We start from the raw sequence: 53,779 nt of genomic DNA on the forward strand, positions 1-53,779 counted from the left end.
CTTGCGGTTGCGGTGCAGGGCCGCGTGCGCCGCGTCGTGCATGAGGATGAAGAGGCCCAGTTGCCGGGCCCCGACGATGGGCACCACGAGCGGAATGGTCCACGGCCACACGATGCCCGCGAGCATCGCGGCGCCGATCACGCCCCAGCAATGCAGCACCAGCCAGAGGCCCTTCCACGACGAGCGCGCGGTGAGCGACTGCCACTCCTCGGTGGTGAAGAAGTCTTCGGGTTGGGCGCGGGGTGCGACGGCCATGCGGGCCAGTATGCGCCTGCAGGAACGCGGGAGCACGCGGAGTTCCCCGATGTGCGGGCTTGGCAGAATCGCCCGGCAACAACAGCCCGACACGCAGAGGAACCCGGCCATGCCCCTCGTCACCATCCGCCTCGCCCGCCGCGAACAGCCCGCCACGCGCGAACAGAAGGCCGCGCTCATCGCGGGCGCGACAAAGCTGCTGCAGGAGGTGATGGGCAAGCGCCCGGAAGACGTGACGGTGCTGATCGACGAGATCGACCCCGACAACTGGGGCCAGGGCGGCGAAAGCGCGACGATGCTGCGGCAGCGGCGGCAACGCGCCGCGGGCGGCTAGCTAGTTGTCGATGATCTTGCGCGCGAAGACTTCGAGATAGTCCATCAGCCGGTTGGCGCCCGCGATGGCGGCCGCCTCGTCGCCCGTCGCGATGCCCTGCGCCAGCTCGAGGTGCGCGTTCGCTCCTTCGACGATCTCGCCTTCGTGCTGGTACGCGTACCAGAAGCGCCGGCACTGCACGATGGGCGGTATCACCGCGCGCACCGCCGAATCGTTGTGGCTCGCATGATGGTTGACGAGGTCGAGCTCGCGGTCGGCCTGCATGTAGTCGTTGAGGTCGCCGCGGCCCGCGGCCTCGACCATCATCTCGGCGCAGCGCACGATCTCCTTGCGCTGCTGCGCGGTGGCGCGGCGCGCGGAGCAGGCGGCAATCAGCAGTTCGAGCACGCGCCGGGTCTGGATCACGTCGAGGTGGTCGGCCAGGTCGATGGTCGACACCAGCAGCCCGCGCCGCGGCTGCTGCACGATGAGGCCGATGGACACCATGCGCATCAGTGCCTCGCGCACCGGCGTGCGGCCCAGCCCGGTGCGCTCCGCGAGATCGGCCTCGACGATCTGGCTGCCGGGCTGAAGCTGCATCGTGGACAGCAGCGTCTCGATGGCGTCGTAGGCCTCGTCGGCGGCACGGCGCTTGGGCGGTGGACGGGATGCGGCGGGGTTCTTCGGGGAGGCCATGGTCTTCTTCTGCGGATGCGGCGGCGTCATTGTCGGGCGTCCGCGTCGGCCGCGGATTCGCCGAGGCCCGCGAGCGTCGCGATGCGCACCGGCGACAGCGGCGGGCGCGGCGCGGGCGGCGTCCATCCGAAGAGGAACTGCGCGGCGTCGCCGCAGACGCGGCCCTGGCAGGCGCCCATGCCGCAGCGGCGGTGCAGCTTGGCGTCGGTCCAGCCGGAGCAGCCTTGCAGCGAGGACAGCGGCACGTCCTCGCAGCGGCAGACGAGCGTGTCGGCCTTCGGCATCGTCCGGATGTCGGCGGCCAGCGCGAAGCTGCGGTGCAGCTGCGCGGCGAAAGCGTCCCAGCGGGCGCGTTCGCCTTCATGGGCTTTCGCGGCGCGCTCGTCGCCCACCGCTGCGTGGCCGGCGATGGTGCCCTGCGCAAGCGCGCGCTCGCTGCCGCCGAAACCGGTGCACTCGCCCGCCGCGAGGACGCCGGCGATGCTGGTAGCCTGGAACGCGTCCACCGACAGGCCGCCCGCAGGCGCGAGAGCGCAGCCGAGCATGCGGCCGAGCTGCGTATTGGGCACGAGGCCGAAGCCGCAGGCGATGCGGTCGCAGGCGATTTCGGCTTCCGTTGCCTTGCCCTGCTGCAGGCGCACCGACTCGACCTGCGTCACGCCTTGTGCAGAGACGATGCGCGACGAGGTGCGGTATTGCGGATCGGCCAGCGTCACCGCCTGCGCGGCCTTGCCAGGCCAGCGCGCAAGGCTGGCGCCGAAGCGCGCGACCGCGGCGAACGAAGCCTGCTCGGCGATGCGCAGCACCTTCGCACCAGCCGCGCGCGCGGTGGCGGCAGCAGCAAGCAGCAGGGGGCCGCTGCCCGCGATGACGATGCGCTCGCCTGCGACCGGCAGACCGGCCTTGATGAGTGCCTGCAGGCCGCCCGCGCCGGTCACACCGGCCAGCGTCCAGCCCGGAAAAGGCAACAACAGTTCGCGCGCGCCTGTGCAGAGGATGAGCTTGCCCCATCGCATGCACGTGGCGCCTTCCGCGTCTTCGAGCAGCAGCTCGCCAGGCGCCGGTGCGGCGACGACGCGCGTGCCGCTGCGCACGCGAATGTTGGCGTGGCGTCCGAGCGCATCGCGCCACTTGCGCGCGGCGGGCGGCAACTTGGCGCCGGGGCCATCGCGCCAGATCTGTCCGCCGGGCGCGGGGTTGTCGTCGATCACGACGATCGATGCACCGCTCGGCGCGGCGGCTACGGCAGCGGCCATGCCGGCCGGGCCGGCACCGATGACGAGCAAGTCGCAGCGCTCCGACACGACGCCGTTCATTCCGAAGTCTCCACGCGCATGCCCTCGGTGCACACCGTCTGGCATGCGAGCCTTCGCCTGCCGTCGATCAGCACGCGGCATTCCTGGCACACGCCCATGCCGCAGAAGGGCGCGCGCGGCTGGCCGCTGATGGAAATGCGCGCTACGCCCATGCCGCCTGCCACGCGCAGCGCGGCGGCAACCGAGCTGCCCGTCTGCACACGGACCAGGTGGCCGTCGATGTTCAGCAGCGTGTGGGCGCTCATGCAGCCTCCCGCAGTCCGCGAGGCGCGTAGGGCGCAGCGTCGAAATCGGGTGTCGCACCGGTCATCAGCGCGGCGAGCAGATGCGCGCTGCCCGGCGCCGTGGTCACGCCGAGGCCTTCGTGCCCGACGGCGAGCCAGAGCCTTTCGCGCCACGGGTGCTTGCCCAGCAGCGGCAGCCCGTCGGGCGAGGCCGCGCGCATGCCGGTCCACGAGCGCAGGGCATTGAGGTTCGCGAGCCCCGGCAGGTAGTCCAGCGTGCGTTGGAGCATGCGCGCCAGCATCGGCGATTCCACGGCCGGATCGGTGGTGTCGAACTGGCGCGAGGAGCCGATCAGCAACTGCCCTGTGGGACGCGGCTGCACGTTGAAGGCGACCGAGTCGCCGTCGCTGTGGTGCGCGCTGGTCACGTAGCCGAGCTCGACCAGCTGGTGGTGCACCGTGCCCGGATAGCGGTCGGTGATGAGCAGGTGGCCCTTCTTCGGGCGTATCGGCAGTTCGGGGCACAGCGTCGTCGCCTGGATGCCGTTGGCGAGCACGACCTGCGGCGCGGTGCGGCGGGTGCCGTCTGCGAGGCGCAGCGAGCCGTCGTCGTCGATGGCCTCGACCTTCGCGTGCTCGACGCGGATCGATGCCTCGTGCTGCGCGAGCAGCCAGCGCGCCGCGTTGGGTGCGTAGAGGATGCCGTCGCCCGGCACTTCGAGCGCGCCCGCGAGGCCCTTGCGCAGTGCAGGTTCGGCGGCCGCGAGCTGATGCGCGTCGAGCAGGCGGCTGTCGATGCCGTCGGCGCGCAGCCGCTGCAGCTTGCGCTCGGCCTCGGCCATCTCTTCGTCGTTCGCGGCGATCCACAAGGTGCCGCAGGCGCTGTACGCGCAGTCTTCGCCCATGCGCGGCGCGAGTTCGCGCCATTGCGCGATCGAACGGCGGCTCAGTTCAAGCTCGGCCGGGTTGTCGTCCATCACCACGAGGTGGCCCATGCCCGCGCCGGTGGCGCCGCCGATGCCCGCGTCGAGCACCAGCACCTTCGCGCCCATCTGTGCGAGCGCATGCGCGCACGCGGCGCCGACGATGCCGGCGCCGATGACGATGACGTCCGCGTCCATGCCGCCCGATGTCAGAGCCGTATGCCCCAGCCGAAAGGGTCGGCCTCGTCGATCAGCAGCGTGGCCTCGGCGCTGATGTGCGCGCGGCCGCGCAGCGTGGGGATGACGCGGCCTTCGCCGTCGAGCGCGTAGCTGGCCTCGAAGACGCTGCCGATCACGCTGGCCTGCTTCCACACCTCGCCCGGCGCGAGCTTGCCGTCGGCCGCGAGGCAGGCGATCTTGGCGCTGGTGCCGGTGCCGCAGGGCGAGCGGTCGTAGGCGTTGCCGGGGCACAGCACGAAGTTGCGGCTGTCGGCGCCTTCGCTGTCGTCGGCGAAGAGTTCGATGTGGTCGATCTCCGCGCCTTCGGCACCGGTGATGCCCTGCGCCGCGAGCGCACGGCGCAATGCGCCGGTGTAGTCGGTCAGCGCGGCGAGGTTGTCGCTCGCCACGCGCTGGCCGTGTTCGCTCACGAGGAAGAACCAGTTGCCGCCCCAGGCCACGTCGCCGCGCACGGTGCCGTGGCCCGGCAACTCGACCGCCGCCTGCCGCAGGTGCCGGTAGGCCGGCACGTTGCGCACGCTCACCGAGCCGTCTTCGTGCAGCGTGGTGGTCACGGTGCCCACGGGTGTCTCGATGCGGTGCTCGCCCACGCCGATGCGCCCCATGTGCGCGAGGCTCGCGACCAGCCCGATGGTGCCGTGGCCGCACATGCCGAGGTAGCCGGCGTTGTTGAAGAAGACGACGCCAGCCGCCGCATCGGCGGAGACCGGCTCGCACAGCAGCGCGCCTACCACCACGTCGCTGCCGCGCGGCTCCAGCACGGCGGCGGCGCGCCACTTGTCGTGCCGCTCGGCCAGCAGCGCGCGGCGCTCGGCCATGCTGCCCTTGCCCAGGTCGGGGAAGCCCCCGATCACCAGGCGCGTGGGCTCGCCGCCCGTATGCGAGTCGATGACCTGTATGCGCTGCATGCTCGTCTTCTTCTTTCTTCTTCGCTTGGGCTCAGTAGCTCGCGATGGGCACGGGGGCCGCGTTCTTGAAGGTGAACACCGTGATAGGCGCCTGCTTCATGTTGCCCTTGTCGTCGTAGGCGTAGGTGGCGGCCACGCCCTTGTAGGTGGTCTTGTAGAGCTCGGCGCCGACCTTGTCGGGATCGATGGAGTTGGCCTTCTTCATCGACTCGCCGATGAAGAGCACCTGGTCGTAGTACGAGGCGGCGTATGCGTCGGGATCGATGTTGAAGCGCTTCTTGAACTTCTCCTTGAAGGCCGGGCCGCTCTGCGCCTTCTCGAGGATGGAGCCGCCCTGCGCGCAGAACACGAGGTCGTTGACCGCATCGCCGCCGAGCTTGCCGGTGGCGGGGCTGCAGACGGTGTCGCCGCCCAGCAGCTTGCCGGGCACCGCGAGCTGCTTCATCTGGCGCGCCATGGGCGCGGCCTGCGGCGCGTAGCCGCCGAAGAAGATGGCCTCGGGCGCCTTGGCCTTCATGTTGGTCAGGATGGCGGTGAAGTCCACGGCCTTGTCGGTGGTGAACTCCTGGCCGACCACGGTCAGGCCCTGCTTCTTCGCTTCCTTGGTGAACTCCTCGGCCAGGCCCTGGCCGAAGGCGGTGCGGTCGTCGATGACGCCGACCTTCTTCACCTTCATCTCCTTGGCCGCATACACGGCCATGGCGCCGCCGATCTGGTTGTCGCTCGCGATGATGCGATAGAGGTTCTTGTAGCCGCCCTGCGTGACCTTCGGATTGGTGCCGACGGTGGAGACCATGGTGCCGCCGTCGCTGTAGACGCGCGAGGCCGGGATGGCGACGCCCGAGCAGTACGGGCCCATGACGAACTTGACGCCGTCGTCCACGAACTTCTGCGCCACGCTCACGCCGGTCTTGGCGTCGCACTGGTCGTCTTCCGAGACCAGTTCGAACTTCAGCGTCTTGCCGCCGACGACGAGCTTCTTTGCGTTGAGCTCCTCGATGGCGAGGCGCACGCCGTTTTCATTGTCCTTGCCCGCGAAGGCATTGGGGCCCGACAGCGGACCGCTGTGACCGATCTTGACCACCTGCTCCTGCGCATGCACCTGGCCGGCGAGGGCCAGGGCGATGACGGCGAGACCGGGAAACGAAACCATGCTTGCTTTTGTCTTCATGCTTCTTCCTGCTGGGTTGGGGACGATGAAAAACACGCTGCCGGCGGCCGGCGGATAAGCCGGCGCCAGCGCGCCGTCGGTTTATTACATGACCGACTGGTATTGAACAGGCCTCGTCGCGAGCGCCTTCTTCACGATGCCTTCGATGAACTCGCGCTCGGCGCCGATGAGCGGCAGGCGCGGGCGGCGCATGTGCTCGGTGCCCACGCCCACCAGCGCGTCGATGAGCTTGAGGTTCTGCACGAGCTTGGTGGACACGTCGAGGTGCAGCATCGGCGTCATCCACTGGTAGAGCTTGAGCGCCTCGGCGAACTTGCCGGCCTTCATCAGGTCGTAGAGCGCCACGGTCTCGCGCGGGAAGGCGCAGCCCACGCCGGCCAGCAGGCCGTCGCAGCCCAGCGCCAGGCCCTCGTAGGCAAGGTCGTCGACGCCGAGGAACAGCTGGTAGCGGTCGCCCACGGTGTTGCGCAGGTCGGTGATGCGGCGGATGTCGTCGGTGCTTTCCTTGATGGCCGCGATCCATTCGCAGTCGGCCAGCTCGACCATGTGCTGCGGCTTCAGGTCGACGCGGTAGGCCACCGGGTTGTTGTAGACCATGATGGGCTTCTGCGCCGCGTTGGCGATGGTGCGCACGTTGAGCATGGCCTCGCGCGCGTCGGCCACGTAGATCACCGAGGGCATCACCATGAAGCCGGCCACGCCGAGCTTGTTGGCGCCATCGACGTAGCGCAGCGCCTCGCGCGTGCTGGTCTCGGACACGTTGGCCAGCACCGGGATGCGGCCGTCGGCGGCCTCCAGCGCGATCTTCGCGACCTGCAGCTTCTCCTCCAGTGTCAGCGTGCTGGCTTCGCCGAGCGAGCCGCAGGTGACGAGGCCGTGGATGCCGTTGCGGATCTGGAAGTCGATGTGCCGGGCCGTGCCCTCGGCATCGATGCTCTCGTCGGCGTTGAACTTGGTGGTGACGGCGGGAAAGATGCCTTGCCAGCGGGGATTGCTCACTTGATCGCTCCTTTTGGTGTGCGGTGTGGAAGCGTCGCACTTTAAATATATTAAGGATATATGGTCAAGATATCCGTCGGGCAAGCGCTCTTCCGGGCGAGGTTCTTCTGTGATATCGCGCGGAAGAGCGAAGCCCCGGCCCGCCGACGGCAGGCTAGGTGAAGCCAGGGCAGGCGGCGACGCCTAGCCGTGCCGCTCGGCGGGGCGCAGCACGCCGCGCTTCAGCGTGACCGGCTGGCCGACCGGCGGCGCGGTCTTCGTCTCGACGGTGCGCAGCGCGCCGTTGTCCATGCGCACGCTCACCTGGTAGACCGTGACGGTGCGCACATGCTTCTCGATGGCGTTGCCCGCGAAGCCGCCGCCGACCGCGCCGAGCACGGTGGTCGCGGTGCGCCCGTTGCCATGGCCGAACTGGTTGCCCACGAGCCCGCCCACCAGGCCGCCGGCCACGATGCCCACGCCGGTGGTCTTCTGCGGACGCTGCACCTGTCGCACGGATTCGACATGCCCGCAGACCGCGCAGGGCGGCGCGGGCGGGGCGGCGGCCATCATCGGAGCGTTCGCACCCGGCGCGGGCCCGGGCTGCATGGCTTGCGCCGGTGGCGGTTCGGGTGCCCGCACGGGCGCGGACAAAGGCGCGGCAGCCATCGCTTGCGGCGCGGGGCCGGCGGCCATCGGCGGCGGCACGGCAGGCGCCGGTGGCATCGCCTCAGGCTTGAAATCGTCGGGCGCTTTGGGCGCGTTGTCGGCGGCTGCGGCGAGGGCGGCCGGCGGCGCGACCGCTGTCGTCGTTCCCTGCCTGTTTAGCAAGGTACCGCCCAGCGCCACGACAGCCACGGCCAGCACGCCGATCACCGCCCACAGCACCCTGGGCGACCTGCTCGCGGGCGAGCCCGGCGGTGGATTGAATGGCGACGTCGGATCCATGAGAAAGCCCCTTCTGCGGTCCGAGGCGGAATGCCCCGAAGCCCACCGGGAAGCATGAATGCGGACGGCGCGTTGTCAATTCAGCGGCGTCCTACATGGCGATGTGGGCCACCCCGTCGAGAAATCGCCTGGCCTCGCTTCGCATGCCCCGCGAGACGGACTCCCAGGTCCGGCCGGAAAAGCCCGCAGGCAGCATGGCCTCGACCTCGCCCAGCGCGTCATCCACCGAAGCCACCATCTCCAGCATGGCGCTCCAGACGTCGATGCCACCGTTCTTCATGGCCAATCCATGCCAATGGCGAGCCTGGATGGTGTGGAGCAGATAGTGCGTGTTCTTCGATCGGACGGCCATGGCCAGCCCCGCCTTGCGCGGCTGGAACTGATTCGGCCCATTGCCGAAGTACGGCCACATCGAGATGACGTCGTAAAGCGGCGTCATTTCGTAGGCATCGCCGCGCAGCAGGCGGATCGAGAAGTTCTTGGCGTGGCCGTCCGTGGCGGCGAGCAGGAAGAACGCCAGTTGCGCGAGCAGGAACCGAGTGCCGTCGCCGGCATTCCCGCTGCCTTGCAGAAGCTGCAGGCACTTGCCCATGCCGGGGCCGCCGTGCTGCTCGTATTTCTTGTCGGAAGGCAGGCCCATGGCCTGGCAGAAGTCTTCCTGCGGCAGGCGCGCGATCCAGGTGCCGCCGTCCATCCGCTCGCGGTCGAACCGCTCCACGACGAGAACCGTCTGTCCGCCGAAAGAGGCCATGGAGGTCGGCGCCACAGGCAGGCCGAGTGCTTCGACGATCTGCGCGCACAGCCATTCGTTCTGCACCGAATCGGAGGCGTCCACGCGCTTCGAGCCACCGATCAATCCGAGCGGCAGCTTGATGATGTGCGTGGTGGGCGTGGCGCCGTGCGGCCGGCACCACCTGCCGTTCCAGAAGGTCAGGGCGGTCTTCTCTTGTGCGCCGGCAAGGGAGATGCGAAACAGGTCCTCGTCCTGCATGCCTTCCGGGGTGTCCTCGGACGGAATGGCCTGAAGCAGCGCCGCGATCTGCTCTTCGTCCAGAGGCTCGCAGTTCACTGCATCCCAGCCCTGGGGCGCGGCGTCCTGGGGCAGCAGTTGCACGGCCCCGACACAGTCGCGGCCGATGGCTTCGAGCAGGTCGAAAGTCCTTGCGTCCTTGAGCCTGAAGCGGCTGCGCAGACGCGCGCGAATCCTGTCGCTGTCGGGCAGCAGGTTGTCGAAGTAGTTCTTCACCACCTCGCCCCGCACTTCGAGCGCCGGGTTGATCGGGATCGACAGCGACAACGAACGGTGCCGGGGCAGCGTCAGCCAGCGGGGGTCATACCGGAACGAATGGGAGTCGCGGTCGACGGACCATGTGCCGACGAATTCGCCGTTCATCCATGCATTCAGCGCCTGCGTCACCACGTTTCCCTCTTCGCCCGGATCAGGAAATTCCGCCGCGATGTCGGCTCCACGGTCTTGTCGGGATTGAGCGCACGAAGCTCGCGCAGCAATGCGCCCATGCCAAGCCTTCGCGCGGCGACGCTTTCAGCGAGATCGGCGGAGTCTTCCGGCAACACGCTGGCCAGTACCGATTGGTCGCTCATCCTGCGGACGGTCCACTTTCCCTGTGCCTGCGGGAGCTTCACGTCGTCGTCCGGCAGCGCATCAGGAGCACGCGCCTGCTCGTCTGCGGCATCGGGCACGAAGGCCGGAGGCTCGTCTTCACGCAGGACGAACGAGGCGCCAAGCGCCGACAGCAACTTCATCAGCTGCTCGAAGCTCACCGCGCCCGGACCGGCTTCGATCTCGGCGACCCGAGCCTGGCTGACGCCGATGAGCGCACCGGCCTGAGCCTGCGTCAGGCCGCGCCTTTTTCGCAGCGCCTTGAGGTGCGGCCGTAGTTGGTCGACGAAGCGCAGGGGATAGTCCATGTTGCAATCAACATATCGGCCCTGGCTTATTTTGTCAATATATCGTCTAAAGCCGATATTATTGATTTACTGGCTCAGGCTTATAAAGCGTGCCTCAATCGACCTTCGCCCCCGAAGCCTTCACCACCACCCCCATCGCATCCCAATCGGAGCGCAGCAGCTTCTGGAACTCCTCCGCGCTCTGGCTGCGCGGCTCCACGCCCAGGCGCTTGAAGCGTTCCTGGATCGCCGGGTCGGCCAGCACCTTGTTGGCCGCGGCGTTCAGGCGCTCGACCTCGGCCTTGGGCGTGCCGGCCGGCGCGAGCAGGCCGATCCAGGAATCGAAGGCGTAGCCGGGCAGGCCGCTCTCGGCCACGGTCGGCAGCTTGGGCAGGAAGGGGCTGCGCGACTGGCCGGTGGAGGCCAGCAGCTTCATGCGCGCGTCGTCCTGGAAGCCGATCACGCCGATGCTCGACGAGATCACCGCCTGCACGCGGCCCGCGAGCACCTCGTTGACGGCCTCGCCGGTCGACTTGGTCGGGATGTGCGTCATCTGCAGCCCCGCCTTCGCGAGGAAGGACGCCATGGCGAGGTGCGTGGCGCTGCCGTTGCCGGCCGAGGCGAAGTTGTACTTGCCGGGGTTGGCCTTGACCTCCTTGATGAAGTCGGCCGTGTTCGACACGCCCATGCCGCTGGCCACCGCGAGCACATAGCCCGCGTTGCCGACGTTGGCCACGCCGACGAAGTCCTTCAGCGGGTCGTAGCTGAGCTTGCTGTAGAGAAAGCCCGCGATGTTGTGGCTCGCCGCGGCGAGGATCAGCGTGTTGCCGTCGGCCGGCGCGCGCGCCACGATCGCTGCGCCCACGGTGCCGCCCGCGCCCGCGCGGTTCTCGACGATGGCGCTGGCGTCCAGCGCGGCGCCCAGTTCGTTGTTGAAGGCGCGCGCCACCGTGTCCTGCACCGCGCCGGTGCCGAAGGGCACGACGATGTGGATCACGCGCTGCTGCGCATGCGCCGGCACGATGCCGCAAAGCGCCGCCGCGGCGGCGAGCGCGGTCAATGAACGTCGGGTGAGCTGGGTGGAGGTCATCTGTGTGGCCACTTTCTTGGTCATCGTCAACGGGAAGGAAAGGAAAGGACTTCAGGCGCGCGCCGGCAGCCAGCGCTGCACCAGCTTCACGAAGTAGCTGGCACCGATCGGGATGATCTCGTCGTTGAAGTCGAACGAGGTGTTGTGGATGATGCAAGGGCCGGGCCCGTGGCCGTCGAGCCGGTGGTCGCCGTCGCCGTTGCCCAGGAAGGCGTAGCAGCCGGGCCGCGCGAGCAGCATGTGCGCGAAGTCTTCCGCGCCCATCACGGCGGGGAAGTCGTCGGTGACCATGTCGTCGCCCACCACCTCGCGCATCACGCCGGCGGCGAAGCGCGCCTCGGCCGGGTGGTTCACGGTCGGCGGCGAGGAGCGCCTGAAGAACACCTCGGCCGTGCAACCATGCGCGGCCGCCACGCCCGCGGCCACTTCGCGCAGGCGGGCTTCGAGCTTGTCGATGGCATCGATGGAGAAGGTGCGGATGGTGCCGCCCACGGTGGCCACGTCGGGAATCACGTTGGGCGCGTCGGAGCCCTGCAGTTGCGTGACCGCGAGCAGCGCGCGCTCGGTGCTCGGAATGGTGCGCGCCACGATGGTCTGCAGCTGCTGCGCGAGCGTGACCACCGCCGCCACCGGATCGATGCCCGTGTGCGGCATCGAGGCATGCGTGCCGCGACCGCGCACGGTGATCATGTAGGTGTTGCTCGAGGCCATCAGCGCGCCCTCGTTGAGCGCGAAGCGGCCGACGTCGCCCACCGGGAAGTTGTGCAGCCCGAAGACCGCGTCGCACGGGAAGCGCTCGAACAGGCCCTCGTCGATCATCTTCTTGGCGCCGGCCTTGCCCATCTCCTCGGCAGGCTGGAAGATGAAGTTCACCGTGCCGTCGAAGTCGTCGGGCCCTTGCTGCGACAGGTGCCAGGCGGCGGCCAGCAGCATGGTGGTGTGGCCGTCGTGGCCGCAGGCGTGCATGCGGCCGGGGTTCGTCGACTTGTGGGCGAACTCGTTGGCTTCGTGCAGCGGCAGCGCGTCCATGTCGGCGCGCAGGCCGATGGTGCGGCTGCCCGTGCCCTTGCGCAGCACGCCGACGAGCCCCGTGCCCGCGATGCCGCGATGCACCTCGATGCCCCATTCGGCGAGCAGCTTCGCCACCTTCTCGGAGGTGCGGTGCTCCTCGAAACCGAGCTCGGGGTGTGCGTGGATGTCGCGCCGGATCTCGACAAAGCGGGCGGCGTTGGTGACGAAGGAATCGGCGATGTTCATGGCGGGGGCTGGGGCTGGCTGCAAAGCCAGCCGGATCGTTCGATGGATGAAGCGAACGATTCTGGCGCAGCCGCCCGCCCGGCGCACGCCGGGTTACTTACTACCGGCTGCGCCGTCAGGCGAGGCGCCCTTCCTGCCGCAGCTTCGCGCCGATGCGCCGGATCTCGGCCTCGCCCTGGTCGAGCGCGGCCTTGCTGGTGTGCACCGAGTAATAGCCCATCACCAGCTCGTGCGGGTGCTTCACCGCCGAGCCCAGCACGAAGGAGGTGTCGCCATGGGCCACGAAGTCGATGGCCGCGCCCGATTCCTCGAACACCGCGAGCTCGCCTGCGGCGATGGGGCCGCCCGTGTCGTCGCCCGCTTCGAGCCGACCCGCGCTGACAGCGACCCAGCCCACGGTGTGGCCGGCGGGCGGCAGGTAGCTCCAGCGTTCGCCGTCCTTCAGCGTCACGGCCAGGTAGTTCATCGGCGACGGTGCCGAGACGGGGCTTTGCGCCGAGCCGTAGCGGCCAAGCAGCACGCGCGCCGGGCCCTCCTTCGGCACCTGCGAGGGCGCGAGGTACATGCTCTGCGCCGGTGCGTTCTCCTCCGAGGGCGGCAGCGCCACCCACAGCTGGAAGCCGCTCACGCGCTCCACGCCCGGCGCCGGCGAACCGGTGTGCCACACGCCGTTGCCGGCGCGCATCCACTCGACACCGCCGCCGTGCAGCGTTCCCTGTTCGCCGGTGGTGTCCTCGTAGCGCGTGTCGCCTTCCATCAGCCAGGTCAGCGTGGCGATGCCCGAGTGCGGGTGCAGGCCGAAGCCCTTGTGGCCGCCCGTGACGTCGAAGCCGAAGAGATCGAGGAACACGAAGGGCTTGAGGAATTCGCCCAGGTCGCCGGGGCTCATCAGCCGCGTGATGCCGCCGTGGCGCGAACCGCGCGTGCGGTAGACGATGGCGCGGGCCTGCGTTTCAACTGCGGCGGTCATGCGGCCTCCCTTGCTGTCTTCAGCGCCTTGGTCCACCACGCGATGTCGTCGAGCAGCGCAGTGGCCGCCTGCGCCAGGTGCGGGAAGTCGCCGAAGCTCTTGCCCTGCTGCCAGATGCCCAGGAACTCGACCATGCCGATGTGCACCGCATGGCGCACCGGCGCCATCTGCATCTCGACGGCCACCAGCCGCAGCTGCTCGATGGCGCGCGCGGCGCCCACGCCGCCGTAGCCCACGAAGCCGATCGGCTTGCGGATGAATTCCTTGTAGGCCCAGTCGATCGCGTTCTTCAGCACCGCGCTCGGGCCGTGGTTGTATTCGGGCGTGACGACGATCAGGCCGTCGAAGGTGGCCAGCTTCGCCTGCCAGCGCTGCGCAGCCTCGTTCTTCACCGGGCCCCAGGCCGGCGCGCCGGCTTCGTTGAAAAGGGGCAGCGGGTGGTCGCGCAGGTCGACCAGCTCGAAGGCGAGGTCGGTGCGCTGCATCGCGATCTCGTGGATCCACTGCGCGGGCTTCTCGCCGAAGCGGCCTTCGCGGGTCGAGCCGAGGATGATGCCGATGCGGGGTTGTTGCTGGGTCATGGGGTACTCCGGGGAAAGTTGGAAGGAAGAAAGGAAGTCAGGTCAGGCCGCCGTGACGGCAGGTTGGGACAGAGGCCACAGCCGCCAGGCGACGAAGCCCGACAGCAGCGCCAGCACCAGGGCCGGCGCCGGGTTGCCGCCGATCAGCGCCAAGTGCGTGGCCACGGCGCAGACCATGGTCGCGAACAGCAGCAGGCCGCCGAGGAAGCCGGTGGCGGGCACCAGCAGCAGCACGGCGCCGCCGACCTCGACGAGGCCCGTCACGTAGCGGAACCACTGGCCGAAGCCGATGGCGTCGAACACCTGGACCATCTGCGGCGCGCCGGCCAGCTTGGCGGCACCGGCGGCGCCGAAAGCCAGTGCCAGCAGGATGCGCACGCCCCAGACGATGCGGCGCTGCGTAGGGGAAGCGAGTGATGTGGAAGTCATGGGCAGAAGGTTAGGCACGCACCCATTGATCGACTAGGCGGTAGAGTCGGATTGCACTCGTCCACGAATAGAAGGAATCAGCCACCATGTTCGACCTCAACGACGTCGCCGTCTTCGTCCAGGTGGTGCGCTACGGCAGCTTTGCCGAGGCTGCGCGGCGGCTGGGCCTGCCGCCCAACACCGTCAGCCGGCGCATCCAGCAGCTCGAGTCGCAACTGGGCACCCGGCTGATGCAGCGCTCCACGCGCAAGCTCACGCTGACCAGCGCCGGGCAGGATTTCCACGACCGGTGCGCCGGCCTGATCGACGGGCTGGCCGCGGCCGGACAGGCGCTGGCGGCCGGCGGCCAGGAGCCCAGCGGCCTCGTGCGGGTGGCCGCGCCGGCGGATTTCTTCGATTTTTTCCCGATGGAGTGGGTAGCCGACTTCCTGGCCGAGCATCCGCTGGTCAAGCTCGATTTCGTGCTCAGCGACGCGGCGGCCGACCTGATCGCCGAGCGGATCGACGTGGCCTTTCGCGGCGGCGTGCTGCGCGACTCGGGCTACATCGGCCGGCGGCTCGTTACCCGCAGCGGCGGCCTGCTGGCGAGCCCCGCCTACATCGAGCGGCGCGGCGAGCCCCGGAGCCTGCAGGAGCTGGCCCAGCACGACTGCGTGACGCCCCCGCATCCGGGCGGCCACACCGCCTGGCGCCTCACCGGCCCCGACGGGGTGGAAGAGGAAGTGCAGGTCACCGGCCGCTTCACCGGCAACACCGCCCAGGCGCTGCGCAAGGCAGCGCTGGCCGGACTGGGCATCGCCCAGCTGCCGCCCGCGATGGCCACGCGCGACGAGCAGGCGGGGCTGCTGGTGCGGGTGCTGCCGCAGTACGAATACACCGGCCGGGGACTCAGCGTGGTGTACCCGAGCCGCAAGCACCTTCCGCTGGCGGTATCGGCCTTCATCGAGCTGGTGATGGGCAAGCTCGACCAGATGGACATGCTGAAGTAGCCGCACGGCCGCCTGCGCCTTCGGGTTTCGACTGAGAATGCGAGCCCATGAAAATCGCAAAAGACACCGTCGTCACCATCAAGTACAAAGTCTCCGACGCCCAGGGCAAGCTCATCGAGGCGAGCCCCGAGCCGATGGCCTACCTGCATGGCGGATACGAGAACACCCTGCCCAAGATCGAGGAAGCCCTCGACGGCAAGGAAAAGGGCTACCAGACCGTCCTGAACCTCGCCCCGGAAGACGCCTTCGGCCAGCGCGACGAATCGCTGGTGCGCAGCATCCCCAAGACCGACTTCCCGCCCGGCGTGAAGGTCGGCGGCCAGCTCCAGGGCCGACTCGACGACGGCCGCGAGCATGTCTTCACCGTGATGAAGATCAAGGGCCCGGTCGTGCTGCTCGACGGCAACCATCCATGGGCCGGCAAGGCGCTGAAGTTCAGCCTGCAGGTGACCGATGTGCGCGCGGCGCAGCCGGTGGAGATCGAGCACCGACATGTTCATGGGGCGCACGGGCACCATCACTGAACAAGCCGCTGCCGGCTGACGACTAGCTCTTCTTCCAGAACCTCGCCGCGTCCTCGATCTTCGCGAGAGCCTTGCGGCAAGCCTTCGCGCCGGCCTCGTGCCGCGCGGTGAACCATCCCACCGCGAACCATGCACGGGCATCGCGCGCGGTAGCTTCTCGGTACAGCGCGAGCGCGACGGCCTCGTCGTTGAATTCGCCAAGTGCGTCCTGCGCGGGACGCAGGGCCTTCAGGTAGCGGCTGGCGGCGCTGCCATCTTCTTTTCCGTCGAACAGCGGCGCCACGAACTCGGCGAGATAGCGCAGGCGCTTGAGGCGCTTGCGCACGCGGTGCTGGCTTTCGGTGTCCAGCGATTCGAAGCGCTCGCCGTCGCGCAGCACCTGCTTGTGCAAGTGCTGCAGCCGCTGGCGCAGCAGGCGGCGGGCGGCGTTGGCGCCGACGGGCGCGGGGGCCGGCGGGGCTGACTGGCCTTCTTCGGCGGCAGGTGCCAACGCGGGTTCCGCCGGCTTCGCGGCGGTGAAGCCGATCAGCGAGACGAGCACGTTCTGGAAGGCCGCGGCGCGCACGATGTCGCCGGGCGAGGGCGCATCGGCTGCGGCGGCATCGTCGGCGGCCAGCGGGTCGAAGTCGGGCGCGCCGGCCTCGCGCAGGCGCGGCTGGGCCAGCTTCACGACCTGCTCCCGGTCGCGCAGTGCGCCGAGCGCGCGGAAGGCTTCGACGAGCGGGGGCTCCCATTCGGCGGCTTCGACGAGGCCCGAGGCGGGGTCGAGCGGCGCAAGCTCGCGCAAGGCGGTGCGCAAGCGGCGGATGCCGATGCGCAGCTGGTGGATCTGCTCCTCGTCGGTGCTGCCCGCGGCGATCTCGCTGGCGTTCGGCAGCATCTGCGCGAGGCATGACGCCACCACGGCCTGCCGGATGGCCAGGCCGTCCGGCTGCCTGGCGGCGAAGCGCGGCGTCTCGGCCTTCACGGCTTCCACGGTCTCCTGCGCCGCCAGCAGGCGCGCGCCGCGTTCGGCCTTCGATACGGTGCTGAACCACAGCCCGTGCTGCTGCGACCAGCGCCGCGCGAGCGAGACCAGGCCCTGCACGTCGCCGCGCTTGAGTTCCAGTTCAAGCTCGCACACCGGCGATTCGCGCTGCTCGGGCGTGCCGGCATGCGCCACGACCTTGCCGACATCGAGCGCCATTTCCACCACCGCGCCGCCGACCCCGGTGACGCGCACGTCCCGCGTGAGCCGCACGATGTCGGTCGATTGCCGCTCGACCAGCGGCGTGCCCCCACCGTCGGCCAGCAGCTTCGCAAGCCGCTCGCCCACGGGCGTGCCCTGGTGGCGCTGCGGATCGATCTGCGGCGCCGGGCCCGTCGTGCCGAGGTCGACGTTGTGCTCCAGCCGGTGCAGGGCGTTGTCGCCAGTGGCTTTCACGGTCTGCACCCAGCGCCGCCCTTCCTTGCGCAGCCGCAGCACCATGCCGTCGGCAGCCAGGCGCTGGTCGGCGGTGTCGAAATAGCGAGCCTGCAGGCGGGTGCGCACGACGGTGCCGCGCTTCAGGGCGGCTTCGACGGCCTTCAGGCGGCCGGGGGGGATGCAGAACTTGAACTCGATTTCCATGGCGACCATGATGCCCCGTTCATTTCACCCCCAGCAATCCCGGTCGCATCGCCGGATCAACCGGTTTCGAAAAAAGATGTGGACGCCGTCCATTTGATTTGATATCGTTTGTGGACGGCGTACACAAAACGCCGGAAAACACCTCCACAACCCTTTTCATCGACAGGACGACACCATGGCCACCAAGCAGATCTTCGTGAATCTCCCCGTCAAGAACCTCGACAAGACCAAGGCGTTCTTCGCCGCGCTGGGCTACACCTTCAACGAGCAGTTCACCGACGCCAATGCCGCGTGCATGGTCGTCCAGAAGGACAGCATCCACGTCATGCTGCTGGTCGAGGAGTTCTTCAAGACCTTCACCACCAAGAGCATCACCGACACCGCCAAGAGCACCGAGGTGCTGCTGTGCCTCTCGTGCGAGAGCCGCGCCGAGGTCGACGAGCTCGTGGCCAAGGCCAAGGCTGCCGGCGGCACCACCCCGACCGAGCCGAAGGACTACGGCTTCATGTACGGCCACGGCTTCCAGGACCTCGACGGCCACCTGTGGGAGCTGGTCTACATGGACCCGAACGCCGAAATGCCGAAGCAGTAAGGCGCGGCAGGCAGGCCGCCGAAGGGGAGGACGATCGATGCCCATCGTTCCATACGCGCTCTTCACCGTTGCACGCAAGGCACCTACCGCAAGGCGGCGGCGCCCCGATATTCCAGGCACTGGCGCGGCATCATCGGCCGCGCCCCACCTGGAAAGGAACAGCAGCGAAATGACCGACAACAACGACAGCAGCGTCAGCAGGAGCCCCATCGTGCGGATCGCCCCCCTGGGCTTCCCGTGGCAGACGATCGACCCGTTTCTCTTCTGCGTCTACCACGACGACGCCTACCCGAAGGCCAACGGCCGCATGGGCCCCGAGGCCTCACTGGCCGGCCGCCAGATCGGCCAGGACTTCAGCCGCAAGGACGGCTGGAGCATGTACCACGGCGACACGGTGCCGGGCTTTCCCTCGCACCCGCACCGCGGCTTCGAGACCGTGACCATCGTGCGCAAGGGCCTGGTCGACCACTCCGACTCGCTGGGCGCCACCGCGCGCTTCGGCGGCGGCGACGTGCAGTGGCTCACGGCCGGCAAGGGCATCGTGCATTCCGAGATGTTCCCGCTGCTCGACGACGCCTCGGCGAACCCGCTGGAGTTGTTCCAGATCTGGCTCAACCTGCCGGCGAAGAACAAGATGGCCGAGCCGCACTTCACGATGTTCTGGTCGGAGGCCATCCCGCGCTTCGTCTCCGACGACGCGAAGGGCGGCCGCACCGAGGTCGCGGTGATCGCGGGCCGGCTCAGCGACGACCCCGCCAACGGCCGGGCCCCGATCCAGCCGCTGGCGCCGCCGCCCGACTCGTGGGCCGCGCAGGCCGACGCCGACGTGGCGATCTGGACGCTGAAGATGACGCCCGGTGCCCAATGGACGCTGCCCGCCGCCACCGGCGAGGGCACGCGGCGCATGCTGTACTTCTTCAAGGGCGCGACGGCGCTGGTCGGCGGCGAGCGGGTGCAGGGCCCAGCGGCCGTGGAGCTGCGCGCCGACGTGGCCGTGGAAATCGCCAACGGCAACGAGGAAACCGCGGAGTTCCTGGTGCTGCAAGGCCGCCCGATCGCCGAGCCGGTGGCCCAGTACGGCCCCTTCGTGATGAACACGCAGGCCGAGATCAGCCAGACCATGGCCGACTACCGCCGCACGCAGTTCGGCGGCTGGCCCTGGGACGACGCGGCGCCGGTGCACGGGCACGACGCCCCGCGCTTCGCCCGGCATCCCGGCGGGCGCGAGGAAGTGCCGGCGCGGCCCGTCAGTAGTTCTTGAGCATCTCGAGGTTCGGTGCCGTCATGCGCGGCACGAACTCGATCACGTCGGTGCGCGCCACCCCGCCCTGCACGAAGGGGTCGCGCGCCAGCACCGCCTCCAGGCCCTCGCGGTCGCCCGAGCGCGCGAGGATCACGCCGCCCTGGCGCGGCACCTGGCGGCCCGACGCCACGAAAAGGCCGCTTTCGTAGTGCTTCTTGAGCCAGACCATGTGCGCATCCATCAGCGCGTCGACTTCCTCGAGCGGACGGATGTAGGTGAGGGTGACGATGAACATGGGCGCGGCGGCGGTGAATTCGGAAGCCCCGATCCTATGACCTCGGCGGGGCACTCGCCGACCGCAGGTGTGCGCGGTCGTAACCGGTATCACGCCGGACGCGTATTTCCTTCTTATTCGACCTTCTCGACTTACTCGACCTACTCGATCGCGACGCCGCCTTCCTTGACCAGCTTCGCGAACTTCGCCGTCTCCTCACGGATCTGCCGCGCCATCTCTTCCTGCGTGCCGCCCAGCGGCTCGGCGCCGATGGCCTGCATGCGCTGCGCGAAGTCGGGCGAATGGATGATCTTCACCATCTCGGCGTTCAGGCGCGCGACGATCTCCTTCGGCGTGGCCGCCGGCACGAGCACGCCGAACCAGGTGCCGATGTCGAAGCCCTTGAGCCCGGCTTCGTCCAGCGTCGGCACGTCCGGCAGAACAGACGAGCGCCGCGCGGTGGTCACGGCCAGCGCGCGAAGCTTGCCGCCCTTGATGTGCTGCAGCACCGGCGTGATGGTGTCGAAGGACATCGCCACCTGCCCGCCGAGCAGGTCGGTGGTGAGCGGCCCGCTGCCCTTGTAGGGCACGTGCAGCAGCTTCGCGCCGGTGCTCGCCTGGAACTGCGTACCGATCAGGTGCTGCGCCGTGCCGTTGCCATTGGAGCCGTAAGCCAGCTTCTCGGGCGCGGCCTTGGCGAGCGCCACCAGTTCGGCCACGTTCTTCGCAGGCGTGTTCGCGGCGTTGATGACCAGCACGTTCGGCACCATCGCCACGACGGTGATGGGCGCCAGGTCCTTCTGGAAGTCGTAGGGCAGCTTCTTGTACACGCTGGTGGCGATGGTGTGATGCACCGCGCCCATCAGCAGCGTGTAGCCGTCGGGCTTGGCCTTGGCCACGTAGTCGGCGCCCAGCGTGGCGCCGGCGCCCGGCTTGCTTTCGACCACCACCGGCTGGCCGAGCGACTGCGAGAGCTTGTCGGCCAGTGCGCGGGCCAGCACGTCGGTGGTGCCGCCGGCGGGGAAGGGCACGACGAGGCTGATGGGCCGCGCGGGCCAGCCTGGAGTGGGCTGGGGCTGCTGCGCAAAGGCGATGGCCGTAGTGCCCAGCCCCACTGCGAGGACTGCGAGGGCTGCGGCGTGCAGCACGGTGCGCCGACGGCGCGCGTTCGATGAAGCGTTCATGGTTTGTCTCCGGCTCGTTGTTGTGATGCGCGCATCGAGGCACGCGGATACCGTGGAAATCGCCCGAAGGGCCGGGCCGTTCAGGCCGCCAACCGCAGCGGCTCGGCCGCTATGTGCGCGCACACCGCGCGCGTCACCTGCTCGGTGGTCGCTGTGCCGCCCAGGTCGCGCGTGTGCAGGGAGGGATTGGCCGTGACGTGCTCCACCGCGGCCATCACGCGGCGCGCGGCCTCGGCTTCGCCCAGGTGCTCGAGCAGCATCACCACCGACCAGAAGGTGCCCACCGGATTGGCGAGCCCCTTGCCCATGATGTCGAAGGCCGAGCCGTGGATCGGCTCAAACATCGACGGATAGCGCCGCTCGGGGTCGATGTTGCCGGTGGGCGCGATGCCCAGGCTGCCCGCGAGCGCCGCCGCGAGGTCGCTCAAGATGTCGGCATGCAGGTTGGTGGCGACGATGGTGTCGAGCGAGGCCGGGCGGTTGACCATGCGCGCGGTACATGCGTCGACGAGCTCCTTGTCCCAGCTCACGTCGGGGAACTCCTTGGAGACCTGCAGCGCGATCTCGTCCCACATCACCATCGCGTGGCGCTGCGCGTTGCTCTTGGTGACCACGGTGAGCAGCTTGCGCGGCCGCGAACCTGCCAGCTTGAAGGCGAAGCGCATGATGCGCTCGACCCCCGCGCGGGTCATCATGCTCACGTCGGTGGCCGCCTCGATCGGATGGCCCTGGTGCACGCGGCCGCCGACGCCGGCGTACTCGCCCTCGGAGTTCTCGCGCACGATCACCCAGTTCAGGTCTTCCGCCCTGCAGCGCTTCAGCGGCGCGTCGATGCCGGGCAGGATGCGAGTGGGCCGCACGTTGGCGTACTGGTCGAAGCCCTGGCAGATCTTCAGGCGCAGGCCCCACAGCGTGATGTGGTCCGGAATGTGCGGGTCGCCCGCCGAGCCGAAAAGAATGGCATCCTTCTTGCGCAGCGCGTCGAGGCCGTCGGCCGGCATCATCTCGCCGCGCTCGCGGTACCAGTCGCCGCCCCACCCGAAGTCCTCGAAGCTGAAGCTCAACGCGCCGCCGGAGGCCTCGGCCAGCGCTTCCATCACCTGGCGGCCTGCCGGGATCACTTCCTTGCCGATGCCGTCGCCGGGAATGGTGGCAATGCTGTAGCTGCTCATCGTCGATGTCCTCGTTCGTGTGTAGGTGCTCTGTCGGGCTCCCACTGTAGGATCGGCCGCATCGAACGATTCACGCCGGAAGTGAATCCATCGTTAACCTGAGTTCAACAATCGGATCACCCATGGCAGCCCCGGTCCAGCCCGCCGACCTCGGTTTCTTCTCCACGCTCGCGACCAGCGGCAGCCTGAGCGCGGGCGCGCGCGAACTCGGCATCAGCACGCCGGCCGTGAGCAAGCGCCTCGCGCAGATGGAAGCCCGCCTCGGCGTCACGCTGGTGAACCGCACCACGCGGCGCATGAGCCTCACGCCCGAGGGCGAGCTCTACGTGGCGCATGCGCGGCGCATCCTCGGCGAGATCGACGACATGGCGCAGCTGCTCGGCGGCGCGAAGGGTGAACCGCAGGGGCTGCTGCGCGTGAACGCCACGCTGGGCTTCGGTCGCAGCCACGTGGCGCCCCTGATCTCGAAGTTCGCGCGCAGGCATCCGCAGGTCGAAGTGCAGCTGCAGCTCTCGGTGAACCCGCCGCCGCTGACCGACGACGCCTTCGACGTCTGCATCCGCTTCGGCGCGCCGCCCGAGGCCCGCGTGATCGCGCGGCGCATCGCATCGAACCGGCGCCTGCTGTGCGCCTCGCCCGCCTACCTCGCGCGTGCCGGGCAGCCCAAGGTGCCCAACGACCTCACGCGCCATCGCTGCATAGGCATCCGCCAGGGCGACGAGGCCTACGGCATCTGGCGGCTGAGCAGCGGACGCGGCACGGCGCAACGCACCGAGGCGGTGAAGACGCGCGGCATGCTCAGCACCAACGACGGCGAGATCGCGGTCAACTGGGCACTCGACGGCCACGGCATCCTGATGCGCGCCGAGTGGGACATCGCGCGCTACCTGCGCAGCGGCCGGCTGGTGCAGGTGCTGGCCAACTACCGCACGCCCGACGCCGACATCTACGCGGTGTACCCGCAGCGCCACCAGCTGTCGGCGCGCGTGCGAACTTTTGTCGACTTCATGGCCGCCGCGCTGGGCAAAGACGACATGCCGCCCAGGGCTTGAGCCACGATCCGACAGGCGCGAGCCTGTGTTTCTGCTACGGTGCCTTCGAACCGATCGACACCGATCGACCTTCGACGAAAGGCCCGTCCATGCCGTCGCGCACACCGCAGATCCTGCCGCCCGCCTTCGTGCCGCCCTACCTGCTGAGCCGGCTCGCCGAAAGCGCCAGCCCGCCGCTCAGCGAACGCGCGGTGAACACGCTGACCATCGATCGCGAGCACCGCGCGCTGCGCGGCTTCGTGCCGCCGGCGGTGGTCTCGAACGTCACGGGCACGCCCGTGCGCCCCGCTCGGGCGAACTCACCCGAGCGCGCCATCCATGACGCGGGCCACACCACCGAACTGCCCGGCCGGCTGGTGCGCACCGAAGGCAAGCCGGCCACCGGCGACATTGCGGCCGACGAGGCCTACGAGCACCTGGGCGCCACATGGCGGCTCTACCACGACGTGTACGGGCGCGACTCCATCGACGGCGCGAGCATGCCGCTGACCGGCAGCGTGCACTACGGCAAAAACTACGACAACGCCTTCTGGAACGGCGCGCAGATGGTGTTCGGCGACGGTGACGGCGAGGTGATGAACCGCTTCACCATCGCGGTGGACATCATCGGCCACGAACTCACGCACGGCGTGATCGACCACGAGGCCGGGCTCGTCTACCAGGGGCAGCCCGGCGCGCTCAACGAGTCGATCTGCGACGTGTTCGGCGTGCTCGTGAAGCAGCACGTGCTGAAACAGACCGCGCAACAGGCCGACTGGCTCGTCGGCGCCGGGCTCTTCACGCCGAAGGTGAAGGCGAAGGCCCTGCGCTCGATGGCAGAGCCCGGCACCGCCTATGACGACCCGGTGATCGGCAAGGACCCGCAGCCCGCGCACATGAGGGACTTCGTCTCCACCACGCAGGACAACGGCGGCGTGCACATCAATTCGGGCATTCCGAACCGCGCCTTCTACCTTGCAGCCGTCGCCGTGGAAGGGCCGGCGTGGGAGGGCGCGGGCCGCGTCTGGTACGACACGCTGCGCGACAGGCGCCTGCGCGCGGACGCCGACTTCGCGGCTTTCGCCACGCTCAGCATCGAGATCGCCTCGCGGCGCTTCGGCGCGGGCAGCGCGGTCCACAAGGCCGTGGCCGACGCATGGCTGGCCACCGGAGTGACCGAGCCATGATCCGCCTGCCGCCACTCGATGAAGCGACCGTCGTGCGCGTGACGCGCGAGGGCGGGCTGGCCTATCTGCCGGGACTGGCGCGGCCGCGCAGCTTCCAGCTCGGCGATTGCAGCGACGAGCTGCGAAGGCAGATCGGCGACGCGCTGCAAAGTGCAGTGCCCCACGCCGGCCAGCCCGGCGCGACGGTGAGCGGCGGCGACCAACGCTTCTATCGCGTCGAGGTGCTCGTGCAGGGCGCCGGCGTGCAGGAAATCTCCGTGAGCTTCGAGGTGCCGGAAGCCGATGCGCCCGATGCGCTGGTGCACCTTTGGAAGGACGCGGGCACGCCCTAGCCGCCCTGGTCGCCCTAACCGCCTGAGACCACCGAAGCGATCAGCCACACGTTGGCGCAGCCGATCACAGCGAACAGCAGCCAGGCCAGCGACTTCACCACCGGACCGTTGGCGAAGCCGCCCATCAGCGCGCGGCTGCTCGTGAAGCGGATCAGCGGCCACATCGCGAACGGCAGCTGGAAGCTCAACACCACCTGGCTGAGCACCAGCATCTTGCCTACGCCGCCGTCGCCGAACCACCACACGCCCAGCCATGCCGGCCCGAGCGCCAGCGCGCGCGTGATGAGCCTGCGCTGCCAGCACGGGATCTTCAGGTCGAGAAAGCCTTCCATGATGATCTGGCCCGCGATGGTGCCGGTGAAGGTCGAGCTCTGCCCCGAGGCCAGCAGCGCGATGCCGAACAGCGTGGCTGCGACCGCGCTGCCGACGATGGGCTCCAGCAGCCGGTAGGCGTCGTCGATCTCCGTCACCTCGCGGTGGCCGGTGGCGTGGAAGGCGCTGGCCGCGAGCACCATGATGGCCGCGTTGACCAGCAGCGCGAGCGAGAGCGACACCACCGCGTCGAGCGTGCAGAAGCGCACCGCCTCGCGGCGCGCGGGCTCGGTGTCGGCGATCAGGCGCGTCTGCACGATGGACGAATGCAGGTACAGGTTGTGCGGCATCACCGTCGCGCCCACGATGCCGATGGCCAGGTACAGCGCGCCCGGCTGGTGCAGCCGCTCCAGGCTGGGGCCGAAGCCCATCGCCACGCCGAACCAGTTGGGCGGCGCCATCGCCAGCTCGACGACGAAGCAGGCCGCGATGGTGCCCACGAGCCCCAGCACGATGGCCTCCACGCGGCGGAAGCCCGCGCCCTGCAGGCCCAGCACCAGCAGCGTGTCGAAGGCCGTGATGGCGATGCCCACCGGGATCGACACGCCGAACAGCAGGTGCAAGGCGAGCGCGCTGCCCAGCACCTCGGCGAGGTCGCAGGCCACGATGGCCAGCTCGGCGCCCAGCCACAGCAGGCGGTTGACGCGCGGCGAGTAATGCTCGCGGCAGGCGCGGGCCAGGTCCTTGCGCGCGACGATGCCCAGCCGCACGCACAGCGTCTGCAGCAGCATCGCCGAGAGGCTCGCCAGCAGCACCACGAACAGCAGGCCGTAGCCGAAGCGCGAGCCGGCCTCGATGTCGGTCGCCCAGTTGCCCGGGTCCATGTAGCCGACCGACACCAGCAGGCCCGGGCCCGCGTAGCGCATCAGCTTCTTGTGGAACGGCAGGTCCTGCGGGACGGCCACGCTGCCCTTGACTTCGGAAGGACAGAAGGGCGCGGTGGCCGTGCGGGGCAGCGGAAAGAACATGCGGGCGATGATAGGGACAAGGCCGTGGCGTTGTCGCCGACCTGACCGGCACGGTCGCGCCAAATCTCTTAGATTCGAACGTCGCACCCATCACTCACCCAACCAACCAACCGGAGACCCTTTCAATGATCCACGTCGTCGCCGTCATCACCGCCAAGCCGGGCCAGCGCGCCAGGTTGCTCGAAGCCTTCGCCGCCAACCGCGCGGCCGTGCTGGCCGAGGCAGGCTGCATCGAGTACGGCGCCACGGTCGATGCGCAAGGCATCCCGGCATCGAAGGCCAGCTTCGGCCCCGACACCTTCGTCGTGATCGAGAAGTGGGAAACGCTGGCGCACCTGCAGGCGCACGCGGTCGCGCCGCACATGAAGGCCCACAGCGAGAAGACGAAGGAATTCACCGAGAGCAAGCTGATCCACGTGCTCGAGCCGGTCTGAGGCTCGCCTTCGCCCCTGCGCGCACCTTCCGGTTTCGCGGCTTCATGCATTCGCGCGCCGCGCGATGCGTGCTACCGTCGCGCCGGGAGCACGCGCCACCGATGCACCATGCATGCATTGCGGGCCTCGTGAAGAGAGAGGGGAACCGAAGGGATGGCGATCTTTAGTTCGCAGCAGAGCTGGCGCTGGCGCAGCCTGCTCTTGCCAGCCGTGCTGGCAGCCGCCGCAATGGCCACCGGTTGCGCGCCATTGCTGGCGCCGCCCTACGCCGCCGACTACGAAACCCTCGACAAGCTGGAGGCCACGCGCCCCGGCATGGTGGCCCTCGCGAAGGCGCAGCCCACCGACGCCGAAGAGAAGGTCAACACGGTGCGCCTGCGCAGTGCGAGGCTGCTGTCGCCCAGCGGCAGCTTCGCGCAGTACCTGCAGGACGCGATGATGCGCGACCTCAGCGAGATCTCCGCCTACGACCCGAAGGCGCCCACGCGCATCGCGGCACGCGTGCTGGTCAACGAGATCGACCTCGGCGTGATCAACGGCAGCGGCCGCATGGAAGTCGAGATCACCGTCACGCGCGACACCGCACAGCGCCTGCGCAAGACCTACCGCGCCGAAACCGCCTTCGATTCGAGCTACGCGAGCATCGTCGCCGTGCCGGCCGGGCAGGCCGCGTACCCGCGCCTCGTGCGTGCCTTGCTGCGGCAGGTGTACGCCGATCCGCAGTTCGTGGCCGCCATCGGCCGTTGATCCCCAGAGGCCAGGAGGCGCTTCGATGCAGTTCCTTTTTCGTCCAGCGACCATCGCGCTGTCGGCCCTGTTGCTGCTCGCCGGCTGCGTGCACCCGATCACCATGATCACCGAGACCGCGCCGGCGCGTTCGCAGGCGCACCTCGTTGCGAAGAAGGTCGCCTACGTGATGACCGACGCCGACCGCGACCTCGAAGTGATCACCCCCGGCGGCAGCGGCGACCGCGTGAGCTACTACCCGTACCGCGACCTGGAGAAGTCGATCCGCGACGCGCTGCGCGCCGTGTACCGCGATGTGATCGTGCTGCGCACCGCCGGCGACGCGAAGGCGAACGAGGCGGCAGGCGTATCGCTGGTGTTCTCGCCGCGCATCAAGACCGATTCGAGCTCGTCGTCATGGATCAGCTGGCCGCCGACCTCGTTCACGGTCGAGGTCTCGTGCGTGGTGACCGATGCTGCCGGCGCCGAGGTCACGCGGGTACGTGCTGTCGGCAACGGCACGGCGGAGTTCGGCGAGTTCAAGGGCGACTTCGGGCTGGCGGCGCGAAGGGCCGCGACGCGGCTGACGTCGCAGCTGAGCAGCGAGGTCCGCAGGAACGAGAAGCTGCGATAGCAGCGAGGAGCCCGATAAAAGGAGCCCAATAAAAAACGCGCCCGAGGGCGCGTTTTTCGTTGAAGCCGCGAAGTCTTACTTCGACACGACCTTCACCATCTCGAGGCACTTGTTCGAGTAGCCCCACTCGTTGTCGTACCAGCTCACGAGCTTCACGAAGGTGCCGTCGAGCGCAATGCCGGCTTCGGCGTCGAAGATCGAGGTGCGCGGGTCGCCGCGGAAGTCGGTGGCCACGACCTTGTCTTCGGTGTAGCCCAGCACGCCCTTGAGCGCACCTTCGCTCTGTGCCTTCATCTCGGCGCAGATTTCCTTGTACGTGGCTTCCTTCACCAGCTCGACCGTCAGGTCGACCACCGACACGTCGGAGGTCGGCACGCGGAAGCTCATGCCGGTGAGCTTCTTGTTGAGCTCGGGGATCACCACGCCCACGGCCTTGGCCGCGCCCGTCGACGACGGGATGATGTTTTCCAGGATGCCGCGGCCACCGCGCCAGTCCTTGTTGCTCGGGCCGTCCACGGTCTTCTGCGTGGCGGTGGCGGCGTGCACGGTGGTCATCAGGCCGCGCTTGATGCCCCACTTGTCGTTCAGCACCTTGGCCAGCGGGGCCAGGCAGTTGGTGGTGCAGCTGGCGTTGCTGATGATGGCTTCGCCGGCGTACTTCTTGTCGTTCACGCCGTAGACGAACATGGGGGTGTCGTCCTTCGACGGTGCCGACAGGATCACCTTCTTGGCGCCCGCGTCGATGTGCTTCTGCGCGGTTTCCTTGGTGAGGAAGAGGCCGGTCGACTCGAGCACGATGTCGGCGCCGACTTCGTTCCACTTCAGTTGCGCGGGGTCGCGCTCCTGCGTCAGGCGGATCTTCTTGCCGTTCACGATCAGCGTGTTGCCTTCGACCGTGACTTCACCCTTGAAGCGGCCATGCACCGAGTCGTACTGGAGCATGTAGGCCAGGTAGTCGGGCTCGAGCAGGTCGTTGATGGCAACGATTTCGATGTCGTTCTTGAAGTTCTGCACGGCTGCGCGCAGCACGTTGCGACCGATGCGGCCGAAGCCGTTGATACCGAGTTTGATAGCCATCTGACTTGCTCCTAAGGTTGAAAAACTGTTGTCTGTCGTGAACGGCGAAAGAAGGGATCAGTCGCGCAGCGCCGCTTCCACCGTGGCGGCGACGTTCTCCGCCGTGAATCCGAAGTGCTTGAACAGCACCGGCGCGGGCGCCGACTCGCCGTACGTGTCGATGCCGACGACGGCGGCGCAGCCGTACTTCCACCAGCCGCCGGTGCAGCCCATTTCCACCGCGATGCGCGGCAGCTTCTTCGGCAGCACGGCCTTCTTGTAGGCCAGGTCCTGGCGGTCGAAGGTGGTGGTCGAGGGCATCGACACCACGCGCACGGCGATCTTCTTCTCGGCCAAGAGCTTCTGGGCGGCCAGCGCGAGCTGCACTTCGGAGCCGGTGGCGATGATGACCGCCGCCGTCTTCTTGTTCTTGAGGCCGACGTTCTCGGGCTCGGAGAGCACGTAGGCGCCGCGGCTGATGTCGCCGAGTTCGCTCTTCGGCGCGTAGGCGATGTTCTGGCGGCTCAGCAGCAGCGCCGTGGGACGCGACTGGTTCTGCAGCGCCACGGCCCAGGCTACGGCGGTTTCGGCCGTGTCGCCCGGACGCCAGACGTCGAGGTTAGGAATGAGGCGCAGCGAGGCGGCGTGCTCGATCGACTGGTGCGTCGGGCCGTCTTCGCCCAGGCCGATGGAGTCGTGCGTGAACACGTGGACCACGCGGCGCTTCATCAGCGCGGCCATGCGAATGGCGTTGCGGCTGTAGTCGCTGAAGGTGAGGAAGGTGCCGCCGTAGGGGATGTAGCCGCCGTGCAGCGCCACGCCGTTCATGATGGCGGCCATGCCGAACTCGCGCACGCCGTAGTTGATGTGGCGGCCGATGGTGCCGTGCGGCGCTTCGGCCGGGGCTTCGGGCTTGGCTTCGTCTTCCGCGCCCTGCTTGGCAGGGACCGCGGGCACGTTCATGACCACGGCGCCGGTCTTCGGATCGAAGCGCAGCGCGGCGGTGCTCTTGGTGTTGGTGAGGTTCGAGCCGGTCAGGTCGGCGCTGCCGCCCAGCATTTCGGGCAGCGCGGCGGTGAAGGCTTCGAGCGCGAGCTGGCTGGCCTTGCGGCTGGCGACGGTCTCGCCCTTGGAATGGGCCGCGACCACGGTGTCGAACGCCACCTGGTGGAAGTTCTTGGGCAGCTCGCCCTTCATGCGGCGGGTGAACTCGGCGGCCAGCTCGGGGTAGGCGGCGGCATAGGCAGCGAACTTGTCGTTCCAGGCGGCTTCAGTCTTGGCGCCGGCTTCCTTGTGGTCCCAGTCGGCATACACATCGGCCGGGATCTCGAAAGCAGGGTACGGCCAGCCGATGGCTTCGCGGGTGAGCACGATTTCTTCCGCGCCCAGCGCCTCGCCGTGCGCCTTGGCGGTGCCGGCGCGGTTCGGGCTGCCCTTGCCGATGACGGTCTTGCAGACGATCAGCGTAGGCTTCGATTCTTCCTTCTTGGCCTTGGCGATGGCCTTGGACACAGCCGCGGCGTCGTTGCCGTCGATCGGGCCGATGACGTTCCAGCCGTAGGCCTTGAAGCGCTCTTCGGTGTTGTCGATGAACCAGGGCTTGACCTGGCCGTCGATGCTGATGCCGTTGTCGTCGTACAGCGCGATCAGCTTGTTCAGGTGCCAGGCGCCGGCCAGCGCGCAGGCTTCATGGCTGATGCCTTCCATCATGCAGCCGTCGCCCAGGAAGGCGTAGGTGTGATGGTCGACCACGGCGTGATCCTTGCGGTTGAATTCGGCGGCCAGCAGCTTCTCGGCCAGCGCGAAGCCCACGGCGTTGGTGATGCCCTGGCCCAGCGGGCCGGTGGTGGTCTCGACACCCGGGGTCACGTCCACTTCGGGGTGGCCGGCGGTCTTGCTGTGCAGCTGGCGGAAGTTCTTGAGCTCGCCGATCGGCAGGTCGTAGCCGGTCAGGTGCAGCACCGAGTACAGCAGCATCGAGGCGTGGCCGTTCGACAGCACGAAGCGGTCGCGGTCGAACCAGTGCGGATTGGCGGGGTTGTAGCGAAGGTGATCGCCCCAGAGTGCGACGGCCATGTCGGCCATGCCCATCGGTGCGCCCGGATGTCCGGAATTTGCTTGTTGAACGGCATCCATGGCCAGGGCGCGGATTGCGTTGGCCATCAGGGCGTGGTTTGCCATGTGCGGTGGGCTTTCGGAGGGAAAAGGGAGGATTGGGGTGGGGAGAACCCGCGATTTTACCGGGCGAGCCCCGGACGCTCCCGATACGGCCTGAACACCCTTCCGATGCTTCTGTGCGTTCCACCCCCGAGACGGACTGCTAGAGTTGCCACCCATGCACGGCCTGCACCTCACCGCCGACCTCCACGACTGCCAATGCGGCCTCCAATGGCTCACCGACCGCGACGCCCTGGGCGCGGTCTGCCTCAAGGCGGTGGGCGCCGCCGGACTGCAGGCGGTGGGCAAGCTGATCCACGGTTTTCCGGCCACGGCGCAGGGCCCGGGCGGGGTCACGGCCACGGTGCTGCTGGCCGAGTCGCACCTGTGCATCCACACCTGGCCCGAGCAGCGCGGCGTGACGCTCGACGTGTACGTCTGCAACTTCAGCGGCGACCACTCGGCCAAGGCCCACGCGCTGATGGAGTGCCTGGTGTCGCTGTTCCAGCCCCGGCACAGCGAGCGCAACGAACTGCAGCGCGGACGGGTCGCGGCGTGAGCGGCAACGCGGTGCGGGCCATGATCCTGGCCGCCGGGCGCGGCGAGCGCATGCGGCCCCTGACCGACAGCTGCCCCAAGCCCCTGCTGGAAGTGCGCGGCAAGCCCCTGATGCAATGGCCGATGGAGGCGCTGGCCGCTGGCGGCTTCACCGAACTGATCGTCAATACCGACTGGCTCGGCGTGCAGATTTCGGATCGATTCGGCGCAAAGCCTTTGCTGGACGGGCATCCCGCGCTATCGATTTCATACTCCGACGAGGGCCGCGACTTCGGCGGCGCGCTGGAAACAGCCGGCGGCATCGTGCGCGCGCTGCCCCTGCTGGGCGACGTGTTCTGGGTCGCGGCCGGCGACGTCTTCGCGCCCGGATTCGCCTTCACGCAGGCTTCGGTCGACCGATTCATGGCCAGCGGCAAGCTCGCGCACCTGTGGCTGGTGCCCAACCCCGCCCACAACCTCAAGGGCGATTTCGGCCTCTCGGCGGACGGCCTCGCGCTCAACACCGCGCCCGAGAAGTTCACCTTCTCGACCATCGGCCTGTATCGCGCCGCGCTCTTCGCGCGGCCCTACTGCGACATCCCGCCCGGCAACCCCGCCGGCCGCAAAGCCCCGTTGGCGCCGATCCTGCGCGCCGCGATGGACAATGAACTCGTGAGCGCCGAGCTCTACACCGGCCCCTGGACCGACGTGGGAACCCCCGAGCGGCTCGCCCAACTGAACACGACGCCAACAAGATGACCGCAGCAGACATCGCCACCACGATCTACGCCGAGCGCCGCGCGCGCCTCGCCTCGCAACTCGGCAAGGACGGCATCGCCATCATCCCGACCGCGCCCGAGCGGCCGCGCAACCGCGACACCGATTTCCTGTATCGCCACGACAGCTACTTCTATTACCTGACCGGCTTCACCGAGCCCAATGCATGGCTGGTGCTGGCGGGCGACGGCCGCGCCACGCTGTTCTGCGCGCCCAAGGACATCGAGCGCGAGATCTGGGACGGCTACCGCCTCGGCCCCGACGCGGCGCCCGCGGCGCTCGGCGTCGACGAGGCATTCCCCGTCACCGAACTCGACGCGAAGCTGCCCAAGCTGCTCGAGAACCGCGCCACCGTGTGGTTTCCGTTCGCCATCCACAAGGGCCTGGAAAGCCGCGTCGACGGCTGGCTGCAATCGGTGCGCGCTCGCGTGCGGTTCGGCGCGCTGTGCCCCGACGAGCAGCGCGACCTGTGCGGCCCGCTCGACGAGATGCGCCTGGTCAAGGACGCGCACGAGCAGGACATCATGCGCCGCGCCGCGCAGATCAGTGCCCGCGCGCACGTCCGCGCGATGCAGCTGTCGGCCCGCATGCTGCGCGAGGGCAAGGACGCCCGCGAATACCACCTCGACGCCGAACTGCTGCACGAATTCCGCCTCGGCGGCTCGCAGTACCCGGCCTACTACTCCATCGTCGCGGCAGGCGCCAACGCCTGCGTGCTGCACTACCGCGCCGACGCCGCGCCCGTGCGCAAGGGCGAACTGGTGCTGATCGACGCGGGCTGCGAACTCGACGGCTACGCCAGCGACATCACCCGCACCTTTCCCGCCGACGGCAAGTTCACCGGCCCGCAGCGCGCGCTGTACGACCTCGTACTCGCCAGCCAGGACGCGGCTGCGGCCGCCACCAAGGCCGGCAATCGCTTCAACGACCCGCACGACGCGGCGGTGAGGGTGCTGGCCCAGGGCATGCTCGACTTCGGCCTGCTCGACGCCAACAAGGTCGGCAGCGTCGACGACGTGATCGACACGCGCGCCTATTTCCAGTTCTACATGCACCGCACCGGCCACTGGCTCGGCATGGACGTGCACGACTGCGGCAGCTACGTCGAGCCCACGCAGGTCGGCGAGGTGAGCGAGCGGAAAGATCCGCTGTCGAACGAAGTCATCAAGAACCGGCCCAGCCGCATCCTGCACCCCGGCATGGTGCTCACGCTGGAGCCCGGTATCTACGTGCGGCCCGCCGACGGCGTGCCCGAGCAGTTCCACAACATCGGCATCCGCATCGAAGACGACGCGATCGTCACCGCCACCGGCTGCGAACTCATTTCGCGCGGCGTGCCGGTGAAGGCGGACGAGATCGAGGCGCTGATGCGGGCTTGACGCCCGGCCGCCATGAACGTCCAGCCGCTGCCCGCCCGTTACGCCATCGAGACGACATCCGGCGGCGGGCTTCGGGCCGTGGTGCCAGCGCGCAAGCACTGGGCGCTTCTGCTTTTCATGTGCGTGTGGCTCGGTGGCTGGTGCTTCGGCGAGTTCATGGCCGCGAACGAGTTGCTGCACCCGAGCCGCCGCGGCAGCGAGAACCGATGGTTCCTCACGCTCTGGCTCGCGGGCTGGACCGCGGGTGGTGCGTGGGCATTCTTCTGCGTGCTGTGGCAGCTCTTCGGCCGTGAACTGATTTCGGTCGAAGAAGGCTCGTTGGTTCATCGCGTGGAAATCTGGGGTCTGGGGCGCACGCGCGCCTACGCAATCCACGCGATCTCGCGCCTGCGGGTCGTCGAGTTCTCGTTCGACGTCTTCCGCAACCAGCGCGCAGTGATGCCGCCGTTGTTCGGCGCGGGAGTTGGGCCGATCGCGTTCGACTACGGACAGCGCACCTTCAGGGTCGCGCCTTCGCTCGACGAGGCCGAGGCCCGTTCGCTGGTCACGATCCTGTACGAGCGGCTGCCCCGCGCTGTGCGGGAGCTGTAGCGGCAGGCCGGCGCGATCGCGGTACCGACGCATTCTTGACCGCCCGCTGCGACACCGGTGGCGGCGCGTGCCGCGCCTGCAGGAAATCGATGAACACCCGCAGCTTGCGCGGCATCTGCGCGCGGCTCGGGTAGTAGAGATAGAAGCCCGGGAAGGTGGGCCACCAGGGCTCCAGCAGCGGCACGAGGCGGCCGCTCGCGAAGTCTTCGCGCACCGCGCCCTCGAACGAGACGGCGATGCCCGCGCCGGAGCGGGCGGCCGCAAGCAGCAGGTCGCTGTCGTTGCTGATGAGCGGGCCTGCAAGTTCCACGTCGAGCACGCGCCCGTCCTGCGCGTATTCCCAGCGATAGAGGCCGCCGGTGGTCAGGCGGTAGTTCAGGCACCGGTGCTCGCGCAGGTCTTCAGGCGTGCGCGGTAGCTTGCGCCCCTTCAGGTAGCTGGGCGCCGCGTAGGTGACCATGCGCAGTGGCCCGCCCACGGGCACGGCCACCACGTCCTGCGCGAGGCTTTCGCCTAAACGGATGCCGGCGTCGAAGCCGCCTTCCACCAGGTCGACCATGCGGTTGTCGCAGACGAACTCGAGCGTGATGTCGGGATAGGCGGCGGCGAACGCGCCGAAGTGCGGGAAGAAGAGCAGCTCCGCCGCCACGCGCGAGACGTTCAGGCGCAGCAGGCCGGCGGGCTTGTCGCGCGCCTCGTCGATGCCTTCGACCGCCTGTGCCAGCGTTGCAAGCCCCGACTGCGCACCCGCGAGGAACTGCTGGCCCAGCTCCGTCACGCCGACGCGGCGCGTGGTGCGGTCGAGCAGGCGCACGCCGAGCTTTTGCTCGAGCGTGCGCACGGTCTGCGAGAGGGCCGATGGCGACACGCCGAGTTCTTCCGCGGCGCGAGTGAAGCTGGCGTGGTGCGCCACGCGGGCGAAGGCGGCGATGGCGGGCAGCAGTTCGGGCGACATGGCGGCCATTATGAAGATCAGCTTCATAAAGCATTCGCTCCAGCCTGCTTTTTCCGAAGCAATCGCGGCAATACCTTTCAGGGCATGGCGATGCGGCCCTCGCGTCGCCACCCGAACCTCGAAACGAACGAAAGGAATTTCCATCATGAAGCTGGACGACTACATCACCCTCGGCCGCTCGGGCCTGCGCGTCAGCCCCATGTCGCTGGGCACCATGACCTTCGGTCAGGAATGGGGCTGGGGCGCCGACGCGGGCGAATCGCGCCGCATGTTCGACGCCTACGTGGAGCGCGGCGGCAACTTCATCGACACCGCCAACTTCTATACCAACGGCAGCTCGGAGCAGCTGCTGGGCCAGTTCATCGCCGACCGGCGCGAGTCGGTGGTGGTGGCCACGAAGTACTCGCTCAACATGCAGCCGGGCAACCCGAACGCGGGCGGCAACCACCGTCGCAACATGGTCCGCTCGGTGGAGGCCAGCCTGAAGCGCCTGGGCACCGACTACATCGACCTGCTGTACCTGCACATCTGGGACAACCTGACGCCCTTCGATGAAGTGATGCGCGCCTTCGACGACCTGGTGCGCTCGGGCAAGGTGCTGTACGCGGGCATCTCCGACACGCCGGCCTGGCAGATCGCGCGCATGCAGACGCTGGCCGAGCTGCGCGGCTGGGCGCCGCTGGTGGCGCTGCAGATCGAATACAGCCTGATCGAACGCACCGTGGAACGCGAGCTGCTGCCGATGGCGCAGGAGCTGGGCCTTGGCGTGCTGGCATGGTCGCCGCTGGGCAGCGGCGTGCTCTCGGGCAAGTACACACGCGCCGACCTCGACCATCGCAAGGACCCGGGCTCGGGCGTGACGGGCTCGCGCAAGGACGTGGCCGTGGGCAACGGCGCGCTGACCGCCCGCTCGCTCGACATCGCCGAAGTGGTCGCGCAGATCGCGAAGGAGCAGGGCCGCTCGAGCGCGCAGATCGCCCTGGCCTGGCTGCTGCATCGCCGCGCGCCGACGGTGCTACCGATCATCGGCGCGCGGACCTTCGCGCAGTTCGAGGACAACCTCGGCGCGCTCGACGTGGAGCTCGACGGTTCGGCGCTGCAGCGGCTCGATGCGGCCAGCGCCGTCGCCATGGGCTTTCCGCACGACTTCATGGCGCTGCCGATGACGCAGGGCGTGCTCTCGGGCGGCAGCTCGGTGCGTCGACCGGGATGACGCAGAAGAGGCGGAAGGTTGTGGTGATCGGCGCGAGCGGCACCATCGGCCGCGCGGTGATCGAGGCGCTGGGCACGCGGCACGAAGTGATCGCGGTGTCGCGCGGCAGCAGGCCGGGCGTAGACCTCGCAGTGCCGCAGACCATCGACGCGCTGTTCGACGCGGTGCCCGACATCGACGCGGTAGTTTCCACGGCGGCGAGCGTGAAGCTGGCGCACTTCGGCACGTTGACGGACGAAGCGCTGTCGCATGCGCTGCGGGCCAAGCTGTTCGGACAGATCGCGCTGCTGCAGCGTGCCTCGGCGCGATTGCGCGAAGGCGGCTCCGTCACACTGACTGGAGGCCGCTTCGACGGACTGCTGCCGGGCGGCAGCGCGGGTGCGCTCGCGAATGCCGGACTCGAAGCCTTCGTGGCGCAGGCCGCGCCGGAGCTGCCTCGCGGCCTGCGCGTGAACGTGGTCGCGCCGGGCTGGGTACAGGAGACACTCGACGCACTGGGCCTCCAGGGCCCGAGAGGCACACTGGCGCGCGATGTGGCGCGGCTCTATGTGTCGGCGGTGGAAGGCGCGATGAGCGGGCAGGCGCTGCGCACTACCGTCGTCACGGCATGACGACCGACGCGGACGGCTACAACCAGCTCAGCAGCAGGCTGCACAGCGCGACGGCGGTGGCCGCAAACGCGATCCAGTGAAAGCGCCGCGGCGCATAGCTGAGCAGCCCCACCGTCGCCCACGCAGCCGCCGTGAGCGCGCCCAGCCAGAGCACCCAGCCGGCGGCGCTGCCCGCCGCCCGCAGGCTGGCACCCAGCGACAGGCACAACAGCACCGCGCCGCCGAGCTGCAACCAGCGCCGCCACGGGCCCGGCGTGCTGCCGCGGCCGTAGACGTCCTCGCTGTGGCGGTCCATCGCGAGGCTCAGCACGCAGAAGCCCGCGAGCGATGCGGCGAACACGAGGGAGAGAAGAGGCGAATCCATCGTCGTCACGAGCCCTGGCTGGAGGTGGCGAGCGGCGATGGCTGTTGCGGCTGCTGCTTCTTCTCCGTCTGCTGCTGCCTGGCAGCCACCGATTTGCGCCGCTTGCGCTCGACGATCCATACCGCGCCCGCGAGCCCCAGGCCCAGCGCGATCACGACGAGGTCAAAACCCGCCACCGCGCTCGGCCCCGAACGCAGGCTCACGGTCAACGGCGCCGGGCCGGTGAAGGCATTGAGCACAGGCAGCAGCACGAACAGCAGCGCACCGGCCGCCAGTTGCGCCTGCCACATGCGCAGCGTGGGCCGCAGCAGCCCCAGCACGGCGGCAGCGCCCCAGACGATGAAGAACCAGCGGATCTCGGCCTCACCGCGTTCCGCCATGCCGACGGGCAGCAGGCGGTTGGCCCAGAAGAAGGCGGCCATCGCAACGGGCAGGCCGGCGATCGCGCCAAGGTTCAGGCCGTCGACCAGCCTCAGCCCGATGCTCACGCGCCCGCCCTGCTTGAGCGTCTTCGCGAACTTCTGGCGCTCCTTCACGGCCCACAGCAGGAGCCCGGTCGCCACCATCAGGCAGCCCGCGAGCCCCGAGAGGAAGAACAGCGCGCGCAGCAGCGGATCGCCGAAGCGCGCGATGTGCAGGCCGTAGAGCACGCCACGCGTCTCGGCCGCGGCCTTCGGCACGTCGCCGAACGCGCCGATCAACGCACCGGTGGTGCCGTTGAAAAGCATCGAAGGCTTGTCGTACGAGAGCTGCGGACCTTCGGCGCGGGTGAGCGCGACGACCGCGTTCGCGTCGTTGGGCTGGTGCACGGTGACGCGGCCCACCGCGGCGCCGTTCCAGTGCGCGGAGGCCTGCGCCATCATCGGCGCGATGGGCGCCAGCGGAGCCTTGGTGCCCGATGCCTTGACCTGGTCGCGACCGCCGCCCGGGAAGACCTCGGAGAAGAACGCCTGCTCGCCGCCATGGTCCTTGTAGGCCACCTGCGGGCCCCAGGGCATGTACATGAACATCAGCGTGACGAGGCCCGTGTACGTGATCATCAGGTGATAGGGCAGCGCGAGCACCGCCGTCACGTTGTGCGCGTCGAGCCACGAACGCTGGCCCTTCTTCGGGCGGAAGGTGAAGAAGTCCTTGAAGATGCGCTTGTGCGTGACGATGCCGCTGAAGATCGCCACCAGCATGAACATCGCGCAGAAGCCGACGATCCAGCGCGCCCACAGCGCGGGCATGTAGTGCAGGTCGAAATGCAGACGATAGAAGAACTCGCCGCCGCGCGTGACGCGCGGGGCGGAGAGAGCATCGCCGGTGGCAGGGTCGAGCGACGCGCGGTCGAAGCGGCGGCGCGGCTTGTCGCCGGCAGCGGCCCCTGAAGCGGGCGCGGCGAGATACAGCACGTCGGTCGACGGCTGGCGCTCGTTCGGCAGGTTGATGAACCAGCGCGGGCTCTGCGCGCCGTGCTTCTGCAGGTAGGCCACCGCGTCTTCGACCGCCTGGATTGGCGGAACCTCCGCCCTCGCGGCCGGCGCATGCAGCTCGGGCTTCATCCAGAAAGTGATCTCGTCCTTGAAGTACGAGGCCGTGCCAGCCGCGAACACCATGAACAGCACCCAGCCGACCAGCAGGCCCGACCAGGTGTGCAGCCAGGCCATCGACTGGCGGAAGCCCTCCTTCATGCGCCGCCTCCAACGGTTCGCATGAACAGCAGGAGCAGCCCCAACGCGGCCGCGATGGCGACAAGCACCGTCCATGCGCGCAATGCCGTGCGCGCTGCGAAGACCCACATCACGGCGAACGCGAAGACCGCGAAGGACGCGAGCAGGCCGGTCATGGTGGCTTCGCTGCGGGCCATGCCGAAGATGACGGGCAGGCACAGCGCGAGCACGATGGAAGACAGTGCCGCGACGCCATAGCCGCCCGCGATGGCGGCAATCGCGCGCGAGGCAACGCCGAGGCGGTAACGAACGCCGGCAGTCACGACGCACGCCGGACGGCGCGCGAGGTCGTTCGGAGATTCATGGAGGAGGGGAGGGAAGGCCCTAGAAGATGAGAATGATACTCATCTTCTCGATGTCCACGCCTGCATGGCGGGCACAAGCCCAGGGATTTCCTCCTCTTCCCTCCCGTTAAGGCGCAGCCCCCGCCGGACGCCAGCGCCCGGCGTTGGCGCGCCACTCATACAGCCGCGATCCGATCTGGACGATGTCACCGTTGGCGACATTCGCAGGAAAGAGCTGGTCGTACGCCCGCAGGCGATAGCCGAGGAAGTTCGCCGCCGCCTCGACGTAGCCTTCCGAAGACACCACGCCCACGCCAACACCGAGCAGCGGTGCGGACTGCGGCATCAGGCCGGAGACGTTGGACACGATCGATGCAGGCGCATCGAGCGTGGCGCCCTGCGTCATCGCCCCAGCGGTGCTACGCACGGCCGCAAGGCCGCCTGCTGCATAAGCCCCCAGTTCCAGCAAGCCGGAGGACGAAGCCCGGCTCGCACCGCTACCCGCCAAGCTGGCGTCCCCTGCAAGATAGCCTGCGACCTCGTAGACGAGCGCTCCCGAGAACGGCTTGGCGCCGAAGGTCGAGACCCCGAAGGTCAATGCGCCGTACATGGGGCTACTCCGCTGGCGAGCCGGTCGTCGGCGTCGTCGAGTCGGACTCCTGCACAGGCGTCGGCTGGAAGGCGATGAAGTCGCACACTGGCAGCATCGGCAGCAGCTGCTCCAGCGTCGGCTCGTCGGCTTGGCCTGCTGCGACCTTGTCCTGCAGCGAATAGCAGAAGTCCCATACCAGCGAGCGCCACGCACGGAAGGCGCGACCCTGCGCCTGGAAGCGTGGAACAGCCGGCTCTTCGGCGTACGTGACCGCAGTCCTGATGTCGTCGAAGCCATACGCGACCGCGGTGTCGTCGAGGTGCTTCTGCACCCCGTCGCGCAAGGCCGCGGCACGTTCTTCGAAAGTCGGCACATGCGGTTCAGCTACCACCGCTGGCTCGTCGCCAGGCGTTTCAGGCTCCGGAGTCACCGGCAGTTCGGGCACAGGCTCCGGCACTGGCATGTCCTCGGCAATCCACATGCCATTGGCAGCCGCGAAGTAGCGCTTGCCTTCGACGGGCTGCGGTGGCTCCGCCAAGAGGCAATTGCCGGGCACGAGCCACACCTCGCCCTCGTCGGCCGGCGAGAGATCGCTCTCGTCGAGCTCGACGCGGCCGATGTAGACGCGGTCGGGGCCGAATGAATAGACGGTCTTTGTTTTCATGGTCAGTACTTGATGCACGCGAGGTACGCGTTGTTGCGTGGTCGGGCCTCGGTCTCGCCGCTGGTGTTCAGCGAAATCCCCGTGGAGCCGGTCTTGATCACGATGGCGGTGGCAGCACCGTAGATGCTGATGCTCGTACCGGAACCGCCGATGCTCACGTTGTGGGCATGACTACCCGCGCCGTCGGTGCTCTTGCCCGAATCGCCATCGGCCAATCGCCCGAATACGCCTGCAGCATATGAACCAACGCCCGACAGTTGTGGAGCTACGTATCCATGACTGTGATGGCCTTGAGCATCTGTCCATGTGCTGTGTGAGTGCCCGGGATCGGATACTCCATGCGCATGACCAGGATCCGTGATCGCGTGCGCATGTCCAGGGTCCACCACGCCATGCGCATGCGACAGGTTCGCGCTGTCCTGATAGGACCCCAGCGTCCGGCCAGGATCCAGCCCCCGCCCATCGTCCAGCCCTCGATCGAACACCCCACGCCCATCAGGCAGGTTGAAAGTCGTCGACCCATCGCCCGCCCCATAGGTCGTCCCGATCTTCGCGAAGAGCCGCGCATAGGTCGTGCGCGAAACCGCCGCGCCGTTGCGCTTCAGGTAGCCCGTGGGCGGCGTCGCCTGCGCGAAATAGCAGACCATGCCCGTCTGGTCGAGACCCAGCGCCTCCTGCCAGTCGGCCTTCAGCTGCTCGGTGGAGGCCGAAAGAATGGTCAGCCCGATCTGCTTCGGTCCCACCGGAAAATCGACCTTGGCGCCATCGTTGCTCGATGCGATGACCAGGGTGCGCGCCAGCGCGCCGCCGGTCATCGTGGCCCGGCCCAGTTCGAACAGGCCGGTTGGGCGGCCGACCGAGTCGACCGCGTTGATCATGTAGTGGCAGGTGTCTCCCTCTGCCATGCCAGCTGCGGAGAACGGTCGATATGCATCGACGGCGCCCTCCAGCGCGAAGGAACCCAGCCCCACGGTGGTGCTGGCCTCCAGAATGCGATCGGCTGTCTTGTGTGCCATTGCGCTGTGCCGTTCAGACCGTCAGGAACGCGACCTTGGTCGACGTCTTCAGGCGGGGAACCACGCCGGCCTGGATCGGGATCACGGGCGTCAGGGCACCGTGCAGCAGCAACAGGCCGTTGCCCGCGGCCGCGGTGCCGATGCCCAGATGCGTGGCCGTGCCCACGGCCGTGCCCGCCACTTCCAGGAACTCGAGCGCATTCACGAGGAATGCCTCGCTCCCGATCACCGACCAGCCGGCCGGACTGCGCGGCACGGCGATCCGCGCATAGCCCGGATACACCAGTTCATTGGTGCTCTGATTCGCTCCGGCACCGGGCGCGGCGGTGAGAAGACTGATGTAGAGATCCGTCGACGGATTCACCGAGGCGTTGTCGGCAAGTCCGGCAATCGGCGTGCCGAGAAGAATCAGCTTGATGAAGGCGTTGGCGGATGCGGATGAATATGCCATTGAGAGCTCCTGGTTGAGTTGTTTATGCAAGCAAAGGGTTGAAGGGCTGTTCGCCCATGAAGTCGGCCAGGTTGCAGCTGGCCGGGATATCTGCGGCGCCGAGCCCGTCGATGAAGACATGGCCCGCGCGCTCGGCGGTGAAGCACGCCTGCACGTGGTCGGCGATGGCGCGCGAGATGACGCGAACCTCTTCGCGAGTGAGCGTGACGAAGCCATCGGTCGTCTTGAAGTCGACCTGGTCGATGGCCCCGGCTTCCATATCGGCCAGCATCTGGGCCAACGCCGCGCGGTCTTCGCGGCCAGTCCGCACGCGTAGGCCGTCCGGCAGCGTCAGGCCACCGGTTTCTGCGTTCCAGCGTTGTTCGGCGAGGTCGGCCTTGAGCTGAGTCCTGCGGTCATCCGGCGTACGCGGATCGCTCCACGCATGCAGTGACCAGTCGAAGACATGGTGCTCGCTTGGTCGCTCCGGCAGTGGCTCTGGAGAGCCGTTCCGGATGTACGAGCCGGGCTGCGCCGGCCCCAGATAGACGGACTCGCCAGGCCCGGCCTGTGCATGGCACCACTCGACGGTGGCCTGCGTTCCGGTGCAGCGAATCTCGCCGGTACGGGTGTTGTAGACGGTGAAATGAGGCATGGTTCAGCGGCGCGTGGAAAGTGCGTAGATGGAGGAGCCCGCGGTACCGACTTGTGCAGGCGTAAGAAGACTGATCGAGTGCCAGCCGGGATTCAGGGACACCTGGATGCCTCCTGTCACGGTGGTCCCGGCTATGCCGGCACCCAACCATCGCAGCCCCCCGTCGACGAACAGCGAGACATAGCCCGTCTGCGCCACGAAGACAGAGCCCTGGATGAAAGTGTCCAGCGGCACACCGCCAGGAATGAAGTGATTGACCGACACCGAGTTCGTCGTGGACGAAGCGAAAGACGGCACCGTCACAGCCTGCCCTCGCAGGTTCAATGTGTCGATCACATCCACCTGGTTGATCGTCAGCCCTTCGTTCTGCAGGTTGAAGCCAGGACCCCAGAGCCGGAAACGCCCGGTGGCGTTCTGCATCTGCAGCCCCATGCCGTTGCAGTTCAGCTCGACGAAGGTGTCTCCGCCGGTATGGCGTGCGAGAACCCATCCCCAGCTCCCATCGCCGAGCCATTTGTTTGCGCTGCGCAGATACCCCCAGCCGCCGACCCCGTCGCCGGAAATGTCGATCTGGCCCGCATTCACGTAGCCCAATCTCGCAGTGATCGCGGACAGCCGGTCGACATTGATCGCACGCGCGAGGATCGTGCCGTCGACGATCAGCGTACCGTCGATGCCCACGGTCGAGGCACCAGCCACGGAGCCGACAACGAAGGGATACTTCGTGACACCGCCTGCCGCTTGCTGCGCCACCGCGAAGCGATCGACCAGCACCGTGAAGTTGCTCTCCTGGCCATCGTTGTTCAGCAGTACGCCAGCCACCTTGTTTCCGGCTGTGACCTTCAGTCCCCACTTCGCCGACAGCTTGCCTGTCTCATCGGCGCGCACCAGCGCTTCCTGATTGATCGCAGCCTCGGCGCCGTTGACGCGCGCCACCAAAGTCGAGCGTGCCGCTGCCTCCGCCGCATCGGCGGCTGCACGTGCTGTCATTTCCTCGCGGATGGCTGCCACGGCGCCCCGATCGCTGGTCTCCGAGGTGAAAGGCGTCACCGGGAAGCGCCCTTGTTCGACCTTCACGAATCGCACACCGATCGCTCCACCTGCGGCGTAGTCGGACCACTGGAAGATGATCCGGCCCGTCGCTGCAGCTACTGGCGCCAGCGCTTCGACAGCGAAGTCGTTGCGCCGGAGTTGCTCGTTCATGAATCCGTGCCGCCCCTCCCGGATGTTGCTCGCGCCACCCAGCGAGTTGCCGGAACCATCGAAGAACTCGAGCGCAAAGCCACAGCGACCCGCATCGCTTTCGAACATCGAGTCGCCCGAGCCGGCATACCAGGTTCCCTGCTTCGCGGGAAAGCTGCCGCTGATCAAGCGCCCCGTCGCTGGAATCGCCGTCTGCAGACGTGCAGAGGTGCCCCAGTCGTCTTCCGCAACATTCCAGGCGAGCCCTTGCTGGTCCCATCTGTCGAGGTCGAACTCGAACCCGCCATTGAACACCAGGTTGGCACGCACGTAGCCCACAGCACGCGCCGAGACGATGTCGATGCGCTGCGCCAATTGCTCGGCCGCGTCACTGACCACCTTCTCCACGTGCGTGATCGCAGTCCCGCGCTCGATGGATTCGTCGATCAGACGTTCGCTGATACCAGAATTGACGTTCAGCAGATCCGCGATCTGTTCGTCCAGACCTTCCTGCAGCTCCTTGATCGCATCGTCGATCGAGGGCAGCGAAGCAAGCTGGACATAGCCGGCATCACTGGCATTGCCGGCCGCATCGAACGCAGTCACCCAATAGATGCGCGTGGCAGCCACCGGCTCGTTGCGTACGAAGTTGAGCGAGCTCGTACGCCCGATCTCGACCGCCTCGGCCAATGTCGGCCCCACCTTAACGATGTATGCGGAGATCGGCTGCGTGGTGCCGCACGGCTGCCAGGCCATCTCGATCTGCGATCCCCATACCTCGCCACGCACGATCGGTTGCGCGGGCTGCGCGATCTCGATCGTGGTCGAGATCGGAATACCCCACACCCCCTGCGTATTGCCATGCTGCGCCCACACCTTCACCGTGCCCGCGGGCAGCCAGCCGATGTTCGCGGTGAGGGCCTTGCCGGTCCACCGCTCCACAGCCGTCTCGAAGGTCGGGCCCACGAAGATCCGCGTCGCGCCCCACTCAAGTAGATCGATACCCGCAGGAGCCGACCAGCGTGCCACCACGCCATTCGGTTCGACGGCAAGGCTCAGCCCCTCGACATCGCCGGGCTTCACGCTCGCGCCCTGCAGCGTGTGCGTGACCATCGTCCAGTAGCTCGACGCATAGGCCGTCATGAAACGCACGCGCACCTGGTACTCGCCGTGCACCTCGAGGCCGAGCAGGAAGGTCTCGGTGGCCGTGCCCGGAAGAGTGATGCTCTGCCAGTCGCCGACAGGCGTGGTCGTGCGCCATTGCACCTGCACGTTGCCGCCGCGACGCACGGAGTCTTCCGCCGATGCGGACCAGCTCACGCGTGCGCGGATCACCAGCGTGCCGCCCTGCTGCACCATCTGCTCTTGGCCGCTGCGCACCTGCAGATCGAGCGGGGGCTGCGGCAGCAGGAAGGGGTTCGGCAGGTTGGTGTTCGGCGATGAATCCCGCCGCACCTCGTCGGCAGTGTCGTAGAAGGCCTCCTCGTCCTCGATGACCTGGAACGACAGCGGCGAGTTCAGCGAATAGGTCCAGTCCTGCACGCGGAACGGCTTGTTGGAGAAACCATAGAGCGCACTCGTCAGCACGATGCGGTCACCCGGCTGGAGGTGCCACGCGAGCATCTTCGGATGGACCTGCAGCACGAAGCCGCCGCGGCTCTGCTCAACCAGCACGCGCGCGATCTGGTGGGTGCGCGTATGGGCCGTGGTGAACGGCAGCACGAGGTCGAGGAACTTGTCCTTCTGGTCGTTCTCGCGGAAGACCGAGTTCTGGTACTGCTTGAAGTCTTCCGACACGCCGTTGCGCGTGAGGTTGACGTAGGTACCCCTCGCGCCGTTGTAGCGCGCGGTGCCTGGGTTGCAGGTCTGCACCACTGTGATGGGCGCCAGCAGGTCGTCGTCGGTCAGCGAGAGAACGGGCGTGGTCCAGGCACCGGCCAGGATGCGCCACACACCACCCGACTCGAGGCTGTAGCCCGCCATCGTGTCTTCCAGCTGCTGACGCGTGCTGTCGCGATCCTGGTCCGAACGGAACATGCCGTCGCAGGTGTAGCGCGCGACACTGCCACCGTAGTTGGGGCGATCGGCGGCAACCGTGGCAGGGTTGTAGATGGTCGTGTCGCAGGCGTTGGCGGCAACGATCAGCGCGTTCTGGTCGATCTGGTCGTTGGAGGCGAGGTAGCCTTCCTCCGAGCGCAGAAAGTCGGCCAGGCACAGCGCGGGGTTGCGGCTGTACGCGGTCGCACCGGTGCGCGGGTCGTGGACCTTCTTGCCCTTCACGCTCGCGGTGATCGTCGGCAGGCCGCCCTGGAATCGGTCGACGAAGAGGTTGAGCGTGACGACGATGTAGGTGTAGCCGCTGAGCTTGTGCGCTTCGGTCCACAAACCCTTGCTGGCGGGCCACGGATCGAGGTTCTCGCGCATGTATGCATCGGCCGTGTCGACGCCGTCGGGCGACAGGTGGATCTGCACGTTGACGCCGGGCACCCCGCCGCCGATCGACTCGGAATCGGTGACGATGAATTCCGGGTTCGATGAATAGCCCCTTGCATCGAGCGCACCGATCGAGACGCCGTCGATCTGGATGTCGGTCACGGCCTCGCAAGGGTGCGCGGCCAGCACCATCACGACGTGCTTCAGGTGGCTGTACTCACCGCCGGTGAGCACGGCCACGACGGCACCGCCGATCGGCGCGGGCTCACCATAGATGACGGTGTGGGGCGCATCGGACGCGATGATCGTGGTGGTGCGCTCCTTGATGTTCGCGACATCCTCGGCAAGCTTGCGGGCCGCGGCGGCCTTGGCCTGCTTCTTGGCTTGCGTGTTGCTATAGGCGCTCGATACAACGCTCAGTCCGACCACAACCCAGGTCGCCACGGAACTGCTGCTGATCGCACCGATGAGCCCGATGATCCCTGAGACAACGTCAGCGCTCGCCGCACCACAGACCGACAGCAGCGCGACTGCGACCAGAACTCTCCGAATCAGATACGCCATGCCGCTACCCCCGCGATAAGTGGAAGGAACACCAGCCGATCCACCGCCGGCGCCGCGATGTGCGACCCCGTGCAGATCCCGAAGCTGTAGCCCGACACACGCCCCACCTTGCCACCGCTGCGCGCCAGCACCACGTCGCCGCGCTGCGCCATCGCACCAGGCAGCGGTGGTCCGAGCCGTGCGGTGGCTGCCGACAGGAACCCGCCGGCCGCGCGCACGACACGCATGGCAGCCAACAGGTTCTTGCTTCCGACAGGCGCATCCGCTGCACGCAGATCCGCGAGCGGATCCCTGCCCGTGCGCGCGATGATCCAGTCCGCCGCGATGTGCGCGCAGTCGTGCCGGAAGTACTCGAAGGGCACGTTTCTTCGTGCCGCGATGAAATCGTCCAGGTTCTTCGTCATGTTCATTTGCCTCGTGCTCGGGCCCAGTAGTTCAGTGCCATCTGCAGGTGCTTGTTGACCCACACGGTGGGCGACCCGATCATGGAATTCAGGTACTCGAAGCCGCGCTCGCCTGGGTGCCTGGCCTGGTGCTGGGCGTCGTTGGTCCGAAGGGACGCGGGGTTGGAACGCACGTCGTAGGAGGCCGTGCGGCACTCCATCGCGATCTTTGCGGTGGTACCGTCGCGCTCGATCTTCATCTGGTCCATGACACCCGCGAAGCGCAGCACCGGCTCGCCGCTGACCTGCAAGGTGCCGGCGTCGAGCAGCGCGATCCACACGCGCACGCCCCTGTCCTGGTATTCGCTCGGGTCGCCCAGCGCGAGCGCGCGGGTGCCGATGTCGACGGGCGACAGCATGAGCGTGAGCTTCTCGGCCGCGCCGTCCTCGCTTTCGTGAAGCTCGCCGATGGAGCCGAGATTGCCCACGCCCTGCCACGTCTCGCCCATCAGCTGGAGGCTCAACGGCCAGTTCGTGAAGCGCGCGGTGCCGCTGCGCAGCTTGAGCTCGACGAGGGCCAGCTGGCCGTAGGTCTGGGAGCGCGCGGCCGCCTGGAAGCCGGAGCTGGTAAGGATGGTCATTGTTCCCAGGACTCCATCAGGTCCAGGCTGAAGCCGCCCTGCGTGCGCGACTCCGAGGCCCAGGTGGTCTTGGTATCGACCCGCCGCATCAGGCAGGTCGGGCGGTCCCAGATGACGGGGCTTCCAGCCACCACCGGCGTTCGCAGCACCGGCTCGAACCGCACGGTGATCACGCCGGCGGAGTCGGCCACCGCATCGGCTTGCACGTGCAGCATCTGCCGCTGGTTCGAACCCTGGTTGACGCCGATCCAATCACCCTGCAGCAGGGTCTTGCCCGCCTCGGAAGCGCCCATGCGGATCGTCAATTCGGAGGCTCCCGCAGCCGCGGCCACCGCGGTCCACGCACCGCGCGCCGTGCCTCGCGGCACCGGCTGCAGCATGTCGTGCACGGCCAGCACGTTGACCTGGCCACGCATCGAATGCACGAGCGAGCGCCAGGCGGCGGCATCGCGCATCAGCGGAATGCGCTCTTCGCTCACGAGCATGCAGGTGCGGCGCGCCGGCCCGAGCACCGCCACCTGCATCGCGCCCGATTCGCTGTTGCTGAAAGTCAGGTCGTAGGCCTGGAGTCCGAAGTCCTGCCGCTTCACTGGCAGATCGGACGGAAGTGTCACGATGTTCATTGGGGAAGCACCTTCACGCGCTTGAGTTGTTCCATCTGCCCGCGGTTGTTCTCCGCGAGCAGGCGTTGCATGTCGGCCATCACCGCGCCGCGATCGGAACGGGCGTCGATGTGGAAGACGTTGGAGGGCGCGAACTGGATCGTCGGCACGGCATTGCCGCCACCGCCAGGCGCACTGACCCCGAGGCGGCCGTCCGCGCCGCGGCGCAGAGGCATGATGGCTTCGGGGCCTGCCTCGCCCATGAGCCCGATGCCGCTGGCGAACGGGAAGAACGTGGGCTGGCTGACGACGCTGTTGGCGTAGGCGTGCAGGCCGGGAGAGGCGAAGACGTTGCCCTTGGCGCTGGCGATGCCGAAGATGCCCAGCACGCCGCTTACGAGACTGCCAAGCCAGCTTCCGCCGGAGCCCGAACTCGAGCCGGCACTGCTGCCTCCGCTGCCGCCAGAAAAGATCCCCTTGAACGCACCGGGAAGCCAGTTGGAGAACGCCTCGACGGCCGGCTTCAGCGTCGCGTCGTAGAGCGCGTCGGCAACCGACGCGGTGATCTTCTTCTTGAGCGACTCGCCCAGCTTGTCGAGTGCGTTGTCCTTGCCCTCCAGCAGATTCACGAAGCCTTCTCGGAAGGCACCGCCGATGTCGTCGGACATCTTCTTGGCCTTGTCCTCATTCTTCTTCTTTTCCTTGTCGGCGGTTTCGATGCCTTCGGCGTTGCGCGTGACCGTCAGAAGCCTCTTCTCGGCATCGATGCGCGCATCAAGGACAGCGAGGTACCCGGGAATGACCTTCTCGGTGTTGTCGAGGTCCTGGTACTGGCGCTCGAGTTGCGCGATCGTCAACTCCTTCAGAGTCGACTTGGTCTTGCCGTGTGCCGCGTTTTGCTCTTCCAGCGCCGCCGTTTGCTCAAGAACACTGGAAGTGGACTTGCGCATCGAATCCAGCAACTCGCCTTGCCGCTTCTTTGCAGAGTCGAGTGGCGACGGCTCGGAGCCCTCTTCCCCAGCTTCTGCGCGCCCCTTGTCAGCAGCTTGCTTTGACGAATCCCCCACGCCAGCCTTGCAGTCGCAGCAGACGACCTCGATGCGAGACCGCAAACCATTGCGCTCGGCATGCTGGACGCCGGCATCCAAACTGCGCGCAGTCAACGAGCTTCGCGAGCGTTCCGTGGAGCTGGATGCCGATTGAGCAGGGGCCTTCTTACTCTGGTGAGCCGCCAGTTTGCCGACAAACACATCGGCAACCTTTTCGACGTCGCTGGTTTCCTTCGCCTCCAAGGCCGCATCGACCGCGGACTTGGCTTCAATTGCGCGCGCGCCTTGCGCCATTGCCTGCCTGCCTTTCAGCAGGCCCAGCTCTCTCAGCCGCTCGGGCTCATCGACCCAATACTGCGATGCGGGTCTGCGCGGGAATCCGACGACCGCACCACCTCCTGTCTCGACCATTGGGCTACCGGCACCGCCATCTCGGCGCATGCGGTTGTCACGTTGCGTTGCGGCTCGCTCATAGTCCTGCCGCGTCGTGGTCCCTCGGCCGACATTGCGCACGAGGTCCTTGGGAAGATCACCCAGCTCACGTGCGAGCATGACTCCCCGATCCAGAACAAACATGTCCTGGATCTCTTGTCGGGCTTTCTGTGTCGATGCTGTAGCAAACGCCCTTTGTGCGACGACAGCGGCGGCTTGGTTATCGCCTCGAATCACAAAGTCTGCGATCTGCTTGGCGTTTTCAGGGGTGAGGAAGTTGCTCTTGCTGTTGAGTTCCTTAGAGTACCCCAGTGGATCGTTTGCCAATTTTGCAAACTCTCCCACGGTGTCCTTGATCGGAGTGCCCAGCCGATTGAGTTCGAAGGCTGCCGTGGCTGCTTGCTGCAGAACATGAAGTTGCACCTGCCCCGAGGCAACCATGCCGCTCAGGGCTTCTGCCGCTTTCGCTCGCGATCCGGTAGGACCGGCGATCGCTATCTCCATTCTCCGGAGCTCGTCGTTCGTCACGGAGGCGTAGTTGCCACTGGACGTCCTTGCTCGAGAGTAGGTCGCGTCTTCTCTCATGCCATCGACGGCGCCTTCGGCTACAAAGCGAGCCGCCTTCACGGCAAGCTCGATGCGAGCGTTACCTCGAAGGGCTGCGGTCATCTGGGTGGCAGCTCCAGCAAGCTCCTTCAGCGCGTTCGTTGTGGCAGGCAACTCCTTGGTCACCAGCGAGGAGCTCGCGAGAGCTCCATTTGTTTGTTCAGCAGCCATGTCTGTATGGTCCGTTTGAGCTAAGAAAAAAATGAGGCCGACATCCGCCGGCCCCATGCTTCTTCGATTGGCCGTGGGCCCGCGTCGGCGCTAGGCGTTCAGCACCGCGATGCCTTCGTCTTCCATCACCTGCAGCTGCAGGAACACCTCGCGCTGGCGTGCGCGCGGGATGCCCAGGCGCTTCATGGCGACATCGACGGCGCCGAAGTCGAGCCCCTGGAACCACGCGCCCGCCGCCCCCGCGACGACCCGCCACTGCGTTCGGCAGGCATGGAACACCTCGAATGCTTCCTGGTGTTCGGGCCATAGCTCGAAGGGTGGCGGGCCGCCGCCGCTGGCCGTCGAAGAGACGAGCCTGACCGGGTCGAGACCGAGCGACGCGCACTGGCTGCGGAGATCGTCGTCCAGCTCGTCGTGGACGCGATGCTCTGCTCCGAGCACTAGGCGCGCGGCGCCTCTCAGTTTTTTACTGCGGCCGGGTACGCGTGCTCGAAGTAGCTGTAGGCGATGGCTGCCTCGAAGGACGGCCACTCCTCCACCGCCGCCGCGCGGTTCTCCGTGGTGCAGATGAAGGGCGCGCCGTCGTCGCCGTCCAGGCCCTTCCAGTCGACCAGCACCATGTCGAGCAGTTCTCTGTCGGTCAGGGTCCTGCCTTCGAGGCGCGACTGCAGGGTGTCGTTGTCGGACTTGGTCAGGCGCTTGAAGACGGCGCTGAAGCGCACTTCCTCGACCTGGCCGTCACCGGGCACGCGCATCACCACGGGAGCGACGAAGGTCGGCTTGATGGCGATCTTGAGTTTCTGGGGCATCTCTGTGTGTTCCTCTGGGCAATGTGGTGACGACAGCGAAGCTCAGCGAACGACGATCGACCACTCGTCGTTGCCCGCGCCGGTGGGCACGAACTCGAGCGGCACGGTGATCATCTGCACGCCATCGACGTCGCTGAAGGTCGGCTTGCCGATCTGCGCATGCGACGACATGAACTCGACGACGTTGTTCGCGCCCTGGCCGTGCTTGAGCGCCAGGTTCACGCGCTGGCTGGCGCGGGCCATGCCGATCCAGTCCTTGGTCGCGACCGAGGTGTTCTCGAAGGTGACGGAGCCGGTCGAGACGCGGGCGGTGATGTCGACCGCGTCCACGGTCATCAGGTCGCGCTTGATCACGGTGTTGCCGGCGTCGAAGGCGAAGGCGTTGGCGGCCACGCCGAGGCCATCGAGCGTGAGGGTGGTGTTGGCCTTGTTCACGCCCAGCGGGTCCATGAACTTGCTGTAGTCGGCCACGGGCAGCGGCGCGTCCTCGGCGGGCACGAACAGGCCGGTGAACTCGAACTGCCACTTCGGGATGCCCTTGGCGTTGATGGTCGCCTTCACGTTGCCGTGCGCGTCGGTCATCTTGTAGACGGTGCCGTCGACGTTGCCGTAGATGGTGAGCGACTCCAGCGCATCGGTGGCCGGCGTGAAGGTGGTGCTGACGCCCGGGGCGGTGTTGACGCTGATGGCACAGCCGCGCATCAGCGCTGCATATGCGGGCACGTCGCCGGCCGCGGCCACGCCGGCAATCTCGACCGAGAACGCGATCTTGCTGTACTGCGTGACCAGCACGGAGCCGCGCGAGCCGAAGTAGGGGCGCACGTTGTCGCGCTGGACGACGTCGCCTTCGATGGGGGTGAGCGTGACTTCGCTCACCAGGATCGCGTTGGCCGCGCCCGTGGGCACGGCGTCGGTGCCGCGTACCGTTTCGGCCTTGGCCAGGATGGCCATCTTGCGCATGAGTTTTGCCATGTCGGCGTTCTCCGTCAGTTGGTTGGTTTGGGTTGTCGAAAGGAAAGATCTGCCTGCGTGCAGTCAGAGGTAGCGCCAGGTCCGCAGCTGCAGCGCGATGCCGTGGCATCGCACGCCGCAGAAGGTGACCAGGCCGGTGCCGTCGACCTGCACGCCATCGGTGCGCTTGTCGTCGGTGAGCGGGCCGGAGGCGCATGCGCCGCCGAAGGTGGGGTCGGCGCGCACGGCGTCGCGGATGTCCTCGACGAGTGCGTCGAACACCAGTTCCGAAGCGCCGGCGTCGTCGAACGCGAGATAGCCGCGCACGGTCCAGGTGTCGATGCTCATCGAGCGCCCCGCGGCATTGACGCTGCGCTCCTCGGTGGCGGTGCGGCGCAGCCACCAGCCACGCAGCTGCTGGCCGCCCGATGGCAGGTCGTAGAGGAACAGCGCGCGCAGCGCGGCTTCGTCGGCCAGGGAACGTTCGCGGTCATGAACGCGGCCGATCTGTGGCACGGTATTCAGCTTCTGCACGATGGCGCTGCGAAGGGTGTCGAGACGGCTCATGCCTGGGCTCCGTTGCGTGTGTGGAAAGTCGAGTGCTTGCGGTTCGGGAAGTACATCGATCACTTCGTTGGTTGGTGTATGAACTGTCGCGGCGAAGGCCTGTTTGCCTGAGGCCGACATCCGCCGGCCCCTCGCATCGATGCACCGGAAATCAGTTGATGCCGGGCCCGTTGCGGAACCACTGCTTCACGGCCTCCGCAAGCAGCGCCGTGCCGACGGCCATCGCGCCGCCCGATGCGGCACCGAACACGGCGGCTCGCTGCTCGACGGTGCGCAAGCGGCCATCGAGCGCGTCGAAGCGTGTGTCGAAGCCGTCCATGCGACGGGTCTGCCGGTCCTGTCCATCCTTCAGGGCCTGCACCAGGCCGTGGATCTGGCCGAGCAGCAGCAGCTCCTGGGTACGTGCGTGGAGATCGCTCATTGAGTAGGTCTTTCTGTGAGGAACTCGATCAGTGCGCGATACCGGAGGCGGTCCGCTGCGCATGACCTGGCGTTGATGTCGTGGTTGGTCCAGGCGTCGTCGACCGTGAGGCCGGCATCAGCAGCACAGGCTTCGACGGAGGTGTCAGCAAGTCCGCAGGCACCCGCGGGTACGTCGATGCCCGCGAGGGCGCTGTTCCACATCCAGACAGCAGCAAGGCTGAGGCGATGAGGGCCGCCGACAGCGTCGCGCTGTGTGTCGCCAGGCGGCGCAGCATCTGCCGCCGGTCCGGGCGCGGCAGCCTGCGCAGCACGGGCAGGCCGCTCAGCGCGGCGATCAGGAACAGCAGGAGGAAGGACAAGAGAAACGCGCTGGCGTAGATCATGGATGGGGCCTTCGAGGGAGAGATAGCTGGACTGCAGCGCGCTCGCGCCGAGCTGGTATTGCGCCGACGCGGCGCGTCCGCGCTCGTACTCGGCCTGCAGGTCCTGCGCGAG

60 protein-coding genes (2 of these 60 cut by a window edge) are annotated in these 53,779 nt (G+C 67.8%); 17 read left to right on the forward strand and 43 right to left on the reverse strand.

Annotated elements, in window-relative coordinates; genetic code table 11:
• On the reverse strand, positions 1-255 hold the 5' end (the start) of the coding sequence (locus tag SFB74_RS32685; protein WP_432728530.1) for a fatty acid desaturase family protein. 675 nt of this gene lie to the left of the window's left edge; only the first 255 of its 930 coding nucleotides appear in the window; the start codon lies at positions 253-255; its stop codon lies off the left edge, out of view.
• 109 nt (positions 256-364) lie between these two features.
• Between SFB74_RS32685 and SFB74_RS32690 the strand changes: the two genes are divergently transcribed.
• Positions 365-589: a tautomerase family protein gene (locus tag SFB74_RS32690; RefSeq protein WP_432728531.1), complete on the forward strand. Its 225-nt coding sequence runs from the start codon at positions 365-367 to the stop codon at positions 587-589.
• Here SFB74_RS32690 and SFB74_RS32695 read toward each other — a convergent pair whose 3' ends face one another.
• The 15 genes from SFB74_RS32695 to SFB74_RS32765 all read right to left on the reverse strand — a co-directional run bounded on the left by SFB74_RS32695 (position 590) and on the right by SFB74_RS32765 (position 14,207).
• Positions 590-1,264 (reverse strand): GntR family transcriptional regulator, encoded by a 675-nt coding sequence (locus SFB74_RS32695; RefSeq protein WP_432728532.1) that lies wholly within the window; start codon positions 1,262-1,264, stop codon positions 590-592.
• A 26-nt stretch (positions 1,265-1,290) separates the two neighbouring features.
• The gene (locus SFB74_RS32700; protein ID WP_432728533.1) at positions 1,291-2,580 is read right to left on the reverse strand and encodes an FAD-dependent oxidoreductase; all 1,290 of its coding nucleotides are present in this window, start codon (positions 2,578-2,580) and stop codon (positions 1,291-1,293) included.
• Positions 2,577-2,825, reverse strand: coding sequence for a (2Fe-2S)-binding protein (locus tag SFB74_RS32705; RefSeq protein WP_432728534.1), 249 nt, complete (start codon positions 2,823-2,825; stop codon positions 2,577-2,579). Before SFB74_RS32705 ends, SFB74_RS32700 begins: the two co-directional genes overlap by 4 nt.
• Positions 2,822-3,925, reverse strand: coding sequence for an NAD(P)/FAD-dependent oxidoreductase (locus SFB74_RS32710; RefSeq protein WP_432728535.1), 1,104 nt, complete (start codon positions 3,923-3,925; stop codon positions 2,822-2,824). The genes SFB74_RS32705 and SFB74_RS32710 overlap by 4 nt, the downstream gene beginning before the upstream one ends.
• A gap of 11 nt (positions 3,926-3,936) precedes the next feature.
• The gene (locus SFB74_RS32715; RefSeq protein WP_432728536.1) at positions 3,937-4,875 is read right to left on the reverse strand and encodes a 4-hydroxyproline epimerase; all 939 of its coding nucleotides are present in this window, start codon (positions 4,873-4,875) and stop codon (positions 3,937-3,939) included.
• Positions 4,876-4,906: 31 nt separating this feature from the next.
• The gene (locus SFB74_RS32720) at positions 4,907-6,046 is read right to left on the reverse strand and encodes a branched-chain amino acid ABC transporter substrate-binding protein (protein ID WP_432728537.1); all 1,140 of its coding nucleotides are present in this window, start codon (positions 6,044-6,046) and stop codon (positions 4,907-4,909) included.
• Between the two features lie 84 nt (positions 6,047-6,130).
• Positions 6,131-7,045, reverse strand: coding sequence for a dihydrodipicolinate synthase family protein (locus SFB74_RS32725; RefSeq protein WP_432728538.1), 915 nt, complete (start codon positions 7,043-7,045; stop codon positions 6,131-6,133).
• A gap of 183 nt (positions 7,046-7,228) precedes the next feature.
• Positions 7,229-7,972: a glycine zipper 2TM domain-containing protein gene (locus SFB74_RS32730; RefSeq protein WP_432728539.1), complete on the reverse strand. Its 744-nt coding sequence runs from the start codon at positions 7,970-7,972 to the stop codon at positions 7,229-7,231.
• Between the two features lie 91 nt (positions 7,973-8,063).
• A complete protein-coding gene (locus SFB74_RS32735) occupies positions 8,064-9,365 on the reverse strand; it encodes a HipA domain-containing protein (RefSeq protein ID WP_432732035.1) in 1,302 nt (433 codons plus the stop codon).
• 20 nt (positions 9,366-9,385) lie between these two features.
• Positions 9,386-9,901: a helix-turn-helix domain-containing protein gene (locus SFB74_RS32740; protein ID WP_432728540.1), complete on the reverse strand. Its 516-nt coding sequence runs from the start codon at positions 9,899-9,901 to the stop codon at positions 9,386-9,388.
• 94 nt (positions 9,902-9,995) lie between these two features.
• A complete protein-coding gene (locus SFB74_RS32745) occupies positions 9,996-10,994 on the reverse strand; it encodes a tripartite tricarboxylate transporter substrate-binding protein (protein WP_432728541.1) in 999 nt (332 codons plus the stop codon).
• 27 nt (positions 10,995-11,021) lie between these two features.
• Entirely contained in the window at positions 11,022-12,227 is a 1,206-nt protein-coding gene (locus SFB74_RS32750) for a M20 aminoacylase family protein (protein ID WP_432728542.1), read from the reverse strand.
• Positions 12,228-12,342: 115 nt separating this feature from the next.
• Positions 12,343-13,197 (reverse strand): pirin family protein, encoded by an 855-nt coding sequence (locus SFB74_RS32755; protein WP_432728543.1) that lies wholly within the window; start codon positions 13,195-13,197, stop codon positions 12,343-12,345.
• On the reverse strand, positions 13,194-13,778 hold the full coding sequence (locus SFB74_RS32760; RefSeq protein ID WP_432728544.1) for an NADPH-dependent FMN reductase: 585 nt from the start codon (positions 13,776-13,778) through the stop codon (positions 13,194-13,196). The genes SFB74_RS32755 and SFB74_RS32760 overlap by 4 nt, the downstream gene beginning before the upstream one ends.
• Before the next feature lie 42 nt (positions 13,779-13,820).
• Complete coding sequence (locus SFB74_RS32765; RefSeq protein WP_432728545.1) at positions 13,821-14,207, reverse strand: DoxX family protein; 387 nt, start codon at positions 14,205-14,207, stop codon at positions 13,821-13,823.
• A gap of 86 nt (positions 14,208-14,293) precedes the next feature.
• Between SFB74_RS32765 and SFB74_RS32770 the strand changes: the two genes are divergently transcribed.
• Complete coding sequence (locus tag SFB74_RS32770; protein ID WP_432728546.1) at positions 14,294-15,196, forward strand: LysR family transcriptional regulator; 903 nt, start codon at positions 14,294-14,296, stop codon at positions 15,194-15,196.
• A 47-nt stretch (positions 15,197-15,243) separates the two neighbouring features.
• The gene (locus tag SFB74_RS32775; RefSeq protein ID WP_093195883.1) at positions 15,244-15,720 is read left to right on the forward strand and encodes an FKBP-type peptidyl-prolyl cis-trans isomerase; all 477 of its coding nucleotides are present in this window, start codon (positions 15,244-15,246) and stop codon (positions 15,718-15,720) included.
• A 22-nt stretch (positions 15,721-15,742) separates the two neighbouring features.
• On the opposite strand, the gene SFB74_RS32780 is transcribed toward SFB74_RS32775, so the two are convergent.
• Complete coding sequence (locus tag SFB74_RS32780; RefSeq protein ID WP_432728547.1) at positions 15,743-17,338, reverse strand: CHAD domain-containing protein; 1,596 nt, start codon at positions 17,336-17,338, stop codon at positions 15,743-15,745.
• A 166-nt stretch (positions 17,339-17,504) separates the two neighbouring features.
• On the opposite strand from SFB74_RS32780, the gene SFB74_RS32785 reads away from it, so the two are divergent.
• Complete coding sequence (locus tag SFB74_RS32785; protein WP_093195881.1) at positions 17,505-17,921, forward strand: VOC family protein; 417 nt, start codon at positions 17,505-17,507, stop codon at positions 17,919-17,921.
• A 169-nt stretch (positions 17,922-18,090) separates the two neighbouring features.
• Entirely contained in the window at positions 18,091-19,182 is a 1,092-nt protein-coding gene (locus SFB74_RS32790; RefSeq protein WP_432728548.1) for a pirin family protein, read from the forward strand.
• On the opposite strand, the gene SFB74_RS32795 is transcribed toward SFB74_RS32790, so the two are convergent.
• The 3 genes from SFB74_RS32795 to SFB74_RS32805 all read right to left on the reverse strand — a co-directional run bounded on the left by SFB74_RS32795 (position 19,169) and on the right by SFB74_RS32805 (position 21,794).
• Positions 19,169-19,459, reverse strand: coding sequence for a YciI family protein (locus SFB74_RS32795; protein ID WP_432728549.1), 291 nt, complete (start codon positions 19,457-19,459; stop codon positions 19,169-19,171). The genes SFB74_RS32790 and SFB74_RS32795 overlap by 14 nt on opposite strands.
• Positions 19,460-19,599: 140 nt before the next feature.
• Positions 19,600-20,622, reverse strand: coding sequence for a tripartite tricarboxylate transporter substrate binding protein (locus SFB74_RS32800; RefSeq protein WP_432728550.1), 1,023 nt, complete (start codon positions 20,620-20,622; stop codon positions 19,600-19,602).
• A gap of 80 nt (positions 20,623-20,702) precedes the next feature.
• On the reverse strand, positions 20,703-21,794 hold the full coding sequence (locus SFB74_RS32805; protein ID WP_432728551.1) for a tartrate dehydrogenase: 1,092 nt from the start codon (positions 21,792-21,794) through the stop codon (positions 20,703-20,705).
• A 122-nt stretch (positions 21,795-21,916) separates the two neighbouring features.
• Between SFB74_RS32805 and SFB74_RS32810 the strand changes: the two genes are divergently transcribed.
• The 3 genes from SFB74_RS32810 (at position 21,917) to SFB74_RS32820 (ending at position 24,344) form a co-directional block, all read left to right on the forward strand.
• Positions 21,917-22,846, forward strand: a complete 930-nt coding sequence (locus SFB74_RS32810) for a LysR family transcriptional regulator (protein ID WP_432728552.1) — start codon at positions 21,917-21,919, stop codon at positions 22,844-22,846.
• Between the two features lie 89 nt (positions 22,847-22,935).
• Positions 22,936-24,012, forward strand: a complete 1,077-nt coding sequence (locus tag SFB74_RS32815) for a M4 family metallopeptidase (RefSeq protein ID WP_432728553.1) — start codon at positions 22,936-22,938, stop codon at positions 24,010-24,012.
• Entirely contained in the window at positions 24,009-24,344 is a 336-nt protein-coding gene (locus SFB74_RS32820) for a protealysin inhibitor emfourin (RefSeq protein WP_432728554.1), read from the forward strand. The genes SFB74_RS32815 and SFB74_RS32820 overlap by 4 nt, the downstream gene beginning before the upstream one ends.
• A 14-nt stretch (positions 24,345-24,358) precedes the next feature.
• On the opposite strand, the gene SFB74_RS32825 is transcribed toward SFB74_RS32820, so the two are convergent.
• Positions 24,359-25,684 carry an Nramp family divalent metal transporter gene (locus SFB74_RS32825; protein WP_432728555.1) on the reverse strand — a complete coding sequence of 442 codons (1,326 nt, stop codon included), beginning with the start codon at positions 25,682-25,684 and terminating at the stop codon, positions 24,359-24,361.
• Between the two features lie 125 nt (positions 25,685-25,809).
• Here SFB74_RS32825 and SFB74_RS32830 point away from each other — a divergent pair, with 125 nt between their 5' ends.
• The 3 genes from SFB74_RS32830 to SFB74_RS32840 all read left to right on the forward strand — a co-directional run bounded on the left by SFB74_RS32830 (position 25,810) and on the right by SFB74_RS32840 (position 27,478).
• Complete coding sequence (locus tag SFB74_RS32830) at positions 25,810-26,118, forward strand: putative quinol monooxygenase (RefSeq protein WP_432728556.1); 309 nt, start codon at positions 25,810-25,812, stop codon at positions 26,116-26,118.
• A 153-nt stretch (positions 26,119-26,271) separates the two neighbouring features.
• Positions 26,272-26,865, forward strand: a complete 594-nt coding sequence (locus tag SFB74_RS32835) for a hypothetical protein (protein ID WP_432728557.1) — start codon at positions 26,272-26,274, stop codon at positions 26,863-26,865.
• A gap of 25 nt (positions 26,866-26,890) precedes the next feature.
• The gene (locus SFB74_RS32840) at positions 26,891-27,478 is read left to right on the forward strand and encodes a hypothetical protein (protein ID WP_432728558.1); all 588 of its coding nucleotides are present in this window, start codon (positions 26,891-26,893) and stop codon (positions 27,476-27,478) included.
• A gap of 75 nt (positions 27,479-27,553) precedes the next feature.
• Here SFB74_RS32840 and gap read toward each other — a convergent pair whose 3' ends face one another.
• Positions 27,554-28,555: a type I glyceraldehyde-3-phosphate dehydrogenase gene (gene gap / locus SFB74_RS32845; RefSeq protein WP_176665341.1), complete on the reverse strand. Its 1,002-nt coding sequence runs from the start codon at positions 28,553-28,555 to the stop codon at positions 27,554-27,556.
• Positions 28,556-28,612: 57 nt separating this feature from the next.
• Positions 28,613-30,715: a transketolase family protein gene (locus SFB74_RS32850; protein WP_432728559.1), complete on the reverse strand. Its 2,103-nt coding sequence runs from the start codon at positions 30,713-30,715 to the stop codon at positions 28,613-28,615.
• 154 nt (positions 30,716-30,869) lie between these two features.
• Here SFB74_RS32850 and speD point away from each other — a divergent pair, with 154 nt between their 5' ends.
• Genes speD through SFB74_RS32870 form a run of 4 tightly spaced genes read left to right on the forward strand, consistent with a single transcriptional unit; the run spans position 30,870 to position 33,975 of the window.
• Positions 30,870-31,250 carry an adenosylmethionine decarboxylase gene (speD, locus tag SFB74_RS32855; RefSeq protein WP_432728560.1) on the forward strand — a complete coding sequence of 127 codons (381 nt, stop codon included), beginning with the start codon at positions 30,870-30,872 and terminating at the stop codon, positions 31,248-31,250.
• A 20-nt stretch (positions 31,251-31,270) separates the two neighbouring features.
• Positions 31,271-31,987 (forward strand): nucleotidyltransferase family protein, encoded by a 717-nt coding sequence (locus tag SFB74_RS32860; RefSeq protein WP_432732036.1) that lies wholly within the window; start codon positions 31,271-31,273, stop codon positions 31,985-31,987.
• Positions 31,984-33,384: an aminopeptidase P N-terminal domain-containing protein gene (locus SFB74_RS32865; protein WP_432728562.1), complete on the forward strand. Its 1,401-nt coding sequence runs from the start codon at positions 31,984-31,986 to the stop codon at positions 33,382-33,384. Before SFB74_RS32860 ends, SFB74_RS32865 begins: the two co-directional genes overlap by 4 nt.
• Before the next feature lie 12 nt (positions 33,385-33,396).
• Positions 33,397-33,975, forward strand: a complete 579-nt coding sequence (locus tag SFB74_RS32870; protein ID WP_432728563.1) for a hypothetical protein — start codon at positions 33,397-33,399, stop codon at positions 33,973-33,975.
• Here the strand turns inward: SFB74_RS32870 and SFB74_RS32875 are convergent.
• Entirely contained in the window at positions 33,929-34,930 is a 1,002-nt protein-coding gene (locus tag SFB74_RS32875; RefSeq protein ID WP_432728564.1) for a LysR family transcriptional regulator, read from the reverse strand. The genes SFB74_RS32870 and SFB74_RS32875 overlap by 47 nt on opposite strands.
• Positions 34,931-35,075: 145 nt before the next feature.
• Here SFB74_RS32875 and SFB74_RS32880 point away from each other — a divergent pair, with 145 nt between their 5' ends.
• Positions 35,076-36,143 (forward strand): aldo/keto reductase, encoded by a 1,068-nt coding sequence (locus SFB74_RS32880; protein ID WP_432728565.1) that lies wholly within the window; start codon positions 35,076-35,078, stop codon positions 36,141-36,143.
• The gene (locus tag SFB74_RS32885; RefSeq protein WP_432728566.1) at positions 36,140-36,754 is read left to right on the forward strand and encodes a short chain dehydrogenase; all 615 of its coding nucleotides are present in this window, start codon (positions 36,140-36,142) and stop codon (positions 36,752-36,754) included. The genes SFB74_RS32880 and SFB74_RS32885 overlap by 4 nt, the downstream gene beginning before the upstream one ends.
• Before the next feature lie 16 nt (positions 36,755-36,770).
• Here the strand turns inward: SFB74_RS32885 and SFB74_RS32890 are convergent, their stop codons facing one another.
• The 19 genes from SFB74_RS32890 to SFB74_RS32980 form a co-directional block, all read right to left on the reverse strand.
• Positions 36,771-37,118: a DUF3325 domain-containing protein gene (locus tag SFB74_RS32890; protein ID WP_432728567.1), complete on the reverse strand. Its 348-nt coding sequence runs from the start codon at positions 37,116-37,118 to the stop codon at positions 36,771-36,773.
• Between the two features lie 5 nt (positions 37,119-37,123).
• Complete coding sequence (locus SFB74_RS32895; RefSeq protein ID WP_432728568.1) at positions 37,124-38,791, reverse strand: PepSY-associated TM helix domain-containing protein; 1,668 nt, start codon at positions 38,789-38,791, stop codon at positions 37,124-37,126.
• Positions 38,788-39,093 carry an iron transporter gene (locus SFB74_RS32900; protein ID WP_432728569.1) on the reverse strand — a complete coding sequence of 102 codons (306 nt, stop codon included), beginning with the start codon at positions 39,091-39,093 and terminating at the stop codon, positions 38,788-38,790. The genes SFB74_RS32895 and SFB74_RS32900 overlap by 4 nt, the downstream gene beginning before the upstream one ends.
• Positions 39,094-39,241: 148 nt before the next feature.
• Positions 39,242-39,724, reverse strand: coding sequence for a hypothetical protein (locus SFB74_RS32905; protein ID WP_432728570.1), 483 nt, complete (start codon positions 39,722-39,724; stop codon positions 39,242-39,244).
• A gap of 4 nt (positions 39,725-39,728) precedes the next feature.
• Entirely contained in the window at positions 39,729-40,370 is a 642-nt protein-coding gene (locus SFB74_RS32910) for a hypothetical protein (RefSeq protein ID WP_432728571.1), read from the reverse strand.
• Between the two features lie 2 nt (positions 40,371-40,372).
• Positions 40,373-41,386 (reverse strand): phage tail protein, encoded by a 1,014-nt coding sequence (locus SFB74_RS32915; protein WP_432728572.1) that lies wholly within the window; start codon positions 41,384-41,386, stop codon positions 40,373-40,375.
• Positions 41,387-41,399: 13 nt separating this feature from the next.
• Entirely contained in the window at positions 41,400-41,837 is a 438-nt protein-coding gene (locus tag SFB74_RS32920) for a phage tail fiber protein (RefSeq protein ID WP_432728573.1), read from the reverse strand.
• Between the two features lie 22 nt (positions 41,838-41,859).
• Complete coding sequence (locus tag SFB74_RS32925) at positions 41,860-42,471, reverse strand: DUF4376 domain-containing protein (protein ID WP_432728574.1); 612 nt, start codon at positions 42,469-42,471, stop codon at positions 41,860-41,862.
• Between the two features lie 3 nt (positions 42,472-42,474).
• On the reverse strand, positions 42,475-46,650 hold the full coding sequence (locus tag SFB74_RS32930; protein ID WP_432728575.1) for a phage tail tip fiber protein: 4,176 nt from the start codon (positions 46,648-46,650) through the stop codon (positions 42,475-42,477).
• Positions 46,638-47,054 carry a DUF6950 family protein gene (locus SFB74_RS32935; protein ID WP_432728576.1) on the reverse strand — a complete coding sequence of 139 codons (417 nt, stop codon included), beginning with the start codon at positions 47,052-47,054 and terminating at the stop codon, positions 46,638-46,640. The genes SFB74_RS32930 and SFB74_RS32935 overlap by 13 nt, the downstream gene beginning before the upstream one ends.
• 2 nt (positions 47,055-47,056) lie before the next feature.
• Positions 47,057-47,674 carry a hypothetical protein gene (locus tag SFB74_RS32940; RefSeq protein WP_432728577.1) on the reverse strand — a complete coding sequence of 206 codons (618 nt, stop codon included), beginning with the start codon at positions 47,672-47,674 and terminating at the stop codon, positions 47,057-47,059.
• Positions 47,671-48,297 carry a hypothetical protein gene (locus SFB74_RS32945; RefSeq protein WP_432728578.1) on the reverse strand — a complete coding sequence of 209 codons (627 nt, stop codon included), beginning with the start codon at positions 48,295-48,297 and terminating at the stop codon, positions 47,671-47,673. The genes SFB74_RS32940 and SFB74_RS32945 overlap by 4 nt, the downstream gene beginning before the upstream one ends.
• Positions 48,294-50,534, reverse strand: coding sequence for a phage tail length tape measure family protein (locus SFB74_RS32950; RefSeq protein ID WP_432728579.1), 2,241 nt, complete (start codon positions 50,532-50,534; stop codon positions 48,294-48,296). The genes SFB74_RS32945 and SFB74_RS32950 overlap by 4 nt, the downstream gene beginning before the upstream one ends.
• A gap of 90 nt (positions 50,535-50,624) precedes the next feature.
• Positions 50,625-50,975: a DUF1799 domain-containing protein gene (locus SFB74_RS32955; protein WP_432728580.1), complete on the reverse strand. Its 351-nt coding sequence runs from the start codon at positions 50,973-50,975 to the stop codon at positions 50,625-50,627.
• Between the two features lie 17 nt (positions 50,976-50,992).
• Entirely contained in the window at positions 50,993-51,343 is a 351-nt protein-coding gene (locus tag SFB74_RS32960) for a hypothetical protein (protein WP_432728581.1), read from the reverse strand.
• A 42-nt stretch (positions 51,344-51,385) separates the two neighbouring features.
• Complete coding sequence (locus tag SFB74_RS32965) at positions 51,386-52,315, reverse strand: hypothetical protein (RefSeq protein ID WP_432728582.1); 930 nt, start codon at positions 52,313-52,315, stop codon at positions 51,386-51,388.
• Between the two features lie 63 nt (positions 52,316-52,378).
• A complete protein-coding gene (locus tag SFB74_RS32970; protein ID WP_432728583.1) occupies positions 52,379-52,861 on the reverse strand; it encodes a hypothetical protein in 483 nt (160 codons plus the stop codon).
• 151 nt (positions 52,862-53,012) lie between these two features.
• Positions 53,013-53,282, reverse strand: coding sequence for a hypothetical protein (locus SFB74_RS32975; protein ID WP_369660278.1), 270 nt, complete (start codon positions 53,280-53,282; stop codon positions 53,013-53,015).
• Positions 53,279-53,779: the 3' portion of a hypothetical protein gene (locus SFB74_RS32980; RefSeq protein WP_432728584.1), read on the reverse strand. 150 nt of this gene lie beyond the right edge of the window; the window shows 501 of its 651 coding nt (coding positions 151-651); its start codon lies beyond the right edge, outside the window; its stop codon occupies positions 53,279-53,281. The genes SFB74_RS32975 and SFB74_RS32980 overlap by 4 nt, the downstream gene beginning before the upstream one ends.

It is taken from the genome of Variovorax xiamenensis (assembly GCF_050916385.1).
GTDB lineage: Bacteria > Pseudomonadota > Gammaproteobacteria > Burkholderiales > Burkholderiaceae_C > Variovorax.

Coding starts and splice junctions, on each gene's coding strand:
- SFB74_RS32690 (WP_432728531.1), top strand. CDS start 365: ATGCCCCTCGTCACCATCCGCCTCGCCCGCCGCGAACAGCCCGCCACG.
- SFB74_RS32805 (WP_432728551.1), bottom strand. CDS start 21,794: ATGAGCAGCTACAGCATTGCCACCATTCCCGGCGACGGCATCGGCAAG.
- SFB74_RS32850 (WP_432728559.1), bottom strand. CDS start 30,715: ATGGCAAACCACGCCCTGATGGCCAACGCAATCCGCGCCCTGGCCATG.
- SFB74_RS32700 (WP_432728533.1), bottom strand. CDS start 2,580: ATGAACGGCGTCGTGTCGGAGCGCTGCGACTTGCTCGTCATCGGTGCC.
- SFB74_RS32760 (WP_432728544.1), bottom strand. CDS start 13,778: ATGACCCAGCAACAACCCCGCATCGGCATCATCCTCGGCTCGACCCGC.
- SFB74_RS32800 (WP_432728550.1), bottom strand. CDS start 20,622: ATGAACGCTTCATCGAACGCGCGCCGTCGGCGCACCGTGCTGCACGCC.
- SFB74_RS32870 (WP_432728563.1), top strand. CDS start 33,397: ATGAACGTCCAGCCGCTGCCCGCCCGTTACGCCATCGAGACGACATCC.
- SFB74_RS32895 (WP_432728568.1), bottom strand. CDS start 38,791: ATGAAGGAGGGCTTCCGCCAGTCGATGGCCTGGCTGCACACCTGGTCG.
- SFB74_RS32920 (WP_432728573.1), bottom strand. CDS start 41,837: ATGGCATATTCATCCGCATCCGCCAACGCCTTCATCAAGCTGATTCTT.
- SFB74_RS32860 (WP_432732036.1), top strand. CDS start 31,271: ATGATCCTGGCCGCCGGGCGCGGCGAGCGCATGCGGCCCCTGACCGAC.
- SFB74_RS32975 (WP_369660278.1), bottom strand. CDS start 53,282: ATGAGCGATCTCCACGCACGTACCCAGGAGCTGCTGCTGCTCGGCCAG.
- SFB74_RS32950 (WP_432728579.1), bottom strand. CDS start 50,534: ATGGCTGCTGAACAAACAAATGGAGCTCTCGCGAGCTCCTCGCTGGTG.
- SFB74_RS32945 (WP_432728578.1), bottom strand. CDS start 48,297: ATGAACATCGTGACACTTCCGTCCGATCTGCCAGTGAAGCGGCAGGAC.
- SFB74_RS32705 (WP_432728534.1), bottom strand. CDS start 2,825: ATGAGCGCCCACACGCTGCTGAACATCGACGGCCACCTGGTCCGTGTG.
- SFB74_RS32880 (WP_432728565.1), top strand. CDS start 35,076: ATGAAGCTGGACGACTACATCACCCTCGGCCGCTCGGGCCTGCGCGTC.
- SFB74_RS32720 (WP_432728537.1), bottom strand. CDS start 6,046: ATGAAGACAAAAGCAAGCATGGTTTCGTTTCCCGGTCTCGCCGTCATC.
- SFB74_RS32885 (WP_432728566.1), top strand. CDS start 36,140: ATGACGCAGAAGAGGCGGAAGGTTGTGGTGATCGGCGCGAGCGGCACC.
- SFB74_RS32910 (WP_432728571.1), bottom strand. CDS start 40,370: ATGAAAACAAAGACCGTCTATTCATTCGGCCCCGACCGCGTCTACATC.
- SFB74_RS32730 (WP_432728539.1), bottom strand. CDS start 7,972: ATGGATCCGACGTCGCCATTCAATCCACCGCCGGGCTCGCCCGCGAGC.
- SFB74_RS32755 (WP_432728543.1), bottom strand. CDS start 13,197: ATGACCGCCGCAGTTGAAACGCAGGCCCGCGCCATCGTCTACCGCACG.
- SFB74_RS32970 (WP_432728583.1), bottom strand. CDS start 52,861: ATGAGCCGTCTCGACACCCTTCGCAGCGCCATCGTGCAGAAGCTGAAT.
- SFB74_RS32830 (WP_432728556.1), top strand. CDS start 25,810: ATGATCCACGTCGTCGCCGTCATCACCGCCAAGCCGGGCCAGCGCGCC.
- SFB74_RS32925 (WP_432728574.1), bottom strand. CDS start 42,471: ATGCCTCATTTCACCGTCTACAACACCCGTACCGGCGAGATTCGCTGC.
- SFB74_RS32775 (WP_093195883.1), top strand. CDS start 15,244: ATGAAAATCGCAAAAGACACCGTCGTCACCATCAAGTACAAAGTCTCC.
- SFB74_RS32750 (WP_432728542.1), bottom strand. CDS start 12,227: ATGAACATCGCCGATTCCTTCGTCACCAACGCCGCCCGCTTTGTCGAG.
- SFB74_RS32790 (WP_432728548.1), top strand. CDS start 18,091: ATGACCGACAACAACGACAGCAGCGTCAGCAGGAGCCCCATCGTGCGG.
- SFB74_RS32835 (WP_432728557.1), top strand. CDS start 26,272: ATGGCGATCTTTAGTTCGCAGCAGAGCTGGCGCTGGCGCAGCCTGCTC.
- SFB74_RS32825 (WP_432728555.1), bottom strand. CDS start 25,684: ATGTTCTTTCCGCTGCCCCGCACGGCCACCGCGCCCTTCTGTCCTTCC.
- SFB74_RS32770 (WP_432728546.1), top strand. CDS start 14,294: ATGTTCGACCTCAACGACGTCGCCGTCTTCGTCCAGGTGGTGCGCTAC.
- gap (WP_176665341.1), bottom strand. CDS start 28,555: ATGGCTATCAAACTCGGTATCAACGGCTTCGGCCGCATCGGTCGCAAC.
- SFB74_RS32765 (WP_432728545.1), bottom strand. CDS start 14,207: ATGACTTCCACATCACTCGCTTCCCCTACGCAGCGCCGCATCGTCTGG.
- SFB74_RS32710 (WP_432728535.1), bottom strand. CDS start 3,925: ATGGACGCGGACGTCATCGTCATCGGCGCCGGCATCGTCGGCGCCGCG.
- SFB74_RS32875 (WP_432728564.1), bottom strand. CDS start 34,930: ATGTCGCCCGAACTGCTGCCCGCCATCGCCGCCTTCGCCCGCGTGGCG.
- SFB74_RS32940 (WP_432728577.1), bottom strand. CDS start 47,674: ATGACCATCCTTACCAGCTCCGGCTTCCAGGCGGCCGCGCGCTCCCAG.
- SFB74_RS32740 (WP_432728540.1), bottom strand. CDS start 9,901: ATGGACTATCCCCTGCGCTTCGTCGACCAACTACGGCCGCACCTCAAG.
- SFB74_RS32935 (WP_432728576.1), bottom strand. CDS start 47,054: ATGACGAAGAACCTGGACGATTTCATCGCGGCACGAAGAAACGTGCCC.
- SFB74_RS32890 (WP_432728567.1), bottom strand. CDS start 37,118: ATGGATTCGCCTCTTCTCTCCCTCGTGTTCGCCGCATCGCTCGCGGGC.
- SFB74_RS32715 (WP_432728536.1), bottom strand. CDS start 4,875: ATGCAGCGCATACAGGTCATCGACTCGCATACGGGCGGCGAGCCCACG.
- SFB74_RS32930 (WP_432728575.1), bottom strand. CDS start 46,650: ATGGCGTATCTGATTCGGAGAGTTCTGGTCGCAGTCGCGCTGCTGTCG.
- SFB74_RS32915 (WP_432728572.1), bottom strand. CDS start 41,386: ATGGCACACAAGACAGCCGATCGCATTCTGGAGGCCAGCACCACCGTG.
- SFB74_RS32905 (WP_432728570.1), bottom strand. CDS start 39,724: ATGTACGGCGCATTGACCTTCGGGGTCTCGACCTTCGGCGCCAAGCCG.
- SFB74_RS32785 (WP_093195881.1), top strand. CDS start 17,505: ATGGCCACCAAGCAGATCTTCGTGAATCTCCCCGTCAAGAACCTCGAC.
- SFB74_RS32815 (WP_432728553.1), top strand. CDS start 22,936: ATGCCGTCGCGCACACCGCAGATCCTGCCGCCCGCCTTCGTGCCGCCC.
- SFB74_RS32795 (WP_432728549.1), bottom strand. CDS start 19,459: ATGTTCATCGTCACCCTCACCTACATCCGTCCGCTCGAGGAAGTCGAC.
- SFB74_RS32965 (WP_432728582.1), bottom strand. CDS start 52,315: ATGGCAAAACTCATGCGCAAGATGGCCATCCTGGCCAAGGCCGAAACG.
- speD (WP_432728560.1), top strand. CDS start 30,870: ATGCACGGCCTGCACCTCACCGCCGACCTCCACGACTGCCAATGCGGC.
- SFB74_RS32780 (WP_432728547.1), bottom strand. CDS start 17,338: ATGGTCGCCATGGAAATCGAGTTCAAGTTCTGCATCCCCCCCGGCCGC.
- SFB74_RS32745 (WP_432728541.1), bottom strand. CDS start 10,994: ATGACCAAGAAAGTGGCCACACAGATGACCTCCACCCAGCTCACCCGA.
- SFB74_RS32695 (WP_432728532.1), bottom strand. CDS start 1,264: ATGGCCTCCCCGAAGAACCCCGCCGCATCCCGTCCACCGCCCAAGCGC.
- SFB74_RS32960 (WP_432728581.1), bottom strand. CDS start 51,343: ATGCCCCAGAAACTCAAGATCGCCATCAAGCCGACCTTCGTCGCTCCC.
- SFB74_RS32810 (WP_432728552.1), top strand. CDS start 21,917: ATGGCAGCCCCGGTCCAGCCCGCCGACCTCGGTTTCTTCTCCACGCTC.
- SFB74_RS32865 (WP_432728562.1), top strand. CDS start 31,984: ATGACCGCAGCAGACATCGCCACCACGATCTACGCCGAGCGCCGCGCG.
- SFB74_RS32840 (WP_432728558.1), top strand. CDS start 26,891: ATGCAGTTCCTTTTTCGTCCAGCGACCATCGCGCTGTCGGCCCTGTTG.
- SFB74_RS32820 (WP_432728554.1), top strand. CDS start 24,009: ATGATCCGCCTGCCGCCACTCGATGAAGCGACCGTCGTGCGCGTGACG.
- SFB74_RS32735 (WP_432732035.1), bottom strand. CDS start 9,365: ATGAACGGCGAATTCGTCGGCACATGGTCCGTCGACCGCGACTCCCAT.